The sequence below is a fragment of the Thermophilibacter sp. genome (genome assembly GCF_966187215.1).
The window spans coordinates 1-50251 of the sequence record NZ_CBIFYV010000075.1 but is presented as its reverse complement, the minus strand read 5'-3'; the positions used below and the strand labels follow the sequence as shown (position 1 = coordinate 50251).

The 50251-nt window shown below is 70.3% G+C and carries 41 protein-coding genes and 3 tRNA genes; 32 read left to right on the top strand and 12 right to left on the bottom strand.

Annotation, left to right across the window (positions count from 1 at the left end):
• Both ACWTSU_RS06470 and ACWTSU_RS06465 read left to right on the top strand, forming a co-directional pair.
• The coding region (locus ACWTSU_RS06470) for a sensor histidine kinase (protein ID WP_455139048.1) at positions 1-1241 on the top strand (1241 nt) is incomplete at its 5' end.
• A 579-nt stretch (positions 1242-1820) separates the two neighbouring features.
• On the top strand, positions 1821-2789 hold the full coding sequence (locus ACWTSU_RS06465) for a LuxR C-terminal-related transcriptional regulator (protein WP_455139047.1): 969 nt from the start codon (positions 1821-1823) through the stop codon (positions 2787-2789).
• 280 nt (positions 2790-3069) lie between these two features.
• Here ACWTSU_RS06465 and ACWTSU_RS06460 read toward each other — a convergent pair whose 3' ends face one another.
• Entirely contained in the window at positions 3070-4536 is a 1467-nt protein-coding gene (locus tag ACWTSU_RS06460) for an alpha/beta fold hydrolase (RefSeq protein ID WP_455139046.1), read from the bottom strand.
• Between the two features lie 317 nt (positions 4537-4853).
• On the opposite strand from ACWTSU_RS06460, the gene queA reads away from it, so the two are divergent.
• Positions 4854-6026, top strand: a complete 1173-nt coding sequence (gene queA / locus ACWTSU_RS06455; protein WP_455139045.1) for a tRNA preQ1(34) S-adenosylmethionine ribosyltransferase-isomerase QueA — start codon at positions 4854-4856, stop codon at positions 6024-6026.
• Positions 6027-6144: 118 nt separating this feature from the next.
• Here queA and ACWTSU_RS06450 read toward each other — a convergent pair whose 3' ends face one another.
• Positions 6145-7404 (bottom strand): hypothetical protein, encoded by a 1260-nt coding sequence (locus ACWTSU_RS06450; RefSeq protein WP_455139044.1) that lies wholly within the window; start codon positions 7402-7404, stop codon positions 6145-6147.
• A 209-nt stretch (positions 7405-7613) separates the two neighbouring features.
• On the opposite strand from ACWTSU_RS06450, the gene ACWTSU_RS06445 reads away from it, so the two are divergent.
• The 5 genes from ACWTSU_RS06445 to ACWTSU_RS06425 all read left to right on the top strand — a co-directional run bounded on the left by ACWTSU_RS06445 (position 7614) and on the right by ACWTSU_RS06425 (position 16406).
• The gene (locus ACWTSU_RS06445) at positions 7614-7886 is read left to right on the top strand and encodes an HPr family phosphocarrier protein (protein ID WP_193529471.1); all 273 of its coding nucleotides are present in this window, start codon (positions 7614-7616) and stop codon (positions 7884-7886) included.
• A 356-nt stretch (positions 7887-8242) separates the two neighbouring features.
• On the top strand, positions 8243-9382 hold the full coding sequence (gene tgt / locus ACWTSU_RS06440; protein ID WP_455139043.1) for a tRNA guanosine(34) transglycosylase Tgt: 1140 nt from the start codon (positions 8243-8245) through the stop codon (positions 9380-9382).
• A 663-nt stretch (positions 9383-10045) separates the two neighbouring features.
• A complete protein-coding gene (gene recJ / locus ACWTSU_RS06435; RefSeq protein WP_455139042.1) occupies positions 10046-13363 on the top strand; it encodes a single-stranded-DNA-specific exonuclease RecJ in 3318 nt (1105 codons plus the stop codon).
• Entirely contained in the window at positions 13360-15729 is a 2370-nt protein-coding gene (locus ACWTSU_RS06430) for a RelA/SpoT family protein (RefSeq protein ID WP_455139041.1), read from the top strand. Before recJ ends, ACWTSU_RS06430 begins: the two co-directional genes overlap by 4 nt.
• A 41-nt stretch (positions 15730-15770) precedes the next feature.
• The gene (locus tag ACWTSU_RS06425; RefSeq protein ID WP_455139040.1) at positions 15771-16406 is read left to right on the top strand and encodes an MBL fold metallo-hydrolase; all 636 of its coding nucleotides are present in this window, start codon (positions 15771-15773) and stop codon (positions 16404-16406) included.
• Positions 16407-16456: 50 nt separating this feature from the next.
• Here ACWTSU_RS06425 and ACWTSU_RS06420 read toward each other — a convergent pair.
• The 3 genes from ACWTSU_RS06420 to ACWTSU_RS06410 form a co-directional block, all read right to left on the bottom strand.
• Positions 16457-16541, bottom strand: a tRNA-Leu gene (locus tag ACWTSU_RS06420).
• A gap of 27 nt (positions 16542-16568) precedes the next feature.
• Entirely contained in the window at positions 16569-17093 is a 525-nt protein-coding gene (locus tag ACWTSU_RS06415; RefSeq protein WP_455139039.1) for a type II toxin-antitoxin system VapC family toxin, read from the bottom strand.
• Positions 17093-17539 (bottom strand): DUF1045 domain-containing protein, encoded by a 447-nt coding sequence (locus tag ACWTSU_RS06410; RefSeq protein ID WP_455139038.1) that lies wholly within the window; start codon positions 17537-17539, stop codon positions 17093-17095. The genes ACWTSU_RS06415 and ACWTSU_RS06410 overlap by 1 nt, the downstream gene beginning before the upstream one ends.
• 160 nt (positions 17540-17699) lie before the next feature.
• Here ACWTSU_RS06410 and ACWTSU_RS06405 point away from each other — a divergent pair, with 160 nt between their 5' ends.
• The 8 genes from ACWTSU_RS06405 (at position 17700) to ACWTSU_RS06370 (ending at position 24414) form a co-directional block, all read left to right on the top strand.
• A complete protein-coding gene (locus tag ACWTSU_RS06405; protein ID WP_455139037.1) occupies positions 17700-18218 on the top strand; it encodes a ferritin in 519 nt (172 codons plus the stop codon).
• A 308-nt stretch (positions 18219-18526) separates the two neighbouring features.
• Positions 18527-19099 carry a translation initiation factor IF-3 gene (infC, locus tag ACWTSU_RS06400; RefSeq protein WP_455137842.1) on the top strand — a complete coding sequence of 191 codons (573 nt, stop codon included), beginning with the start codon at positions 18527-18529 and terminating at the stop codon, positions 19097-19099.
• A gap of 1 nt (position 19100) precedes the next feature.
• Complete coding sequence (gene rpmI / locus ACWTSU_RS06395) at positions 19101-19298, top strand: 50S ribosomal protein L35 (RefSeq protein ID WP_075280385.1); 198 nt, start codon at positions 19101-19103, stop codon at positions 19296-19298.
• 44 nt (positions 19299-19342) lie between these two features.
• Entirely contained in the window at positions 19343-19708 is a 366-nt protein-coding gene (rplT, locus tag ACWTSU_RS06390; RefSeq protein WP_455139036.1) for a 50S ribosomal protein L20, read from the top strand.
• A gap of 617 nt (positions 19709-20325) precedes the next feature.
• Positions 20326-21330: an ABC transporter substrate binding protein gene (locus tag ACWTSU_RS06385; protein ID WP_455139035.1), complete on the top strand. Its 1005-nt coding sequence runs from the start codon at positions 20326-20328 to the stop codon at positions 21328-21330.
• Positions 21331-21470: 140 nt separating this feature from the next.
• Complete coding sequence (locus ACWTSU_RS06380) at positions 21471-22484, top strand: ABC transporter substrate-binding protein (protein WP_455139034.1); 1014 nt, start codon at positions 21471-21473, stop codon at positions 22482-22484.
• Between the two features lie 188 nt (positions 22485-22672).
• Positions 22673-23617 carry an ABC transporter permease gene (locus ACWTSU_RS06375; protein ID WP_455139033.1) on the top strand — a complete coding sequence of 315 codons (945 nt, stop codon included), beginning with the start codon at positions 22673-22675 and terminating at the stop codon, positions 23615-23617.
• A gap of 2 nt (positions 23618-23619) precedes the next feature.
• Positions 23620-24414, top strand: coding sequence for an ABC transporter ATP-binding protein (locus tag ACWTSU_RS06370; protein WP_455139032.1), 795 nt, complete (start codon positions 23620-23622; stop codon positions 24412-24414).
• Positions 24415-24633: 219 nt separating this feature from the next.
• On the opposite strand, the gene ilvC is transcribed toward ACWTSU_RS06370, so the two are convergent.
• The 4 genes from ilvC to ilvD form a co-directional block, all read right to left on the bottom strand.
• The gene (gene ilvC / locus ACWTSU_RS06365) at positions 24634-25638 is read right to left on the bottom strand and encodes a ketol-acid reductoisomerase (protein WP_455139031.1); all 1005 of its coding nucleotides are present in this window, start codon (positions 25636-25638) and stop codon (positions 24634-24636) included.
• 134 nt (positions 25639-25772) lie between these two features.
• Complete coding sequence (ilvN, locus tag ACWTSU_RS06360; protein ID WP_455139030.1) at positions 25773-26255, bottom strand: acetolactate synthase small subunit; 483 nt, start codon at positions 26253-26255, stop codon at positions 25773-25775.
• Positions 26255-28135, bottom strand: a complete 1881-nt coding sequence (ilvB, locus tag ACWTSU_RS06355) for a biosynthetic-type acetolactate synthase large subunit (protein WP_455139029.1) — start codon at positions 28133-28135, stop codon at positions 26255-26257. The genes ilvN and ilvB overlap by 1 nt, the downstream gene beginning before the upstream one ends.
• Complete coding sequence (gene ilvD, locus ACWTSU_RS06350; protein ID WP_455139028.1) at positions 28132-29796, bottom strand: dihydroxy-acid dehydratase; 1665 nt, start codon at positions 29794-29796, stop codon at positions 28132-28134. Before ilvD ends, ilvB begins: the two co-directional genes overlap by 4 nt.
• 397 nt (positions 29797-30193) lie before the next feature.
• Between ilvD and ACWTSU_RS06345 the strand changes: the two genes are divergently transcribed.
• Positions 30194-30979, top strand: a complete 786-nt coding sequence (locus tag ACWTSU_RS06345) for a transposase (protein WP_455139027.1) — start codon at positions 30194-30196, stop codon at positions 30977-30979.
• A 95-nt stretch (positions 30980-31074) separates the two neighbouring features.
• Here the strand turns inward: ACWTSU_RS06345 and ilvA are convergent, their stop codons facing one another.
• Positions 31075-32295, bottom strand: coding sequence for a threonine ammonia-lyase (ilvA, locus tag ACWTSU_RS06340; protein WP_455139026.1), 1221 nt, complete (start codon positions 32293-32295; stop codon positions 31075-31077).
• Between the two features lie 93 nt (positions 32296-32388).
• Here ilvA and ACWTSU_RS06335 point away from each other — a divergent pair, with 93 nt between their 5' ends.
• Positions 32389-33204, top strand: a complete 816-nt coding sequence (locus ACWTSU_RS06335; protein WP_455139025.1) for an ABC transporter ATP-binding protein — start codon at positions 32389-32391, stop codon at positions 33202-33204.
• 277 nt (positions 33205-33481) lie between these two features.
• On the opposite strand, the gene ACWTSU_RS06330 is transcribed toward ACWTSU_RS06335, so the two are convergent.
• Positions 33482-33557: transfer RNA gene (locus ACWTSU_RS06330), tRNA-Lys, on the bottom strand.
• Between the two features lie 2 nt (positions 33558-33559).
• Positions 33560-33635, bottom strand: a tRNA-Ala gene (locus ACWTSU_RS06325).
• Positions 33636-34077: 442 nt separating this feature from the next.
• Between ACWTSU_RS06325 and ACWTSU_RS06320 the strand changes: the two genes are divergently transcribed.
• The 14 genes from ACWTSU_RS06320 to ACWTSU_RS06255 all read left to right on the top strand — a co-directional run bounded on the left by ACWTSU_RS06320 (position 34078) and on the right by ACWTSU_RS06255 (position 50183).
• Entirely contained in the window at positions 34078-35283 is a 1206-nt protein-coding gene (locus tag ACWTSU_RS06320) for a glycosyltransferase family 4 protein (protein WP_455139024.1), read from the top strand.
• Positions 35280-36254 carry a radical SAM protein gene (locus ACWTSU_RS06315; protein ID WP_455139023.1) on the top strand — a complete coding sequence of 325 codons (975 nt, stop codon included), beginning with the start codon at positions 35280-35282 and terminating at the stop codon, positions 36252-36254. The genes ACWTSU_RS06320 and ACWTSU_RS06315 overlap by 4 nt, the downstream gene beginning before the upstream one ends.
• A 46-nt stretch (positions 36255-36300) precedes the next feature.
• On the top strand, positions 36301-36609 hold the full coding sequence (locus ACWTSU_RS06310; RefSeq protein ID WP_455139022.1) for a hypothetical protein: 309 nt from the start codon (positions 36301-36303) through the stop codon (positions 36607-36609).
• A 48-nt stretch (positions 36610-36657) separates the two neighbouring features.
• Positions 36658-38145, top strand: a complete 1488-nt coding sequence (locus ACWTSU_RS06305) for a nicotinate phosphoribosyltransferase (protein WP_455139021.1) — start codon at positions 36658-36660, stop codon at positions 38143-38145.
• An 81-nt stretch (positions 38146-38226) separates the two neighbouring features.
• Complete coding sequence (locus ACWTSU_RS06300) at positions 38227-40071, top strand: arginine--tRNA ligase (protein WP_455139020.1); 1845 nt, start codon at positions 38227-38229, stop codon at positions 40069-40071.
• Between the two features lie 159 nt (positions 40072-40230).
• Complete coding sequence (locus ACWTSU_RS06295) at positions 40231-40917, top strand: MarR family transcriptional regulator (RefSeq protein ID WP_455139019.1); 687 nt, start codon at positions 40231-40233, stop codon at positions 40915-40917.
• Positions 40918-41141: 224 nt separating this feature from the next.
• The gene (gene rho / locus ACWTSU_RS06290) at positions 41142-43031 is read left to right on the top strand and encodes a transcription termination factor Rho (RefSeq protein ID WP_455139018.1); all 1890 of its coding nucleotides are present in this window, start codon (positions 41142-41144) and stop codon (positions 43029-43031) included.
• 508 nt (positions 43032-43539) lie between these two features.
• Complete coding sequence (locus tag ACWTSU_RS06285) at positions 43540-44643, top strand: hypothetical protein (RefSeq protein ID WP_455139017.1); 1104 nt, start codon at positions 43540-43542, stop codon at positions 44641-44643.
• Positions 44640-45128, top strand: a complete 489-nt coding sequence (locus ACWTSU_RS06280) for a VanZ family protein (RefSeq protein WP_455139016.1) — start codon at positions 44640-44642, stop codon at positions 45126-45128. Before ACWTSU_RS06285 ends, ACWTSU_RS06280 begins: the two co-directional genes overlap by 4 nt.
• A 113-nt stretch (positions 45129-45241) precedes the next feature.
• Positions 45242-46453 carry an ABC transporter substrate-binding protein gene (locus ACWTSU_RS06275; protein WP_455139015.1) on the top strand — a complete coding sequence of 404 codons (1212 nt, stop codon included), beginning with the start codon at positions 45242-45244 and terminating at the stop codon, positions 46451-46453.
• Between the two features lie 125 nt (positions 46454-46578).
• A complete protein-coding gene (locus ACWTSU_RS06270; RefSeq protein ID WP_455139014.1) occupies positions 46579-47454 on the top strand; it encodes a branched-chain amino acid ABC transporter permease in 876 nt (291 codons plus the stop codon).
• 13 nt (positions 47455-47467) lie between these two features.
• Positions 47468-48634: a branched-chain amino acid ABC transporter permease gene (locus ACWTSU_RS06265; protein WP_455139013.1), complete on the top strand. Its 1167-nt coding sequence runs from the start codon at positions 47468-47470 to the stop codon at positions 48632-48634.
• Entirely contained in the window at positions 48621-49472 is an 852-nt protein-coding gene (locus tag ACWTSU_RS06260) for an ABC transporter ATP-binding protein (RefSeq protein WP_455139012.1), read from the top strand. Before ACWTSU_RS06265 ends, ACWTSU_RS06260 begins: the two co-directional genes overlap by 14 nt.
• Positions 49473-50183 (top strand): ABC transporter ATP-binding protein, encoded by a 711-nt coding sequence (locus ACWTSU_RS06255; protein WP_455139011.1) that lies wholly within the window; start codon positions 49473-49475, stop codon positions 50181-50183.
• Positions 50184-50251: the final 68 nt, after the last annotated feature.

The following is a 50251-nucleotide window of genomic DNA, read 5'->3' as shown; positions in this document are numbered from 1 at the left end:
GCGCCGTCGCGTCGCTGCTCGACGCCACCGACGACGACGTCGCGCTGCTCGAGGGGATGGATTTGGGGTCGTCGCGCGCCACGCTCGTGGCGCCGGACGGCACGGTGAGCTACGACAGCCGCGCGGACGCCGCGAGCCTGCCCAACCACGCCGACCGCCCCGAGGTGGCCGCCGCGCTGGCGTCGGGCGCGGGCTCGTCGGACCGCGCGAGCGAGACCGTGGGCTACACGAGCATCTACGAGGCCGTGCGGCTCGACTCCGGCGAGGTGCTGCGCCTGTCGGTGGACCGCGCCGGGGTGCTCGCGTTCCTCTCGCGCGACGTGATGGTGCTGGTGGCGCTGGTCGTGCTGGTGGTGGGCGTGAGCTGGGTGGTGAGCCACGTGCTGTCGCGCCGTTTCGTGCGCCCGATCCTCGAGATCGACCCGGCCTCCGGCGACTCCGTGGCGCCCTACGAGGAGCTCGACCCGCTCGTGCGGCGCCTCAACGAGCAGCACGAGGAGCTGCTGCACCGCATGAGCGCGATCCAGGACGCGGCCGACCTGCGCCGCGAGTTCACGGCCAACGTGACCCACGAGCTCAAGACGCCGATCGCCTCGATCCAGGGCGCGGCCGAGCTCATCCGCGACGGGATCGCCAAGAAGAAGGACGTGCCGGAGTTCGCGGGGCGCATCTACGACGACGCGCGGCGCCTCTCGAGCCTGGTGAGCGACATCCTGACGCTGTCGAAGCTCGACGAGGCCGAGCGCGCGGGCGGCGGCGACACGGGGCTGTTCGGCGCCGTGGAGCGCGTCGATCTGCTGAGCGTGGCGCGCGACGTCTGCGGCAGGCTCACGCCCAAGGCCGAGCGCGCGGGCGTGGAGCTGGCCGTGCGCGGGGTGTCGCTCGTGGTGAGCGGCAACACGCGGCTGCTCGACGAGCTGGTGAGCAACCTCGTGGACAATGCGATCCGCTACAACCGGCCGGGCGGCACGGTCTTCGTCTGGGTGCTGCCGCGCGCCGGCGCGCCGACGCTGCGGGTGAGCGACACCGGCATCGGCATCCCCGAGGAGGCGCAGGCCAAGGTCTTCGAGCGCTTCTACCGCGTGGACAAGGGCCGCAGCCGCGACATGGGCGGCACCGGGCTGGGCCTGGCCATCGTCAAGCACGCCGCCGCCTACCACAGCGCGCAGATCGCGCTCGAGAGCGAGGTCGGCAAGGGCACCACGATCACCGTGACCTTCCCGGCGTCCGCGGTGCGATAGCGCCCGCGCGCCGGCGGGCGGCGTGCGCCTCTCGCCCCCGGCCCCTCTCACCGCCCCCTCTCGCTCCCGCGCCCCTCTCGCTGCCCCGCGCCCTTCTCATTCCCAGCGTCCCTCTCACCTGTCTCGCGCCTCTCTCGTCTCCCCGTGCCAAAACCCTGCGCGATTGGGTGGCATCCTTGATATTCAAGCTCCCTCTGGCGAGAAGAACGCCTCCTCGCCAGCTCCCTCTATTACGTTTCCCCAGGTCAGCCTTGCGCGTAATATGGCCTCGACCCTCCATGGTCCGCATGCGCATCAAAGATGCCACCCAACGACCCATCGTTCTTGCCGAAAACGGCCTCTCCCGGAGCGCGTCAACCCCAAAACACCCAATCGCTGCGTTTTCTTGGCAGCCCGCGGGAGGAAGGGAGGGCGGCAGCACATGTGGGAAGGACGGGCAGGGGGGCGGCGGCTCGCGAGGGAGGGTGCCGCCTCGTGCGGCCAGGGGCGCGTGGCAAACGAGGTGCATACGCTCCTGACGGCGTGGCTTGCGACCGTGGGGGGTATAGTCACGGGAGAAGCCCGTGAAGGAGGTGCCCGATGAGCGCCGTCAACGTCTCCCTGACCCCTGCCGAGGCCGAGCGCGCCTTCGAGGAGGCCGGCCTCAGCGCGCGCGAGCGCGAGGCCGCACGCGACGTCCTCGCGGGTGCGACCGCGGAGGGGTCGGCGCAGCGCCTGGGCGTGAGCGCCTCGACCATCGCGAGCTACCGCCGACGCGCGTGCGAGAAGCTCGGCTGCGAAGGCGTGCGGGAGTTACGGAAGCGCTTCTCGCCTGGTGAGCCCGCCGCCTCGGTCGTCGAGCCAGACGCGCCGGACGTGCTCCGCGAGCTCGGCCTGGGCGAGACCGAGGCGCGCGTCCTCGCGCTCGTGGCCGCTGGGCGCTCCACCGCGCAGGTCGCCGAGGAGCTCTCCGTCGCGCCCGGCACGGTGAGCGCCGCCCGCGCGCACGGCTACCGCCTCTTGGGGGTCCACTCGCGCGAGGAGCTGGCGACGGCGCTCTCGCCGGAGGGCCTGGGGCGCCTGCGCGAGCGCGCCGAGGAGCTGCGCGCCGACGGCGAGGTGCCGGGAAGCCCCTGGCCGCGCCGCGTCTACGTGCTCGTGTGCGTGCTGCTGATCGCTGCGGGCCTCGCCTACGAGGTCGCCTTCCAGCTCGTGCTCGCCGCCCGCATCGGGCGGTACTTCGAGATGGTCTGGGCCTGGCTGCTGTGCGTGCTCGCCCGGCCGCTCGCGGCGCTGGGCGCCGCGCAGCTCGCGGGTCTCGCGATCGGGCGGCGCGTGCGCCGTCGCGCGTGGCCGTGGCGCCGGGTCACGGTCGCCTGCGGGGTCGTCACCGCGGCGTACGCTCTGCTCGTCACGTTCGTCGTCCACGTGCTGCCGTCCGCCGCGTATGCCGTGCTCGCGAGTGCCATCGCCTCGGGCGCGCCCGTGCTCCTCGCGCTGGCGGTGGGGCTCGCGCTCGGCGTCAGCGTCGCGGTCGCGCTGCGCCAGAGGGGCCGGCTGTGGGCATAGATTCGTTTTGTCTGTAGTTCAAACCGAAATCTGTAAGTACAGACAAAACGGCCACCATCTCTGACCTGCTGATTCTTTCCAACATATTTTGTCTGTAGTTGGGTTTTCCGATTTGAACTACAGACAAAATGAACCCGTCTCCGGAAGAGCCACATAACGGGGCGGCGAGGCGCCCGGCGAGGGCGCATGAGCATCCAGCTCGAGCACGCCAGACAGTTGAAGGAGGCGCTCGTCCAATCCCGCGCTCGGCCGGCCAATCGGGTCGCGTGACGGGATGTGCCTACAGCGCGGCCTCCCAGAGGTTGGTCCAGCCGGGCAGCGGCAGCCCCGGGTAGGGGAGCCACACGGGGGCGTGCCGCGTGAGGCCGCAGCGCGCGTAGAGGTCGTTGGCCTCCACGTTCATCGGCGAGGTGTTGAGCCGCGCCACGCGCGCGCCCAGCTCGCGGGAGGCGAGAAGCGCCGCGGCCACGAGGGCCGAGCCCACGCCGCGCCCGCGCGCCGCCGGGTCGGCCGCGAGCAGGTGCCAGCAGGCGGCCGCGCCCTCGCCCAGCGCCTCCCAGTCGGCGTCGCGGCCGCCGTCGCCGAAGTCGGCGTCGAGGTCCACGGCCACGGCGCCGAGCAGCTCCGCGTCGTCGTCGGGCCGACCGCCGCGCACCGCGCCCGCGTCGAAGACGCCCCAGTACGAGCCCGCCGCCAGCAGCTCGTCCGCCATCCCCGCGGGCGGCCACACGCCCTCGACCCATCCCGACGTCCCGGGCTCGGCGTCCACGCGCCGGTAGAGCTCGCGCAGCCGCTCGGCCCAGAGCCCCTCCACGGGTACGCGGCACGCGGCCAGGCCGGACGGAACGCACGCCGCGCGCGGCGTCACGCGCACATCGTTTCTCGCCACGCACGCCAGCAGCTCGCGCGCCACGGCGGCGGGCGCCATCTTGGGCAGGTTGTGGTCCGCGCCCGGCTCGGTGACGCGCCGCGCGCCGGGGATCGCCGCCACGATGCGGTCGGTCTCCTCGGGCAGGATCTCGTCGAACTCGCCGACCATCACGGTCACGGGGCAGCCGATCGAGCCCAGCAACGCCGCGTCGATGTGCGGCTGGTCCACCATGAGCTGCAGCAGCTCCGCGGTCAGCGCCGCCTGCGCGGGGGAGGGGACCGGCGTGCCGTCCTCAAGCGTCACGCCCTCCTCGCCCTCGGCGGCCCAGCGGCGGTTCTCGGCGGCGGCGTAGGCCATCCAGTCGGTGTCCTCACGCGGCAGCCCGGCCGGCGTCAGGTTGGCGCCGAGCACGGTGGCCGAGAGCACGTGCGCGCCCCAGTCGCGCGCGAGCAGCAGTCCCAGGATGCCGCCGTCCGAGAAGCCGAGCACGTGGACCTGCCCCACGCCGAGCCGCGCGCACACCTCGCGGGCGTCGTCGGCCATGAGCTCGTAGGTGAGCGGCGCCGTCCCGCGCGTGGAGGCGCCCTGCGCGCGCGAGTCCACCGCGATCACGGAGCGCCCGCTCGCGCACACCGCGTCGATGACGGGGCCAAAGATCCCGTGCTCCTCGCCGTTGCCGTGCAGCATGAGCACTGGCGGCACGGCGAGGTCGATGCCGTAGGGCGTGCCGGGCTCGTCGGTCACGCCCTTGGGCGCGTAGGTCCACGCCACGATCGTCGCGCCGTCCGCCGTGGGCACTTCCACGCGCGCCGCGAGCGCCGTCCTCGGCAGCGCGTACGGCCTCGGCACGTGCACGGGCGGGGGAGCGACGCTCATCGTGGGTCCTTTCGTTGACGTTGGTCCGGGCGCGGCGCGAAGGTCCGGGCGCGGCGCGGGGAGGCTCCGGCGCTCAAACAGCTTGCCGAGAAGGGCGCTCGGCAAGAACTCGCGGCGGGCCTCGCCCCGCCGTCCGTCGGCTGCGTTGTCCCCACGGCGTCAGGCGAAAAGGTCCGCCGCGAGTTCCGCAGCCGCGCGCCCTCTGCGCGGCGAGGACTGTCCGAGCGCCGGACCTTCTCGCCTGACGCGTCTGGCGCCCCGGCGGTCGGCGGCGGCCGCGTGCTATCGTAGGGCGCTGGAATCGCGAGGAGGAACCCATGCGCACCGACGACTTTGACTACCCGCTGCCCGACGAGCTGATCGCCCAGGCCCCGGCCGAGCCGCGCGACTCGTGCCGGCTGCTCGTGCTGCACCGCGCCGACGGCTCCGTTGAGCACCGCCGCTTCACCGACGTCCTCGACTACCTCGAGCCCGGCGACCTGCTCGTGGCCAACCGCACCCGCGTCATGCCGGCGCGCCTGGTGGGCCGCAAGCGCGGCACGGGCGGCGTGTGCGAGACGCTGCTGCTCAAGCGCCGCGAGGACGTCGACCCGCTCGGCGGCGTCTGGGAGTGCCTGGTCAACCCCGGCAAGCGCCTGCGCCAGCCGGGCATCGTCATCGAGTACCGCGCCGGCGGGGCCCACGCGCCCGAGTCGGCGCCGGTGGTGCTCACCGGCGAGATCCTCGACTTCGTGGAGGGCAGCAAGGGCGGACGGCTCGTGCGCTTCTCGCCCGCGGGCACGAACGCGGACGGCTCGCCGCGCACGCTCGACGAGGCCATCCACGCGGCGGGCCACGTGCCCCTGCCGCCCTACATCACCAGCTACGAGGGTGACCCCGAGAAGTACCAGACCGTCTACGCCATGCGCGAGGAGCACTCCGCGGCCGCGCCCACGGCCGGGCTGCACTTCACGCCCGAGCTCATCGAGCGGATCCGCGAGAAGGGCGTGGGCTGGGAGACCGTGGAGCTGGAGGTCGGCATCGACACGTTCCGCCTGGTCACCGAGGACGACCCCACCCAGCACGTCATGCACACCGAGCGTTACCACGTGAGCCAGCGGGTCGTGGACGTTGTGCACGCCACCAAGGCGGCCGGCCACCGCGTGATCGCGGTGGGAACCACGTCGGTGCGCTCGCTCGAGAGCGCGTGGGAGGCGGGCGCGACGCCGAGCGACCCGCCCGTCACGGCGCGCCGCTTCGAGGGCGCGCCGGGCGCCGGCGCGGGCGACGTCGTGGTCCGCGAGGACGCCACGACCAACCTCTACCTGATGCCGGGCTCCACGTTCCACGTGGTGGACGCGATGATCACCAACTTCCACGTGCCGCGCTCCACGCTCATGATGCTCGTCTCCGCGTTCGCCACGCGCGAGCAGATCATGGCCGCCTACCAGGCCGCCATCGACGAGCGGTACCGCTTCCTCAGCTTCGGCGACGCGATGCTCATCGAGTAGGGGCGTCGTCCCGCCGGAAGGGGGGGCGATGCCCGGCGCTCAGACAGCTTGCCAAGAAGGGCGCTCGGCAAGAACTCGCGCCGGGCGTCGCCCCGCCTTCCGGCGGTCGGGAGCGCGGCTACCGCGCGGTGACGATCAGCACCACCACGAACGCGATGACGACCACCACCGCGGCGGCCGCGGCCAGAAGCGCCAGCCGAGCCCCGCGCGTGGACGAGCGCAGACCCTTCTCGCTCTCCGCCAGCTCGTCGACCACGGCCTGCTGCGCGGCCACCTCGGCGCGCTGCTCGGCGATGCTCGCGCGCAGCCGCGCGGTCTCCTCGGGGGTCGCGTGCACGTCCTCCGCCTCGTCGACCAGCGCCTGCGCCTCGTCGTGGCGCTCGGCCGCCCGGTCGTGGGCCGCCTTGGCCTCGTCGATGGCGTCGCGCTTCTCGGCGATGCCGTCCTCGAGCTCCTTCTCGGCGGCGTTGGCCTTGGCGAGAAGCTCGTCGTACTCGCCCTTGCGCGCCTCGTACTCCTGCTTGGCGGCGTCGGCCTCGCGCTGCGCCTCCTCGAGCGACTTGTTCTGCGTCCAGAGGTGGGTCTGCGCGGCGTCGACCGACGCCTGCGCGCTCGCGGTGACCGAGCTCACCTCGGCGCGGGCCGACTCGACGTGCGCGAGCTCGGTGGTCACCTCGTCCTGCAGCTGGCGCACGGCCTTGGCGTCGCGCGACCCCTCGCGCGCCCGCTTGAGCTCGTCCTGCACCTTGCGCAGCCGCGCCTGCGAGGCGTCCACGGCGCGGTTGGCCGAGGATATCGACTGTTCGCGAGCCTCGCTGGCCTCCTTGACCTGGCCCTCGGCCGTGCGCACGGCCCGCTTTGCCTCGGCGACGCCGCGGCTGGCCTCCTCCGAGCGCCCGCGCGCGGTCTCGGCGATGCGCTTGTAGGGCCGCAGCTCCTGCTCGTGGTCGGCGCGCATCTGGGCGAGAAGCCCCTCCACCCGCGCGACCTCGGCCTCGAGGCGCTCGACGCTGGCCTGGTGGGCCTCGATCTCGGAGGCCGCCTCCCGCGCGACGCGGCCCTGCTCGGCGACGATCCGCTCGTAGCCGGCCTCGACCTCCTCGCGCCGCGCGATCGTGGCCTCGTCGGCCTCGAGCGCGTCGCGCAGGGCGCGCAGCCTCCCGCGCGCGGTGGCGTGGCGGCGCGCCGCGGCGTGGACGTCGCGCACGGCCGCGAGGCCGCTCTTGAGCGTGCCGGCCGCCCCGCGCGCCAGCTCGCCGGCCCGCTCCGCGGCGGCCGTCGCGGAGGGCGTCTCCTCCGCGCGCTCGTCGCCCCCCAGATCGACGGGCTCCTCGACCTTCTCGGGGGCCTCCGCCCGGTCCTCTCGCTCGTCCGCCATCTCTGCTCCCATCCGTCGGCGCACACACCACCCATTGTGGGCCATGGCCCGCCGCGTGGCCGCGTCAATTCCGCTCATCCCCCGAGATTGCATCCTCGGCAGGAACGCGCGTGCCAATTCGTCCCGTGTTTGCTAGGATATGCCTTGGTTTCGGGGAACTCAGATATTCCCCGGCTTTGACAGGGAAATCTGGAAAGGGAGTCTACGACATGGTTTCTAAGCAGACGAGCATCATCAACGCCACCGGCCTTCACGCGCGCCCCGCGTCCGTCTTCGTGACCGAGGCCAAGAAGTACCAGTGCAACGTCACCATCAAGAACGTTGACAAGGACTCCGCTCCCGTCAACGCCAAGTCCATCATGATGATCCTGGCCGCCGGCCTCGGCACCGGCACCAAGGTCGAGATCGCGTGCGACGGCGAGGACGAGCAGGCCGCCCTCGACGCCCTCGTCGCCCTCATCGACAGCGGCTTCGGCGAGTAGGCTCAGCCCACCGAGCAACCTGGGGCCCGACCCTCACGGGGGTCGGGCCCTTTTCGTTGGCGCGGGGGCATGATGGTGGGGCCGGCGCGGACCGTCGATTCAGAGACCTTGAGTGTGTCGAAAATCGCCAAACGGTGCCTTCGACGCGGTCGTTTTGTCGATTTGCGACACACTCGGCGCTGAGAAGCCCGCGGGCGCGCTTCGTGTACGATGGGGTACCGCAGTCAGCCAAGAGCGCGAGAGTCTGCCGAGAAGGCCCGCCGCGAGTTCCGCAGCCGCGCCCTTTGCGGCGAGGACCGTCCGAGCGCCGGGTCCTTCTCGCCAGCCTCCGCACGTTTTTGTAACCGAGGAGAGCCGTGGATACCAGCCTGTTCACCTACGACATCGTCGCCGAGGACCCCAAGACGCACGCGCGCGCGGGCGTCCTGCACACCCCGCACGGCGACGTCCCCACGCCGATTTTCATGCCGGTGGGCACCAAGGCCACGGTCAAGGGCCTCACCCCGGCGCAGGTGGCGTCCGCGGGCACCAAGATCCTGCTCGCCAACACCTACCACCTGGCCATGCGTCCCGGTGCCGAGCTCGTGGCCGAGATGGGCGGGCTGCACGACTTCATGGGCTGGCACGGCCCCATCCTCACCGACTCGGGCGGCTTCCAGGTCTTCAGCCACGAGGAGTTCTGCAGGCTCTCGCGCGACGGCGTGCGCTTCCGCGCCGTTGACTACGACGGCCGCTGGTTCATGTGGACGCCCGAGGAGAACATGCGCATCGCGCAGCTGCTGGGCGCCGACATCGTGATGCAGCTCGACCAGTGCGTGGGCTATCCCGCGCCGCGCTCCAAGGTCGAGCGCTCCGTCGAGCTGTCGAGCATGTGGGCCGAGCGCTGCTACAGGGCGCACACCCGTCCCGACCAGGCGCTCTTTGGCATCGTGCAGGGCGGCATGCACCTCGATCTGCGCCTGCGCTCGCTGCGCCACCTCGAGGAGTGCGGCGACTTCCCGGGCTACGGCATCGGCGGCTACTCGGTGGGCGAGGACCACGAGACCATGTTCGAGACCCTCGCGCCGCTGGTCAGCGAGCACATGCCGTGCTCCAAGCCGCGCTACCTCATGGGCGTCGGCAACCCCACCACGCTCGTGCGCGGGGTGGCCTGCGGCATCGACATGTTCGACTGCGTGCTGCCCACGCGCACGGCGCGCACCGGCTCGGCCTTCTCCAGCGAGGGGCGCCTCAACTTCCGCCACGCCCGCTTCGCGCGTGACGCCGGCCCGCTCGACCCGGCGTGCGACTGCCCCACCTGCACCGGGGGCTTCTCGCGGGCGTACCTGCACCACCTGGTGCGCCAGAAGGAGATGCTGGGCTCGGTCCTCATCTCGCTGCACAACATTCACTACCTGATCGACCTCATGCGCCGCGCGCGCGAGGCCATCGTCGCGGGGACCTACGCGAGCTTCGTCGACGACTGGATGGCGTCGCCCGCCGCGAGCGACTGGTAGGCGAGAGGGGCCTGGGGCCGCGGGGGAGGGGTCTCCCGCCCGCGCCGTCCGCCCCTGTCCGCGTTCCTTCTCGCCCCGCCCCCTGCACATGCGTCAGCTCGACGCATGTGCACGGACGAGAGGGGCCTTCGCTCGGAGACGCCCCCTCACATGCGTCAACTTGGTGCATGTGCATCCTCTCGAGACCGGGAGGGCGCGTGGGGAGACGTTGGGTGAAGTGCACATGCGTCAAACTGCTGCATGTGAGTGGGTTTGGAGCCACATCGTCACCGTAGGTCGTACACATGCGTTGGCTTGCCGCAAGTGCATGGGCGAAGGGGTCTTTTCCCTGGAGATATCCCCATGCACATGCGTCAGCTTGACGCACGTGCACATCTGGTCCCGTTCGACTCGGGACCGGTGATACGCACATGCAGCAAGTTGACGCATGTGCATTCCGGCGAGAAGCGCGCGGCGGCGAGAAGGGCCGCAGGCCGCCGCCCGCGCGGGCGCCGTCGCCGTGTCCGGGGCCTCTGCTACAATCGTCCGCGATAGACAGAGTCGGGCGCGGAGCGCCCCGCCACGCGAAGAGACGATCATGACAACCTGCCAGCTCAGCGCCGTTCCGGCACCTGCCGGACGGTCGGTCGCACGCACACATCAAGACACGGGGGGCGGTCGCTGATGGCCGGCCTCGACCAGAGCCGCCGCTGGCAGGTCCTGCCGGCCGACCCGGCCCGCGAGCGCGCGCTCGCCGACGCCCTCGGCGTGCCCCCGCTCGTGGCGCGCGTGCTCGTGTCGCGCGGCCACACCGACCCGTCCGAGGCGCGCGCCTTCCTCACCCCCTCGCTCGAGCGCGACTGGGCCGACCCGCTCGTCATCCCCGGCATGCGCGAGGTCGCCGACCGCGTGGAGCGCGCCGTGCGCGAGGGCGAGACTATCGCCGTCTTCGGCGACTTCGACGTCGACGGCATGACGTCCACCTGCCTGCTCACGCTCGCGCTGCGCCGCCTGGGCGCCACGGTCCACCCGTTCATCCCGCACCGCTTCGGCGAGGGCTACGGCCTCAGCCGCGAGGCGCTCGCGCGCGTGCTCGACGCCTGCGACCCGCGCCTCGTGGTCACCGTGGACAACGGCATCGCCGCCGCCCGCGAGGTCGCCTGGCTCACCGAGCGCGGCATCGACGTCGTGGTGACCGATCACCACGAGCCCGCCGAGGACGTCCCGCGGGACGTCCCGGTCACCGACCCCAAGCTCGCCGCGTCCGGCCCCTCCCACGAGCTCGCCGGCGTGGGCGTGGCGCTCAAGCTCGTCTGCGAGCTCGGCCGCCGTCTCGGCCAGGCTGACCTCTGGCGCCACTACACCGACGTCGCCGCGCTCGGTACGCTCTCGGACATGATGCTGCTCACGCCCGAGAACCGCGCGATCGTGGCCGAGGGCATGGGTCGCCTGCACACCGCCACGCGCCCCGGGCTCGTGGCGCTCGCCGCCGCGTCGGGCCGCGACCTCGCGACCATGCGCCCCGACGACCTGCCCTTCTCGCTCATCCCGCGCCTCAACGCGGCCGGGCGGATGGGCACCACCGACGCCGCCCTCGAGCTGCTGCTCACCGACGACCCTGCCGAGGCCGCCGCGCTCGCCGGCCAGCTCGAGGCCACCAACACCGAGCGCCGCGAGGTCGAGGCCGCGCTGGCCGAGGCCGCGACCGCCGAGGCCGAGCGCACCTACGACGGCGGCCGCGTCGTGGTGGTGGGCGGCGAGGGCTGGCACGAGGGCGTCAAGGGCATCGCCGCGTCGCGCCTGGTCAACCGCTACCACGTCCCCGCCGTGGTCTTCTCGATCTCCGACGGCATCGCGCGTGGCTCCGGCCGCTCGGTGGGCTCGGTCGACCTCTTCCGCGCCGTCGAGCGGTGCTCGGACATGCTCGTGCGCTTCGGCGGGCACGCCGGTGCGGTGGGCGTGACCTGCGAGGCGTCGCGCCTGGACGAGTTCCGCGCTCGCCTCTCGGCCGTGCTCGCCGAGCTGCCCGCCGAGCAGTTCGAAGACACCGACGAGGTCAGCGCCGTGGTCGGGCTCGACGAGCTCACCGTGGGGTCCATCGACGCCCTCGAGCGCCTCCAGCCCTTCGGCCAGGGCAACAAGCGGCCGCTTCTGGCCGTGCGCGGCGTGATGGCGCGCAACCGGGCTCGCGTGGGGGCCGACGGCGCCCACCTGCGCTTCGTTGCCACCGACGGCGCGAGCTCGGTGGCCGCGATCTTCTTTCGCGCGCCCGACCCCGAGCGGGCGCTCGCCTGGGACGGTGTGGTCGACGTGGTCTTCGAGGCCGCCAACGAGACCTGGCAGGGCCGCACCAAGCCCAAGCTCATGGTCCGCGACCTGCTGCTGCGCGACGAGCCCCCCGCGGGCGAGAAGGACGCGCCCGCCGAGAAGGACGCGCCCGCCGAGCGGCCCCCCGCGCCACGGGACGCCCCCGACCCCGCCGCCGCCCGCGCCGCGCTCGCGCGCCTCCCCTACGACGAGCTCACCGACGAGCTCCGCCGCCGCATGATCGGCGACCGCGCGCTGCTGCCCGCCCAGCGCCTTGCCCTCGAGCGCCTGGCAGCCGGCCACTCGTGCCTCACCGTCATGGCCACGGGCCGCGGCAAGTCGCTCGTCTTCCACGTCCACGCCGCGCGCGAGGCCATCGCCCGCGGCCGCGCGAGCGTCCTCGTCTACCCGCTGCGCGCGCTCGTGGCCGACCAGGCCCTCCACCTGCGCGAGGCCCTCGGTGAGCTCGGCGTGGGCGTGGCGGTCCTCACCGGCGAGACCGATCTCGCCGCGCGCGGGCGCACCTACGCCGAGCTCGCCTCCGGCGCGGTCGACGTGGTCCTCACCACGCCCGAGTACCTGGCCCTCCACCGCGCCGACCTCGCCGCGTCGGGTCGCGTGGGCTTCGTCGTGGTCGACGAGGCGCACCACGCGGGCCTGGCCGCGCCCGGGTCGCGCGAGGCCTACCTCGAGCTGCCCGCGGTCCTCGCCGACCTGGGCCGCCCGACGGTGCTCGCGGCCACGGCCACCGCCTCCACCGAGGTCGCCCGCCGCGTCTGCGAGCTCTGCGGCATCGCGGAGGAGGACGTGATCTGCGACCCCGCCACCAGGGACAACCTGCGCGTGGACGACGGCCGCGCCCTGCGCGACCGCGAGGCCGCCATGGTCTCGGTGGTGGCGCGCGGCGAGAAGACCGTGGTCTACGTGCCCTCGCGCGACCAGGCCCAGGCGCTCGTGCGCACGCTGCGCCACTGCGTCCCCGAGCTCGCGCCGCGCGTGGCCTTCTACCACGCCGGGCTCTCGCGCGCCACGCGCGGCCGCGTGGAGCGGGCCTTCCGCGCGGACGAGCTCACCTGCATCGTCTCCACGAGCGCCTTCGGCGAGGGCGTCAACCTCCCCGGCATCCGCCACGTGGTGCTCTACGGCCTTCCGCTCGGCCAGGTGGAGTTCAACCAGATGAGCGGGCGGGCTGGCCGTGACGGCGCGCCCGCCACGATCCACCTGCTCTTCGGCGCGCGCGACGTGCGCGCCGGCGAGCGCATCCTGGCCGGCTCCGCGCCCGCGCGCGACGACCTCGTGAGCCTCTACCGCGCCCTCGTCGGCGCCCAGCGCGCATCGGGCGCCGCCGTGACCCTCGACGACGAGGCGATCGCGGAGGCCGCCTCGGCCGCGCGCCCGGCCGCGCCCGTGAGCCCGCGCGAGGTGGGCCCGGCGCTCTCGATCTTCTCGGAGCTCGGGTTCTGCTCGGTTAGCGGCTTCGGCGAGTCTCGCCGGGTGGCGATGGTCGCCTCGCCCGCGCACATGGACCTCACCGAGTCGGCCTGCTACCTGGAGGGCCTGCGCGCCCGTTCGGTCTTCGAGCGGTTCTGCTCGTGGGCGCTCGACGCGAGCGCCGAGGAGCTTCTCGAGCGTCTCGACCGTCCCATCGCGCCGGACTTCGGTATCATCGTCGGGAGGGAGGGGATGGCCAGATGAGCGTCAACGACACAGACACCGCGCGCCCCGCCGCCGAGGCCGCGCGCCCCGCGCGCAAGCAGGTCCCCGATGCGGCCAACTTCCGGCTGCTCCAGGACGCCTGCCGCGCCTACCTGGACGACGAGGGGTGCGAGAAGGTCGACCGGGCGTACCGCTTCGCCGCCGACTACCACCGCGACCAGCGCCGCCGCTCGGGAGAGCCCTACATCAACCACCCCGTGGAGGTGGCCCTGATTCTGGCGCACGACCTGCGCATGGACGAGGACACCATCTGCGCGGCGCTGCTTCACGACACCGTGGAGGACACGCCCGCCACCAAGGACCAGATCGCCGAGCTCTTCGGCCAGACGGTGGCCGACCTCGTGGACGGCGTGACCAAGCTCACCTCCATCCAGGTGAGCTCGATGGACGCCAAGCAGGCGTGGAACCTGCGCAAGATGTTTTTGGCCATGAGCCGTGACATCCGCGTGGTCATCATCAAGCTCGCCGACCGCCTGCACAACATGCGCACCCTTGCGGCGCTGCCGCCCGACCGGCGCCTGTTCAAGGCGCGCGAGACCATGGACGTCTACGCGCCGCTCGCCGACCGCCTGGGTATCTCGTCGGTCAAGTGGGAGCTCGAGGACCTGGCCTTCTTCTGGCTCGAGCCCGAGGAGTACCAGCGCGTGGCCCGCATGGTCCAGGACAGCCGCGCCCAGCGCGAGGAGGACACCGAGGCCGCCATCAAGACGCTCGACGACGAGCTCAAGGCCGCGGGCCTCACCGACTACCAGATCACCGGTCGCCCCAAGCACCTCTGGAGCATCTACCAGAAGATGACGCGCAAGGGCCGGGAGTTCTCCGACATCTACGACCTCATCGCGCTGCGCGTGATCACCCAGACGGTGGGGGACTGCTACTCGGCGCTCGGCGCGGTGCACTCGCTGTGGAACCCGATCCCGGGCCGCTTCAAGGACTACATCGCCACGCCCAAGGCCAACCTCTACCAGAGCCTGCACACCACCGTGGTGGGGCCCGACGGCAAGCCCATCGAGATCCAGATCCGCACCGTGGAGATGCACGAGGCGTCCGAGTACGGTATCGCCGCGCACTGGCTCTACAAGAAGGAGGGCAACTCGCGCGGCCGCATGAGCGCCGAGGACCGCGCCATCGACTCCACGATCAACTGGATCCGCAAGAGTCTCGACTGGGCCGCCGAGGACGACATCGACGACCCGCACGAGTTCCTCGACAACCTGCGCGTGGACCTCTTCGAGCACGAGATCTTCGTCTTCACGCCCAAGGGCGAGGTCATGAGCCTGCGCCGCGACGCCACGCCGCTCGACTTTGCCTACGCCGTCCACACCGAGGTGGGCAACCACTGCGTGGGCGCCAAGGTCAACGGCGCGGTGGTGCCGCTGTCCTACAAGCTGCAGATGGGCGACCGCGTCGAGATCCTCACCAACAAGAACGCCAAGCCGAGCCGCGACTGGATGAACCTCGTGGTCATGCCGTCGAGCCGCGCCAAGATCCGCAAGTACTTCTCCACGCAGACCAAGAACGACGACGCCGAGCAGGGCCGCACCGAGCTCGCCCACGAGCTGCGCAAGCGCGGCTACGGCATCTCCACGCGCCGCACCACCAAGGCCATCGAGCGCGTCTGCGAGGGCTTCGAGCTGCGCGGCGCCGAGGACCTCTTCGCGAGCGTCCACACCGGCAAGATCTCGGTCAAGCAGGCCGCCAACCGCATCGAGGAGATCCTGGAGGAGGGCTCGCCCGAGCAGCTGGCCGCCGCGGCCGCCGAGGCCGAGAAGCAGGCCGCGCGCGACCGCGCGATGGCCACCGACGCCCCGGTCATGAAGTCCTACGCGCTCACGCAGGCCGCCAAGGGCAAGCGGCGCCGGGGCAACTGCGGCGTGGTGGTCAAGGGCGACCCGGACCTCCTCGTCCACCTGGCGCACTGCTGCAACCCCGTCGCCGGCGACGAGATCGTGGGCTTCGTCACGCGCGGGCGCGGGGTCTCGGTGCACCGCGCCAACTGCCCCAACGTGGCCGACCTCAAGAAGAACCCCGACCGCATGATCGAGGTCGCGTGGGACACCTCGGGCGCCACGGAGTTCCGCGTGGAGATCGTCGTGGAGGCCACCGACCGCATGGGGCTGCTCAAGGACGTCACGGTGGCCATCGGCGACGCCGGGGCCAACATCCTGTCCGCGGCCACGCAGACCAGCTCGCAGGGCGTGGCGCGCCTGCGCTTCTTGGTGGCGATCTCGGACGCGAGCCTGCTCGACACGCTGCTCGCCGCCGTGAGCCGTGTGCCGAGCGTCTTTGACGCGCGCCGCATCATGCCGGGCGAGGGCGCCAACCAGATGAAGCGCCGCGTCTAGTGGAAAAGGGACAGTCCCTTTTCCACATCGAAGGGAGCGAGATGGCCGAGAAGACCGACGAGCTGCGCTGCTTTCAGGTGACGCCGCTCGCCACCAACTGCTACGCCTACGTGAGCGCGGGGGAGTGCCTGGTGGTGGACCCCGGCGGCTCCGGCGCCGAGGTCGCCGCGCGCCTGGGTGACGCGCGCGTCACGCTCGTCGCGGCCACGCACGGCCACGGCGACCACGTGGGCGGGGTGGCCGCGCTCGTCAGGGCCACGGGCGCCCCGTTCGCGATCCATGCCGCAGACGCCGCGCTCGCCGCGCGCGCCGGGCAGATGAGCGAGGTCGGCCGCGCCTACGACGAGGACGCCCCGGCGCCCGACCGCACGCTCGCCGAGGGCGACGTGCTCCGCGTGGGCACGGCCACGTTCACCGTGATGGAGACGCCGGGCCACACGCCGGGCGGCGTGGTGTTGGTGGGCGGCGGCACGGCGGAGGGCGTGGCCTTCGTGGGCGACACGCTCTTCCCGGGCAGCCACGGGCGCACCGACCTGGCCGGTGGCGACGAGACGGCCATCATGCGCTCGCTCGCCCGCATGGCCGCCGAGATCGCGCCGGACACCACGCTTCTGTGCGGCCACGGGCCCGCCACCACGATGGCGCGCGAGCTCGCCTCGAACCCGTTCCTGCGATAGGGGGCGCGGACCCGCGTCCCTCTCGTCCTGCGCATGAGATTGCTGTGAGATGGTGCCCGAGGCGGGGTTCGAACCCGCACGAGTTTCCTCAACGGTTTTTGAGACCGTCGCGTCTGCCAATTCCGCCACTCGGGCCGACGACGAAGCGCCAAGCGAGAAGAACTATACCAGACCCGTGCCCGGCCCCGTCGTTGCGTCGAGGGTCTGGAGGTACGCGAGGGCGTCGGGCACGCTGAGCGCGGCCACCGGCGCATGGCGTCGCAGCTGCTCGTCTGAGGTGACGAGCAGGTCCGCGCCCGCGCGCTGAGCGGCCGCGAGCACGAGGTCGTCCTCGAAGTCGGCGTGCAGCCGCCGCGTCTTGCGCGCGAGCCACACGTCCGACTGGTCGCACCCCACCGCGCAGGCGATCTCGGCCATGTTGTCCAGGCAGCCCCAGGCCGTCGCCGTCGCCGCGGCCGCCTGCGCCTCCGTGAGGGTGCCGGTGCGCTTCCTCGTCCAGCTCTTGTAGTCGGAGGCAACCAGGTAGAACACATCTTTCATGCTCTGGATGGCGTAGAGCAGCTGCGCTCCCGCGCACTCGACGCCGTCCATGAGCGAACGTGCCGCGTCGTGACCCTCTCGCGGGCTCGAGTAGTAGTCGACCCAGACGTTGGTGTCCAGAAGGACCAGCGGCCGCCTCTCGTCCATCATGCCTCCGGGGTCTCGAAGTACTCGGGGAACTGCTCGCGATAGGCGAGCTCCTTGAGCTCCTCGTAGGAGAGCTCGGAGTGCTCGCCGGGGCGCGGCGGGTCGATTCCGAGGGCGATAAGAGCGTTTTTCACGATGTCGGCCCCCTCCCGGGCGAGCCTGATCTTGCGCTGCCGCTCGGCCTCGCGCTCCTGCCGCTCCCGCTCGACCTCCTCGGGGAGGAGCGCCGCGCGCAGCCGCTCAGGGTCGTCGGCGCAGCTCGCCGCCAGGCTCCAGAGCGCGCGCACCGCCTGCGTGGGGGTGAGCCCCGCCGCCGCGAGGCCCTCGTCGCCCCGCCGCTTGAGCTCGGGGTCAATCCGCGCGTTCACCTGGGCCGAGGCGCCCGCGCGCGCCTTCGGCCTCGTGGTCGGTGCCTCAGGCACCGTGACCGCCGCCTCCGCTGCCATGGCGACCCTCCGTCCCTCTCGGCGATACCGATGTAAAGCGTGTAAAGCATCTAAACCATACCACAGCGCGTCGCCGTCCGTTCGGGACGCGCGGGTTTCGTGTCCGGGCGGCGGGGTAGAATCCAACACGACGGAACAACCCCATGAGAAGGGAAGCGCCATGGCACTCACCGAGCAGGTCACCTCGGTCCTGAACGAGCAGATCAACAAGGAGCTCTACTCCGCCTACCTCTACTACACCTTCGCCGACTACTACGACGACCGCGGCCTCAAGGGCTTCGCCAACTGGTACGAGATCCAGGCCAAGGAGGAGCTGGACCACGCGCTCGCCATCCGCCGCTACCTGCTCGACAACGACTTCAAGCCCACGATGGAGGCCATCGCCAAGCCGGACAAGACCTTCGCCAGCGACCTCGAGCCCCTGGAGGCGGGCCTCGAGCACGAGGAGTACGTCACGAGCCTCATCCACCACTGCTACGAGGTGGCCCACGGCGTGCATGACGTGCGCACCATGAAGTTCCTCGACTGGTTCGTGTCCGAGCAGGGCGAGGAGGAGACCAACGCCCGTGACATGATCACCAACATGAAGCTCTTCGGCTCCGACCCCAAGGGCCTCTACGACCTCGACCGCGAGTACCAGGCCCGCACCTACGTCCAGCAGACCGCCCTGCCGATGTAGCGTCCGCACCGGCCGGGTGTCCCGCGCCCGGCCGAGCCGTGGAGAAATTCTGGAGCGCGCGCGTCGCGTGGGGCGGCGAGAAAAACCCGTTGCCGCCGCGCGACGCGCGTGCTATTCTCACCAAGTGTGCTTTTTGCGAAGCGGGACCGAACGCGGGTCCCCACCTGAACGGCGCCCTGGGGCTGCTGTCTGGTCAGACAACGAACGTGCTTCTCGCCCGCTGGGCGAGCGATGTCTCCCGGATGCAGACTCTGTCGCCGGGAGCATTTTTTGTGCGGCATCGCCGCGACGAGAGGAAGGTGTAGACGATAGCCAGGAAAGACGGTCCTCGCATCAACGAGGAGATCACTTCACGCACGTGTCGCCTGATCGGCGTCGACGGCTCCCAGATGGGGCTCTTTGGCGTCCGTGACGCCCTGCGCATCGCAGGCGACCAGGGTCTCGACCTCGTGGAGATCGCGCCCAACGCCGATCCCCCGGTGTGCAAGATGCTCGACTACAAGAAGTACAAGTACGAGCAGGACCGCAAGGCCAAGGCCGCGCGCAAGAACCAGTCTCGCGTCGAGATCAAGGAGATGAAGTTCCGCCCCAAGATCGACGTGGGTGACTACGAGACCAAGAAGGGCCACGTCATCCGCTTCCTCAAGAAGGGCGCGCGCGTCAAGATCACGATCATGTTCCGCGGTCGTGAGATGGCCCACCCGGAGCAGGGCCGGCTCGTCCTGGACCGTCTTGCCGAGGACCTCAAGGACGTCGCGACGGTCGAGCAGAAGCCGCTCATGGAAGGCCGCAACATGCACATGACCATCGTCCCCATCAAGGGCGCCTTCGAGAAGAAGGACGAAGAGGACGAGAACGGCACCGCGAAGAAGGAGAACTAGCATGCCCAAGATGAAGACCCACAAGGGTACGGCCAAGCGCTTCCGCCGCACCGGCTCTGGCAAGATCATGCGCGCCAAGGCGTTCAAGAGCCACATCCTCACGAAGAAGTCCCCCAAGCGCATCCGCGGCTTCCGTCAGGAGACGGTCATCTCTCCCGCTGACGTCAAGACCGTCTCCCAGCGCATGGGTTCCAACTAGGCGCGCGAGCGTCCTCAAGCATCTCACCAAGGAGTTGATCAGACATGGCACGAGTCAAGCGCGCCGTCGCCGGCCGTAAGAAGCGCAACGCCCTCGCCAAGAGCACCAAGGGCTACTACGGCGTCCGTTCCCGCACCTTCCGCGGCATGAAGGAGCAGGCCCAGCACTCCGGGCAGTACGCCTACCGCGATCGCCGCGCCAAGAAGCGCGAGTTCCGCGCCCTGTGGATCCAGCGCATCAACGCCGCCGCCCGCATCAACGGCCTGTCCTACAGCAAGCTGATGCACGGCCTCAAGCTCGCCGGCGTCGAGCTCGACCGCAAGGTCCTCGCCGAGATCGCCTACAGCGACGAGCAGACCTTCGCCGAGGTCGCCGAGGTCGCCAAGAAGGCCCTCGCCGACGCCGAGTAGCAGCGTCCCACACGCAGCATCGCCAGCGTCCCGAGCCACCCGGCCCGGGGCGCTCTTTTGTGCCGCCCGCCGGTAGAAACCGACCGTTTGCCGCAGACGGGCGGACGTCGGAATAGGGGCGAGCGCACGGGGAACAAACGGAGTAAGCAACCACCGTCGCTACCATCGAAGCGACCGACGAGGGAGGCGAGTCCAGTGAACACAGAAGAGATAGCAGGGTCTGGACCCGTCGTCCGCGCGACCGAGACCCTATAACATCTGGGGCGAGCGCACTCGCCAACGTTCTCCGATATGAGCATCGGAACGGGTCGTGGAAGGGAACGCCAGATACGGGTCCAGACATTCAATCGTCCAGGCAGACTTCGATTTCTGACACGGGTGATTCCAAAGTACAAAGAGGCGGGGCGGCGCAATGGGGCGCCGCCCCTTTTTCGTGCGATCGCGACCCCGGGCGGGACGATTCCCCCGAGCGGCGGCGCGCGACCGGCGAGCGGCTGCCTCCCTGCCCGCGGAGCGCTACTATGAGAGGGCCTGAGTCCGCAGCGAGATGCCCGCGTCCGCGCGGTGCGGGCAGGCGGATGTCGGTCGCATCTCATCGTCAGCTTTCGGGAGAACACATGGCCTCACCTCTTCTTGACCGCAAGGCATTCCTCACGGGCGTCGCCGGGCTGGGCGTCGCGGCGCTCGGGCTTTCCGGCTGCGACTCCGATGACGGGGGCGCCGGCGACGGCGGCTCGGGCTCGGACTACAAGATCGGCGTGCTGCAGCTCACCGAGCACGGCGCGCTCGACCAGTCCAACCAGGGCTTCGTCGACGTCCTCACGGGCGCGGGTGTCTCCGAGGACAGCATCGACCAGCAGAACGCGCAGAACGACCAGAGCGCGTGCCAGACCATCGCCCAGACGCTCGTGAACGACGGCTGCGACCTCATCTACGCCATCGGGACGCCCGCGGCCCAGGCCGTCGCCGGGGCGACCGCGGACATCCCCATCGTGGGCTGCGCGATCACCGACTACGCCGCGAGCGGCCTGGTGGAATCCAACGACGAGCCCGGCGGCAACCTGACCGGCGCCTCCGACATGACGCCCGTCGCCGACCAGATCGACCTCCTCCAGCAGCTCCTCCCCGACGCGAAGTCGGTCGGCCTGCTCTACTGCTCGGCGGAGGCCAACTCCGAGATCCAGATCCAGATGGCCGAGGAGGCGCTCGACGGGGCGGGCATCGCGCACGACCGCTACACCGTCTCGAGCTCCAACGAGATCCAGCAGGTCGTGGAGTCGATGGTCGGCAAGTGCGACGCCATCTACGCGCCGACGGACAACACCATCGCCGCCGGCATGTCCACCGTCGCCATGGTCGCCAACGAGAACGGCCTGCCCACCATCGTGGGCTGCGACACCATGGTGGAGGACGGCGGCCTGGCGTCCTACTCGATCAACTACTATGACCTGGGCCAGAAGGCCGGCGAGATGGCGCTCAAGATCCTGCGGGACGGCGCCGACCCCGCGACCATGCCCATCGAGTACCTGTCGAGCGAGGAGTGCACGCTCATCGTGAACCAGGAGACCGCCGACGCCCTGGGCGTGGACGTCTCCGGGCTCGACGATCCCAAGATCGTCTGACAAAGAACATTCGTTTAACAGCCGCGTGCGCCTTCCGGAGCGGGCCGGGCCGGGCGGTACCATGACGGCAGGAGAAGGGTCGGGCTGCCCGATGGCCACGGTGCCCGGCCCTTTGCGCATCCGATCGATAGGGGGCTGTGATGAAGCGCATGGACATGACGCGCAGGACGTTCGCCAAGGGGTTCGCCGGCGCCGCGGCTGCCGCGCTCGGCGGGCTGACGCTCGCGGGCTGCGACAACGGTAACGGCGACGCCTCGGGCGAGAAGACCTACAAGATCGGCGTGCTGCAGCTCACCGAGCACAACGCGCTCGACGCCGCCAACAAGGGCTTCGTGGAGGCGCTCGACGACTCGGGCATCAGCTACGACATCGACCAGCAGAACGCCCAGAACGACCAGAGCGCGTGCCAGACCATCGCCCAGACGCTCGTGAACGAGGGCTGCGACCTGATCCTCGCCATCGCCACCCCGGCCGCCCAGGCCGTGGCGGGCGCGACGAGCGACATCCCCATCGTGGGCACCGCCATCACCGACTTCGCGGCCTCGGGCCTGGTGGACTCCAACGACGCGCCCGGCGGCAACCTGACCGGCTCGTCCGACATGAACCCCGTGGCCGACCAGATCGACCTGCTGCAGCAGCTCGCGCCCGACGCCAAGACGGTGGGCCTTCTGTACTGCACCGCCGAGAGCAACTCCGACGTCCAGATCCAGATGGCCAAGGAGGAGCTGGACAAGGTGGGCCTTGCCTACCAGGAGTTCACGGTCTCCAGCTCCAACGAGATCCAGTCGGTCTGCGAGTCGATGGTCGGCAAGGTGGACGCCGTCTACGCCCCCACCGACAACACCATCGCTGCGGGCATGACCACCGTCTCCATGGTGACCAACGCCAACGGGCTGCCCGTCATCTGCGGCGAGGCGGGCCAGGTCGAGAGCGGCGGCCTGGCCTCGCTCTCGATCAACTACGAGGAGCTCGGCCGCCGCGCGGGCGAGATGGCCGTGAAGATCCTGACCGAGGGCGCGGACCCGGCCGCGATGCCGATCGAGACCATGGGCGCCGACGAGTGCGACCTCGTGTACAACCAGCAGACCGCCGACGAGGTGGGCGTGGACGTGTCCGCGCTCGCCGACGAGGGTGGCACGGACGTCTCGGCGTAGGGGCCCGGGGCCCGCGCGCGGTCCCGCGCACCCGTCGCGTTTCAATCTCGTTACAGGCTGAGGAGGGCGCTTCCCGGCTGTATAGCGTGATTGTGCCGGCGATGCGCTTGGCGCATCGCGCGCAAGCCCGCCCACGTCGGCCCCGGCGACCCGCTCGCCGGCGCGCGCTCTATGAAAGAGAGGTTCTCATGGGCCTTGCCCTGCTCGGCGCCGTCTCCCAAGGCATCCTCTGGGGTGTCATGGTCCTGGGCGTCTTCATCACCTACAAGCTGCTCGACATCGCCGACCTGACGGTTGACGGCAGCTTCGCGCTCGGCGGCAGCGTCTGCGCGGTCCTCGTGGTGGGCGGCGTGAACCCCGCGCTCGCCATCATCCTGGCCATGGTCGCCGGCATGGTCGCCGGCGCGGTGACGGGGTTCCTCCACACGGTCTTCGAGATCCCGGCCATTCTCGCCGGCATCCTGACGCAGATCGCGCTCTGGTCCATCAACCTGCGCATCATGGGCAAGTCCAACACGCCGCTTCTGCGCGTTGACACGCTGTTCTCCCAGGTGACCGACGCCACCGGCCTGCCGCAGAACGTCGCCTCCATCATCGTGGGGCTCGTCTTCGCGGTGCTGATCATCGTCGCGCTGTACTGGTTCTTCGGGACCGAGATCGGCTCGGCCTGCCGCGCCACCGGTAACAACGAGCGCATGGTGCGCGCGCTCGGCGTGAACACCAAGGTCACCAAGATGATCGCGCTCACGCTCTCCAACGGCCTGGTGGGCCTCTCCGGCGGCCTGGTGTGCGAGAGCCAGAGCTACGCCGACATCGGCATGGGCACGGGCGCCATCGTGATCGGCCTCGCCGCCATCGTGATCGGCGAGGTGCTCGGCCGGCTGACGCCCGGCAAGCTGCGCTCGTTCGGATCGAAGCTCGTGGCCGCCGTGGTGGGCTCGGTGGTCTACTTCCTCATCCGTGCCATCGTGCTCCAGCTGGGCATGGATGCCAACGACATGAAGCTCATCTCCGCCGTCATCGTGGCTCTCGCGCTGTGCGTGCCGGTGGTGTGGGAGAAGTACCAGCTCCGTCGCGCGTACGCGCGCTCCCTGAGGGCCGCGGGCGCCCCCGACCCCGAAGGGGGGCGGTAGGCATGCTGACGCTCAGCGGTGTGAGCAAGACCTTCAACGCCGGGACCATCAACGAGAAGCGCGCGCTGGTCGACCTCAACCTGCACCTCGCTCCCGGCGACTTCGTCACCGTCATCGGCGGCAACGGCGCCGGCAAGTCCACGCTCATGAACATGATCGCCGGCGTGTACCCCATCAGCTCGGGCACCATCACGCTCGACGGCAGGAACATCTCGCGCCTGTCCGAGCCCGCCCGCGCCAAGTACCTGGGCCGCGTGTTCCAGGACCCCATGATGGGCACGGCCGCCGACATGCAGATCGTCGAGAACCTCGCCATGGCCAAGCGTCGCGGCAAGACGCGGACGCTGCGCTGGGGCGTGACGCGTGCCGAGAAGGACGAGTACGCCGAGCGCCTGAGGGAGCTGGGCCTGGGCCTCGAGAAGCGCCTGACCACCAAGGTCGGTCTGCTCTCGGGCGGCCAGCGCCAGGCGCTGACCCTGCTCATGGCCACGCTCACCGAGCCCAAGCTGCTGCTGCTCGACGAGCACACGGCGGCGCTCGACCCCAAGACGGCCGCGAAGGTGCTCGGGCTCACCGAGAAGATTGTCGACGAGCACCACCTCACCACGCTCATGGTCACGCACAACATGAACGACGCCATCCGCCTGGGCAACCGCCTCATCATGATGAACGAGGGACGCATCATCTACGACGTCTCGGGCGCCGAGAAGGCCTCGCTCACGGTGGCCGACCTGCTCCAGAAGTTCGAGGAGGTCTCGGGCGGCGCATTCGCGAACGACCGGATGCTGCTGAGCTAGTCTGGACAGGGGCGTGACAAAGGGGACGGAGGTTACTGTCACACCATCCTACTTGCAAGGTTTGATGGTGTGACAACAACCTCCGTCCCCTTTGTCACCCTTTGTCACGCCTGGGGAGGGCCACCAGAGGCTCGCCACCAAAGGGCCCCGGACGGCTGCACTGCCGTCCGGGGCCCCTGCGAGAGAGGTGCTGCGTTGCTGGCGCGTCGGCGTCGGCGACTAGTCGTCGCTCTTCTTGATCCAGGAGAACATCGAGCGGATCTTCTCGCCGGTCTTCTCGATCGGGTGGCTGTTGATCTCCTCGCGCTTCTCGAGCAGCCACTTGTGGCCGTTGTTGCAGTCGTCAACGAACTCCTGCGCGAAGGAGCCGTCCTGGATGCGGGCCAGGATCTGCTTCATGGCCTCGCGGCTCTGCTCGTTGATGACCTTGGGGCCGGCGTAGTACTCGCCGTACTCGGCCGTGTTGGAGATCGAGTAGTTCATGAAGTGGATGCCGCTCTCGTACATGAGGTCGACGATCATCTTCATCTCGTGGTAGACCTCGAAGTAGGCCAGCTCCTCGGGGTAGCCCGCCTCGGTCAGGGTCTCGAAGCCGGCCTTGACCAGCTCGACGAGGCCGCCGCAGAGCACCGCCTGCTCGCCGAAGAGGTCCTCCTCGGTCTCCTCCTTGAAGGTGGCCTTGATGATGCCGGAGCGGGCGCCGCCGACGCCCCAGCAGTAGCTGAGCACGATGTCCCAGGCGTCGCCGGTGGCGTCCTGGTAGACGCAGGCGAGGTCGGGCACGCCGGAACCCTCGGTGTACTGGCGGCGCACGATGTGGCCCGGGCCCTTGGGCGCGCACATGATGACGTTGACGTCCTCGGGGGCCTTGATGTAGCCGTAGTGGATGTTGAAGCCGTGCGCGAAGGCCAGGGTGTCGCCGGGCTTGAGGTGGGCCTTGACGTGCTCCTCGTAGACCTTGGGCTGGGTCTCGTCGGGCGTGAGGATCATGATGACGTCGGCCTCCTCGGCGGCGTCGTCCATGCTCATGACCTTGAGGCCGGCCTCGCGGGCCTTCTCGGCGGACGCGCTGCCCTCGCGCAGGCCCACGCGGACGTCCACGCCGGAGTCCATGAGGTTGAGCGCGTGGGCGTGGCCCTGGCTGCCGTAGCCGATGATGGCGACCTTCTTGCCCTGGATGACGCTCGGGTCCACGTCGCTCTCGTAGTAGATGGTGACGGCCATTGTCTTCTCCTTACTCCCGCGGTGAGACAATGGGGACAGGTTCATTTGTCTCATCGCGCACGAACGCGTTGGTACTTGCACTAACTATGTGATGAGACAAATGAACCTGTCCCCATTGTCTCATGTCACCTGGGTTACTGGGAGGAGCCGCGGGACATGGCGATCTTGCCGGTCCGCGTGAGCTGCTTGATGCCGTAGGCGCGCAGCAGGTCCTCCATCGCGTCGAGCTTGCTCACCGCGCCGGTGGCCTCGATCGTGAGCGTGTTCTTGCCCACGTCCACGACCTTGGCGCGGAACACGTTGGCGATCTCGATGATCTCGTGCCGTCGCTCGGGCGCGGACTGGACCTTGAAGAGCACCAGCTCGCGCTCGACGGCGTCGGAGTAGGTGAGGTCGGAGATCTTGTAGACCGAGACGAGCTTGTGCAGCTGCTTGGTGATCTGCTCGAAGCCGATCTCGTCGGCCTCCACGATGATCGTCATGCGCGAGAGGGTCTCGTCCTCGGTGGGGGCCACCGTGAGCGAGGCGATGTTGAAGCCGCGGCGGCTGATGAGGCCCGTCACGCGGCTGAGCACGCCGGGCTTGTTCTCTACGAGCACGGAGAGCAGGTAGTTCATCACTCATCAACTCCTTCGTGCGACGGGGCGACGCGCGGCCGGCCGCCCTCGCCGAAGCCCCGCTCGGTGACGCGCACGCCGCCGAGGGTCACGTCGAGGGCGCCGATGATGTCGTCGATCGCGGCGCCGGGGGCGACCATCGGGTAGACGGTCTGCTCGGCCGGGATCATCACGTCGAGCAGGTAGGGACCGTCAGCGGCGAGCATCGCGTCGAGCGCGTCGTCGACCTCCTCCGGCCTGGTGATGCGCGCGGCCTGCCAGCCGTAGGCGTCGGCCAGCTTGACGAAGTCGGGGTTGTCGGCCAGCTCGGTGAACGAGTAGCGGTCGTGGTAGAAGAGGTGCTGCCACTGGTGGACCATGCCGAGCGCGCGGTTGTCGATGACGAGCACCTTGACCGGCACGTCGTTGATCTTGGCGGTGGCCATCTCCTGGCTGTTCATCTGGAACGAGCCGTCGCCGGCCACGCAGACCACCTGGTCCTCCGGGCAGCCGATCTTGGCGCCGATGGCCGCCGGGAAGCCGAAGCCCATCGTGCCGAGGCCACCGGAGCTGATGAAGGTGCGCGCGTGCTCGCGGTGGATGTTCTGGTGCGCCCACATCTGGTGCTGGCCCACCTCGGTGGTGACGATGGAGGCCTCGGGGTCGAGCTTGTCGGAGAGGTGCTTGAGCACGACCTCCGGGGCGATCTTGCCCTCGAAGTCGTCGAAGTCGGGGGTGTAGAAGGGCCAGCGGTCGCGCCACGAGAAGACCTCGGCGGTCCACTCGTCGCACACGGGCGCGGCGCCCATCTTCTCGAGGCGCTCGTTGAGCGAGGCGAGGACCCCCTTGGCGTCGCCGACGATCGGCACGTCGGGCTGGACGATCTTGCCGATCTCGGCCGGGTCGATGTCGATGTGGACGATCTTGGCGTGCGGGGCGAACTCGTCGACCTTGCCGGTCACGCGGTCCGAGAAGCGCGCGCCCACGGCCACGAGCAGGTCGCACTCCGTGACGGCCATGTTGGCGTACTTGGAGCCGTGCATGCCCACGGGGCCGAGGTTGAGCGGGTTGGAGCAGCGCATGGCCCCCTTGCCCATGAGCGTCGTGACCACGGGGATGTTCATGCGCTCGGCGAGCTCGGTGAGCTCGGGGCAGGCGTGGCTGCTCACGATGCCGCCGCCGGCCATGATGAGCGGCCGTTTGGCCTCCGCGATGAGCCGCGCGGCCTCCTTGACCTGCTTGGCGTTGCCCTTGTAGGTGGGGCGGTAGCTCGCGATGCTCACGGTGTCGGGGTAGTGGAAGACCATCTCGGCGCCCGAGAGGTCGGAGGGCACGTCAATGAGCACCGGGCCGGGGCGCCCGGTTGAGGCGATGTAGAACGCCTCGCGGAACGTCCGCGTGAGGTCGTCGGTGGACTGCAGCAGGAAGCTGTGCTTGACGATGGGCATCGTGATGCCCACGATGTCGGACTCCTGGAACGCGTCGGTGCCGATGACGCCGCGCGTGACCTGGCCGGTGATGACCACGAGCGGGACCGAGTCCATGTAGGCCGTGGCGATGCCGGTCACGGTGTTGGTGGCGCCGGGGCCGGAGGTGACGAGCACCACGCCCACCTTGCCCGTGGCGCGCGCGTAGCCGTCGGCCATGTGCGTGGCGCCCTGCTCGTGGCGGGCCAGGATGTGCCGGATCTTCTTGGAGTCGTAGAGCGCGTCGTAGATCTTGATGGCCTGGCCGCCGGGGTAGCCGAAGATCGTGTCCACGCCCTCGGCCTCGAGGCTGGCGATGATGGCCTGCGCCCCGGTCATGGTCTTGCCCTCGTGCTCGGTGTGGCTGCCGGGACCGAGCGGGTGTCCCTCGATGGCGCGCCTGCGCCGCTCGACCTTCTCCTCGGTGCTCATCATGACAGGTACGCCCCCTTGTCGGCGCTCGTGACGAGCCTCGCGTAGCGCGAGAGCACGCCGGTCGTGTACTTGGGTGCCGGCGGCTGCCAGGTGGCGCGCCGCTCGGCCAGCTCGGCGTCGTCCACCTCAAGGGTGAGCGTGCCGGCCTGGATGTCGATGGAGATCGTGTCCCCCTCGCGCACGAGCGCGATGGGGCCGCCCGCCGCGGCCTCGGGCGAGACGTGCCCGATGCACGGGCCCTTGGAGGCGCCGGAGAAGCGCCCGTCGGTGATCAGCGCCACCGAGCTGGCGAGGCCCATGCCGCAGATCGCGCTCGTGGGTGTGAGCATCTCGCGCATGCCGGGGCCGCCGGCCGGGCCCTCGTAGCGGATGACCACCACGTCGCCCGGGCAGATCCTGCCGCCGAAGATGGCCGCGCAGGCCTCCTCCTCGGAGTCGAAGACGCGCGCCGGGCCGGAGTGCTGCCACATCTCGGGCGCGACGGCGCTCTTCTTGACCACGCCGCAGTCGGGCGCGAGGTTGCCGCGGACGACCTTGAGGCCGCCGTCGGGGGAGTAGGCGTCGCGCACGCGCCGCACGACCTCGCCGTCGGGCTCGGGGCAGGCGGCCACCCACTCGGCCATCGTGCCGTGGCAGGTGAGGGCGTCCGTCTCGAGGTGCCCGGTGCGCCCGAGCTCGCCGATGATGGCGGAGACGCCGCCCACGTCGTTGAGGTCCTGGATGTGGAGGGGCCCCGCCGGGGCGATGCGCACGATGTTGGGCGTGGTCGCGGAGGCGCGGTCCCAGTCGTCCATCGTGACGGGGCAGCCGGCCGCCTGCGCGATGGCCGTGAGGTGCAGCATCGTGTTGGTGGAGCCGCCGAAGGCCATGTCGAGCACCATGCCGTTGTGGATGGAGCGCTCGTTGATGATCTGGCGGGCCGTGACGCCCCTCTCGACGAGCTCCATGATCTTCATGCCCGTCTTCTTGGCCAGACGGATGCGCTCGGCGTAGACGGCCGGCACGGTCCCGTTGCCGGGAAGGGCGATGCCCAGCGCCTCGGCGAGGCAGCAGATGGAGTTGGCGGTGAACATGCCCGAGCAGCTGCCGCAGGTGGGGCAGGCCGTCTTCTCGAGCCAGGAGCACTCCTCCTCGGTCATGGTGCCGGCGGTGACCTGGCCCACGGCGTCGAAGAGGGAGTTGAGGTCGGTCTGCTCGCCGTGGCGCCCGCGGCCGGCGAGCATGGGGCCGCCGGAGACGAGCATCGTGGGGATGTCGAGGCGGGCGGCGGCGATGAGCATGCCGGGCACGATCTTGTCGCAGGAGGGGATCAGCACCATCGCGTCGAACTGGTGGCCCTGGACGGCGCACTCCACGCTGTCGGCGATGACCTCGCGGCTGACCAGGCTGTAGTGCATGCCCTCGTGGTTCATCGCGATGCCGTCGCACACGCCGATGGTGTTGACCTGCAGCGGCGTGCCGCCGGCCATGCGGACGCCGGCCTTCACGGCGTCGGCGATCTGCTGGAGGTGGAGGTGCCCCGGGATGACCTCGTTCTGGGCGGAGACCACGGCCACGAGCGGGCGGTCGAGCTCCTCGTCGGTGAGGCCGTCGGCCGCGAGCAGGCTGCGGTGGGGTGCGCGGGCCAGGCCCCGCTTGATGGCGTCGCTTCTCAGCTGCACGTTCTCCTCGCTTTCCCTCGAAGGTACGCAGGTGCGAGAAACGCGGCGTGGGCGATGCCCTTGACGGCGGGGTGCCGGCGCGCGGTACTGCTCGGCGCGCCGAAGGGGGTGGCCCGTGGGCGCGGGAGGTTCACGCGAGCTGCTCGAGGGAGTGTTCGGGGCCGTCCGCCGCGGGTTCTCACGCCGCCCGCTCGCTGTGGGACGAATGCGGCCCGTACTTGCCCTGTCGTCGCATTTGCTCAGTGGGTCGTACTCTACGCGCGGCTGTGTTTCCGCCGGATGACCGCCCGCGAACGGTCGTGTTTCCCCCGCGAGCGGTGAGACATTGGGGACAGGTTCATTTGTCTCATCGCCGTTCGCGGTCGGGCGAATGGAGGATCGGCGTTTGGGTAGGAGAGTGGCTACCCAGAGGGTCCTTCGCGAGGAGGGGGCGGCGATGGTTCGCGTGGCTCGACAGGTGTCCGATTCCGGCTACTACCACGTCGTTCTGCGGGGTAGCGGCCGTCAGGTCATCTTTGAGGACGACGCCGACCGCCGCGCCTTCCTTCTCGCCGCGCAGCGCTGCCTCGTCGGGTCGGGCGTCGCGGTGATCGCGTGGTGCCTCATGGACAACCACGCCCATCTCGTCGTCCGCGACGACACCGGGCGCCTGAGCGGGGCGCTCCATCGGCTCACGACGAGCTACGCGCGCCGCTACAACACCAGGACCGGTCACGTGGGGCACGTGTTCCAGGAGCGGTTTCGTAGCATGCCGATCGAGGATGACGCCTATCTGCTCGAGGCGGTGCGCTACGTGCTCAACAACCCCGAGAAGGCTGGCGTCTGCCGCGCGGAGGAGTACCCGTGGAGCAGCTATGCCGACTACCTCGGGCGCCCGCACGAGGAGCTCGAGGTGGAGCGGGGCGTTGTGCTTGGGCTTCTCGGTGGCGAGGAGGGGTTCTCCGAGTTCTGTCGCACGGGCGCCGGGCTTTCGTACCGTCCGCCGTCGGGCGCGCGGTTGGACGAGAGCGAGGCGCTCGAGGCGGCCCGTCGCGCGCTGGGGGACGTGCCCCTCGCCGCCGTGCGGACGCTGCCGCCGGCCCGGCGCAACGCGCTGCTGCGGGCCCTGAGGGATGAGGGCCTCTCGATCAGACAGGTGGAGCGCCTGACGGGCGTGGGGAGGAACATCGTCGCCCGTGCGTGAGCGGGCGAAGGCGCGCAGCGGGCGGGCGACGACGCACCCGTCCGCTGCGCGTGCATCAGAGTCTCAATGAGACAAAAGAACCTGCCCCCGTTGTCTCACAGCGAGGTCTGGACCAGGGTGGGCGAGAAGCCCGCGGCCTCGAGGGCGCCCACGATCTCGCGCTTGTGGTCGGTCCCGAAGGCCTCGATCGTGAGGCGCAGCTCCACGGCGGCGTTGCGGTTGGTGCTCACGAACTGGTTGTGCTCGAGCTTGATCACGTTGCCGTTGCGCTCGGCCACGACCTGCGCCACGCGCACGAGCATGCCGGGCCGGTCGGGCAGCAGCACGCTCACCGTGAAGATGCGGTCGCGGGCGATCAGCCCGTGGCTCACCACCGAGCTCATCGTGATGACGTCCATGTTGCCGCCCGAGAGGATCGCGACCACGCGCTTGTTCTCGGCGGGCAGGTGCTTGAGGGCGGCCACGGTGAGCAGGCCGGAGTTCTCGACGACCATCTTGTGGTTCTCGACCATGTCGAGGAAGGCCACCACGAGCTCCTCGTCGGGGACGCAGATGACGTCGTCGAGGTTCTGCTGCAGATAGGGGAAGACGTTGTCGCCCACCTCGAGCACCGCGGTGCCGTCGGCGATGGTGTTGGCGCTCGGCAGCTTGACGGGGCGCCCCGCCTCGAGCGCCGCCGTGAGCGAGGCCGCCCCGGAGGGCTCCACGCCGATCACGCGGATCTTGGGGTTGTAGAGCTTGGCGAAGGTGGCCACGCCGCACGCCAGCCCGCCGCCGCCCACGGGCACCAGGATCGTGTCCACGAGCGGCAGCTCCTGCACGACCTCCATCGCGATCGTGCCCTGGCCGGTGGCCACGACCGGATCGTTGAACGGGTGGATGAAGGTGAGGCCCTCCTCGGCCGCGAGCTCGAGGGCGTGGTCGCAGGCCTCGTCGTAGACGTCGCCGTGCAGCACCACCTCGGCGCCGTAGCCCTTGGTGCGCTCGACCTTGATGAGCGGCGTGGTGGTGGGCATCACGACCACCGAGCGGGCCCCGGCGCGCGTGGCGGCGAAGGCGACGCCCTGGGCGTGGTTGCCGGCGCTCGCGGTGATGATGCCGCGGCCGAGCTCCTCGGGGGAGAGGGTCGAGATCTTGTAGTAGGCCCCGCGCACCTTGTAGGCGCCGGTGCGCTGCATGTTCTCCGGCTTGAGCCACACGCGGTTGCCCGTGGCCGCCGAGAAGTGCGGGCTCTCGACGAGCTTCGTCTCGAGCGTGACCTCGCGGACCTTCTCGGAGGCCTCCTCGAACGCCTCCAGCGTGAGCATCTCTGCCATCTTGTCCCCTCCCGTGTGCGCCCGCGCGGCCGCGCGGTTTGCCTATAGTAATCCTCACGGCGCGTCCGCGCCGAGAGGGGGAAGGGGAGCGGCATGGCCCAGACGGACGCCGCGGGACGCGAGGTCCCGCTGTTCCGCATCCGCGACGCCAGCGTGGTGCGCGGCGGCAAGACGATCCTGCACGTGGGGGACTTCTCGCTGGCGGAGGGCGAGCACGTGGCGCTGCTCGGCCCCAACGGGGCGGGCAAGTCGACGTTCATCCAGCTGCTCACGCGCGAGGTCGCGCCGCTGTGGCGCGAGGAGCCCCCGGTGCTGTTCCGCGGCCAGGCGCGCCCGCGCCTCGACGAGGTGCGGCGGACCCTCGGCATCGTGAGCTCCACGATGCACGACCAGGTGCGCGTCCACCTGCCGGTCATCGACATCGTCACCGGCGGGCTCTTCGGCACGCTGGGGCTGCCGCTGCGCCGCGAGGTGGGCGAGACCGACCGCGCGCTCGCGGCCGACGCCCTTGAGCGGCTGGGCATCGCCGGGCTCGCCGACCGCGACGTGATGACGCTCTCCACCGGCCAGGTGCGCCGCGTGCTCGTGGCGCGCGAGCTGGTGCGCGACCCGCAGGTGCTCATCTTCGACGAGCCCTGCACGGGCCTCGACCCCGAGGGGATGTACCACGTGCGCAAGACCATGTCCACGCTCGCCGCCGAGGGCCGCTCGGTGGTGCTCGTGACGCACTACCCCGAGGACATCGTGCCGGCGATCGGGCGCGTGCTGCTCATCAAGGACGCCGAGGTCTTCGCCGACGGCCCCAAGGCCGAGCTCCTCACGAGCGACGTGATGAGCGCGCTCTTCGACGTGCCGCTCGTGGCGAGCGAGGCGGACGGCTGGTACGCCCTGCGCGGCGCGTACGCGTGACGCCGCGTCACGACCGCCGTCCTCGCCGCGCGCCGTGCCGCCCGATCGGCCCGCTCTTCTCGCCGTCTCTCTCAATTAACCCGCAAAAAATGATTTCACATTCATATAATCGCAGGATTAAGGTTTGTGAATGTCAGATTTTGCGGGTTAATTAAGGCAAGCCAGCGGCAGGACGGCGAGAGGCGCGCGGCGGGCGCGGGCCGGCAAGAGGGACGCGACGTCCCGGCACGCGCACGCAAAAGGGCCCCGACGCCAAGCGCCGGGGCCCGTCATGTCGTGGTGGATCGTCAGGGGTTCGAACCCTGGACCTTGGGATTAAGAGTCCCCTGCTCTACCAGCTGAGCTAACGATCCGATGGTGGAGATGAAGGGATTCGAACCCTCGGCCTCTGCCTTGCGAAGGCAGCGCTCTCCCAGCTGAGCTACATCCCCGTCCGGTTAGTGCGCAAGCTATTGTGGCCGTTTGGCCGGTCCGTGTCAACCGATTGTTCCGAAATCAACAAGAGGCCAGCTCGCGACGCCCACCGGAGCGCCCGGCCCGGGCATCCGCACAGAAAAAGTCGCCCCCTGCGGTGCGTCAATGAACCCACCTCTCAGAAGGTGGGTGTCCCCATCGCGCGTTCCGGCTTCCCCAGCAACGGGGGATCCCCGTACTGAACACGAGATATCGGACTCCCAAGTAACGCTTGTCGGTTCACCCAGTTAGCCCGCAGGGGAGCGACATCTCAACTATAGGTGAGCCGCGCGGAGAAACCAGTCTTGACTTGCCCGGGCTTCTCCGTGAAAGTTGGTGTGAGCGTGCGCACCGAGGCGCCGCCAGCGGCTATCATGGACGCGGGGCCCGTGGGCCGAGCCGAGCGTGGAGGGGAGCAAGGTGGTTCCTGACTGGATACCCTACCTGTGTCTCTTTCTGGCCGCCCTGATCGTGACCCTGATCGCCACGCCGCTCGCGCGCCGCATCGCCGTCGCCGTGGGCGCCGTGGACGAGCCAAACCCCCGTCGCATCAACAAGGTGCCCGTCCCGCGGATGGGCGGCATCGCCATCTTCTGCGGCATCGTAGCCGCCTTCGTGACCCAGTACGTGGGAACCACCTTCTTCGGCTGGCCCATGGTGCTGGTGCCCTCGCCCAAGCTCGAGATCGACTACTGGCTGCTGGTGATCGCGTTCCTCGTGATCTTCCTCACCGGCCTCGCCGACGACGTCCTCTCGCTGACGCCGCCGCAGAAGCTCGCCGGGCAGGTCGTGGCCGCCGTCGTCGCCGTGGCCGGCGGCCTTGTGATCGGCGACATCGCCAACCCGCTCGGCGGCGAGGTGAGCCTGGGCTGGCTCGCGGGGCCCGTCACGGTGGTCTACCTCGTCTCCTACACCAACATCATCAACCTGATCGACGGCCTCGATGGGCTGGCGGCCGGCATATCGGGGCTCGTGAGCGTCACGATGTTCGCGCTCTCGGTGCTCGCCGGGCGGCCCGACGCGGCGGCGCTCGCCATCGCCGTGGCCGGCTCGTCTATCGGCTTCCTGCGCTACAACTTCCATCCCGCCTCGATCTTCATGGGCGACTCCGGCTCCCTCACGCTGGGGTTCGCGCTCGGCGCGGTCTCGCTGCTGTCGGTGACGCGCGTGGCGGGCCTCACCACGATCATCGTGCCGCTCGTCATCGCCACCGTGCCGATCATCGACACCTTCTCGGCCATCGTGCGCCGCCTGCGCGGGCACGTGAGCATCGGCCACGCCGACCGCGGCCACATCCACCACCGCCTCATGGCCGAGGGCTTCGACCAGCGCCAGGCGGTGCTCGTCATGTACGCCTGGACCGCGCTTTTGTGCGCCGGCTCGTTCGTCATGACGCAGGTGAGCACCATCCCGCGCGTGGTCATCTTCTGCGCGCTGCTGGGCGTGTCGTTCGCCTTCGCCTACCACCTGCGCCTCTTCGAGCCCGTGCTGCTGCACCACTACGACCCGCGCACCGGCGCCGACGAGCTCGTGACGCCCGCCGACGACGCCTTCGAGGAGGAGGTCGAGAAGCTCCACGAGCACGAGCGCTCCCACCTCCCGCACGGCGGGCGGCGCGGCGAGTGAGCGCCGGGTCCCGCATCCTCTCTCGCGCCGCCTACGACGCCTGCGAGCTCTGCCCGCGCCGCTGCCGCGCGCGACGCTCCGAGGGCCGTCCCGGTCGCTGCGGCATGACCTCCGAGCTGCGCGTGGCGAGAAGCGCCCTGCACTTCTGGGAGGAGCCGCCGATCTCCGGCGAGGCGGGCTCGGGCGCCGTGTTCTTCTCGGGCTGCCCGCTCGGCTGCGTCTTCTGCCAGAACCACGAGATCTCCGGCGGCGGCTTCGGCCTGCCGGTCACCACGGCGCGCCTCGCCGAGATGATGCTCGAGCTCCAGGCCGCCGGCGCGCTCAACGTCAACCTTGTGACCCCGCTGCACTACGCGCCCGACGTGCGCGACGCGGTGCTTCTCGCCCGCGACGCGGGGCTCGCCCTCCCGATCGTCTGCAACACCTCGGGCTACGAGCTGCCCGAGGTGGTGCGCGCGCTGGCCGGCGTGGTGGACGTGTGGCTCACGGACTTCAAGTACGCCGACCCCGCGCTCGCCGGCGCGCTCTCGGGCGCGCCCGACTACCCCGACGTCGCCGCGCGCGCCCTCGAGGCCATGTGCGCGCTCGTGGCGGACGCCGGCGCCCGCGCGCTCGGACCGGACGGCTCGATGCGGCGCGGGGTCATCGTGCGCCACCTGGTGCTGCCCGGCCACGCCGACGACTCGTGCGCGGCGCTCGACCGCGTCTGGGAGATCTGCGGCAACGATGCGGACCTCTCGGTCATGAACCAGTACACCCCAAACGAGCGCGTGCGCCGCGCGGGCGGCGAGCTCGCGCGCGCCGTGAGCGAGGAGGAGTACGAGCTCGTGCTCTGCCACGCGGACGACCTGGGCTTCGAGCGGATCTGGTGGCAGGAGGGCGGCACGGTCTCCGAGAGCTTCGTGCCCGCCTTCGACGCGACGGGCGTGGCCGGGCCCGAGCTGGGCGCGCCCGGCGCGCAAGGGGTATAAACAAGAGGTGCCGGCGGCGGGCCGGCGCCGCGACGATGGGGGACGCATGGCTGACACGGGCCTGAGTGACGAGGAGCGCGCGGAGCTGGAGCGCCTGCGCGCCGAGAAGGCCGAGCGCGAGCGCGCCGAGCGGGACGCCGCGGAGCGCGCGGAGCTGGAGCGGCTGCGCCGGCAGAGCGCCGAGGACGAGCGCGAGCGCGCGCAGCGGCAGCGCGACGAGCAGACCCGCGAGCGCGGCCGCAGGCTCATGGAGCCCGACGAGGACGACCTCAGGATGCCGCTCGGGCAGAAGGTCGTCATTCTCGCCGTGGTCGTCCTCGCCGCGGTCTGGCTGCTCGCCACGGTGCTGGGGTAGCTTCTAACACGGGCCTCGGGGGAGGCCGTCGGACAGGGGAGGGGAGCCATGTCTCTCACCGATCGCACCAAGCCAACGGACGTCTCGCTCAACACCGACCTCTACGAGCTCACCATGGCCCAGGGGTTCTGGGAGGCGGGGCTGTCGGGGGCGCAGGCGTGCTTCAACGCGTTCTTCCGCGACAACCCGTTCGGCGGCGGCTACGCCGTGTGCTGCGGCACCGGCCAGATCGCCGAGCTCGTGGAGAACTTCGTCTTCGAGGACGATGACATCGAGTACCTGCGCGGCCTCGAGGCCCCGGGCGGCGGCCCGATGTTCAAGCCGGCGTTCCTCGACTACCTGCGCGACCACCGGCTCGACCTCACGATCCACGCAGTCCCCGAGGGCGAGGTGGTCTTCGGCCGCGAGCCCATGGTGCGCGTGGAGGGACCGGTCGTCGACTGCCAGCTCGTCGAGACGGCCCTGCTCAACCTCGTGAACTTCCAGACGCTCGTGGCCACCAAGACCGCGCGCGTGGTGCGCGCCGCGGAGGGGCGGCCGGTCTCGGACTTCGGCCTGAGGCGCGCCCAGGGCCCCGACGGCGGCCTGGCGGTGGCCCGCGCCTCCTACATCGCCGGCGCCTCCTCGACCTCCAACGTGCTCGCGGGCAAGATCTACGGCATCCCGGTCTTCGGCACGCACGCCCACTCCTGGGTCATGGCGTTCCCGAGCGAGCTCGAGGCGTTCCGCGCCTTCGCCAAGTCGAGCCCCAAGAACTGCGTGCTGCTGCTCGACACCTATGACGTGACCCAGGGCATCGAGCACGCCATCACGGTCGCCAAGGAGATGGAGACGGCCGGCGAGCGCCTGAGCGCCGTGCGCCTGGACTCCGGCGACCTCGCGCGCCTCTCCAAGGAGGCCCGCGCTGCCTTCGACGAGGCGGGCCTGCCCTACGTCAAGATCTCGGTCTCCAACGACCTCGACGAGTACACGATCCAGTCCCTGCTCGCCCAGGGCGCGCCGATCGACTCCTTCGGCGTGGGCACCAAGCTCGCCACCTGCGACCCGCAGCCGTCGCTCGGCGGCGTCTACAAGCTGTCGGCCATCCGCGCGGGCGAGGGCGAGCCCTGGACGCCGGTCATCAAGCTGTCCGAGCAGTCCTACAAGCGCACGGTCCCCGGCGTGCAGCACGTGCTGCGCCACTACGACCAGGCGGGCCGCCCCGTGGGCGACATGATCGTGGTCGACGAGGTCGCCGAGAGGGGCCCGGCGCGCGAGATGGTGGACATCCTCGACCCCTACGTCACGCACCGGCTCTCCGGCGAGCCGCGCGAGCTGCTCGTGCGCATGGTGGAGCACGGCCGGCGCGCCGGCGCGCCCGAGGGCATCGAGGACGCCCGCGAGCGCTGCCGCGAGGCCCTCATGCGGCTCGACCCGGCCGTCGCGCGCTTCCTCAACCCGCAGACCTACCCGGTGGGCCTCGAGACCGGCCTGGCGCGCCTGCGCAGCCAGCTGGCCCGCGAGGAGCGCGCCGAGTCTGGGCGCCGCACGGCCTAGCGCGCCGCGGCGCCGGTGACGGCGGGCGGCCCCATCAGGTACAATCTCCCAGTTACGCGCAAGCCAGACAGGGGAGAAGAGATGCCCGAGAAGCTCGAGGAGATCGTCCGCGCCGCCATCGCCGCCGCCCAGGAGGCCGGCGACCTGCCCCCCTTCGAGGTGGGCGACCTCGGCCTCGAGCGACCGGCCGACCCCGCCAACGGGGACTGGAGCTCCACGGTGGCCCTGCGCTCGGCCAAGCTCGCGCGCCGCGCACCGCGCCAGATCGCGGGGGCCATCGTGGCGCACCTGCCCGCCGACCCCGCGCTCGAGCGCGTCGAGGTGGCCGGCCCCGGCTTCGTGAACTTCTATCTGGCCGCCGCCTCGGCCAACGAGGTCTTCCGCACGGTCCGCGAGCAGGGCGCCGACTACGCGCGCTCCGCCATGGGCGCCGGCACGCGCCTCCAGGTCGAGTTCGTCTCGGCCAACCCCGTGGGCCCGCTGCACATCGGCCACGGCCGCTGGGCGGCCCTCGGCGACTCGCTCTGCCGCGTGATGGAGCACGCCGGCTACGAGGTCGAGCGCGAGTACTACATCAACGACCACGGCTCGCAGATGGACGTCTTCGGGCACTCGGTCTCCATGCGCTATCGGCAGCTGCTCGACGTGCAGGCCGAGCGCGGCTGCGACGTCGAGGCCGCGCGCGAGGTCCTTCTCGCCGACCGCGCCGCCTTCGTCGCCGACGAGGACGACCTGCGGCCCGAGACCCACCCGCTCACCGACGCCTTCAACGAGGCCCTGGGCGGCAACGCCTACGGCGGCGACTACATCGTGGACATCGCCGCTCGCTTCGTGCGCGAGGACGGCGCGCGCTGGGCGGACGCCCCCGAGGACGAGCGCATGGTCGAGTTCCGCGAGCGCGGCTACCGCTGGATGCTCGACTCCATCCGCGAGACCTGCCACGCCGCGCGCTGCGACTTCGACGTGTGGTTCTCCGAGCGCAGCCTCTACGAGAAGGGCCCGGACGGCACCTCGGCGGTGGACCGGGCGCTCGCCAAGCTGGACGAGCTCGGCCACCTCTACCGCGACGAGGCCGGCGCGCTGTGGTTCCGCTCCACGACCTTCGGCGACGACAAGGACCGCGTGCTCATCAAGACCAACGGCGAGTACACCTACTTCGCCTCCGACGTGGCCTACCACTACAACAAGTTCCAGCGCGTGGACCACGTGATCGACATCTGGGGCGCCGACCACCATGGCTACATCAAGCGCGTGGCGTCGGTGTGCGAGGCGCTCGGCTACCCCACGCAGTTCGAGGTCCTTCTCGGCCAGCTCGTGAACCTCCTGCGCGACGGAGCGCCGGTGCGCATGTCCAAGCGCAAGGGCACGATGGTCACCTTCGACGAGCTGCTCGAGGAGGTGGGCGCCGACGCCACGCGCTACACGCTGATCTCCAAGAGCTCCAACCAGATGATTGACTTCGACATCGAGCAGGCCAAGCGCCAGGACAACACCAACCCGGTCTACTACGTGCAGTACGCGCACGCGCGCATCTGCTCGATCCTGCGCCGCGGCGCGGGCGTGGCGCTCGAGGAGGCCGAGGCGCTCGGCATGGACGAGGTGGCCGAGCGGGCGGTGGGCGAGACCTACGACCTGGGGCTGCTCACCGACCCGGCCGAGGCCGCGCTCGCCCGCAAGCTCTCGGAGCTGCCCGGCCTGGTGGAGGGCTGCGCGCGCGACCGGGCGCCGTTCCGCCTCACGCACTACGCCGAGGAGCTCGCCGCGGAGTTCCACTCGTTCTACGCCGCCTGCCAGGTCCTGCCCGGCGCGGGGCGCCCCCTCGACGAGGGCTTGAGCCGCGCGCGCCTGGCCGCCTGCGACGCGTGCCGCCGCGTGCTCGCGCTCACCCTCGGCCTCGTGGGGGTGTCGGCGCCGCAGAGCATGTAGCCCCAAGGGCGGTTTGTGTGCGTCATTTATGAATCGCGCCCAACGGGCCGGGGGCTGGCGTAACTTCGCTATACTGCGCCTGTAATTAAGGATTTTGCCCCGCGTCCGAGACGGGGGCGCCAGCCCGGGACGGGCCGAGAAGAACAGGGTGGGTTTTCAGTGGACCTCAAGGAGTACATGTCCGTCAGGAGGGCGTACAACATCGTGCGCCAGCAGGTCGCGGCCAAGGAGCGGCTGACGTTCGAGGAGCTCGCCATCATCTGCCACCTCTGCGAGGCGGACGAGCCGGTCAAGACCTCGACCATCGCCGAGTACCAGGGCGCGCTCAGGCCCACCATGACGCACCGCACCAACCACCTCGAGACGCTCGGCCTCATCGAGCGCGCCGAGGGCACGCGCGACCGCCGCAACGTGGTCTGCTCGGTCTCCGACGCCGGCCGCGAGCGCGTGGCCGAGCTCGCCGAGCTCACCTGCGAGCAGATCCCCACCGGCCGCGCGCTCTCGCGCACGGCCCCCGAGCGCATCCTCAAGTACGTGGACGCCATGGGCGCGTTCTTCTGCAAGGCGGGCGACCTCGTGCTGCTGGGGCTTCTCGCCGCCGACGACGAGGCGCTCACGATCATGCAGCTCGTGGACGCGCTCGGCCTTCTGCAGCCCACGGTCTCGATGTCGGTCTCCACGCTCGCGGAGCGCGGCCTCGTGGGGCGCGGGCACGGCTCGGGCTCGTCGCACACCACCAGCGTGAGCCTCACCGACGAGGGCCGCGGCGTCGCCGAGTCCCTGGCCGAGAGCATCGCGCAGATCGTGGTGCGCCGCCGCCCGCGCACCGGCTCCAAGGAGCAGTAGCCGCGCCGGCGCCCCGCGCCGCGCGTGACCTGACCTGCGCCGTCCCTTCTCGCCCGCCCGTCGGGCGTGCTATACTCTTCGGAGCGACCGGGGTCGTGTCCCGGCGCCAATCCGTTCATGAAGCGAGCGCATCGCTCGATATGCCCGCACCGCCTGACCGCGCAGCGCGCCGTCACGTGCGTGGGTCGCGGGTACCGAAGCCACCGAGAGAGGCAGAACAGCGCATGGCCGACGACCAGACCACCGTTTCACCCGAGAAGACCGAGGCGGCCGCGCCCGCTGCGCAGGGCGAGGGGGCTCCCGCCAAGCCGCGCCGCAAGCGCCGCACGAAGGCCGAGATGGAGGCCGCCCGCGCCGCCGAGGCCGCTGCCCGCGCCGCTGCCGAGGCGGCCGGCGAGCCGTGGCCGCCCAAGCGCCGCCGCGGCCGCCCGCGCAAGTCCGAGCAGGCCGCCGCCGAGGCCGTCGCCCCCGCCGCCGCGAGCGACGCCGCGCCCGCCGAGCCCGCGCCGTCGGCCGACGCCGCCGCTCCCGCCCCCGCCGAGGCCCCCGCGCCCAAGCGCCGTCGCGGCCGCCCGCGCAAGTCCGAGCAGGCGGTCGAGGCCGCCGCGCGCCCGGCTGACGCCGTCGAGCCCGCGCCCGAGGCGCCCGCGCGCACGATCGCCGAGGCCGACGCCCAGCAGCAGCCGCACCCCGGGCAGGGCCAGAGCCAGGGCCAGGGCCAGGGTCGCAAGCGCCACCACGGCAACGGCAACGGTAACGGCGGCAACGGCAACCAGGGCCGCCGCCAGAGCAACCAGGGCCGCCGGCGCAACCGCCGCCAGCAGGATATCGTGGCCGAGCCGTCGCTCACGCGCGAGGAGCTCCAGGCCATGAAGGTCGCCGAGCTGCGCGCCAAGGCGGCCGAGCTCGACGTCGAGTACGTCGGCGTGCGCAAGGGCGACCTCGTCGAGGCCATCTACGAGGCCGCCGCGCGCGCCGAGGGCTTCCGCGCCGTCGAGGGCATCCTCGAGGTCGGCAACGAGGGCTACGGCTGGGTCCGCACCGGCAACTACATGGAGGGCGACGACGACGCCTTCGTCCACCAGCAGCTCATCCGCTCGCTGGGCCTCCGTCCGGGCGACCGCGTGGCCGGGACCGTGGGCCCGGGCCGCGCCGGCAGCAAGTACCCGCCGCTGCAGAGCGTCCTGACCGTGAACGGCCGTCCCCCCGAGGACCTCAAGAGTCGCCCGCGCTTCCGCGACCTCACGCCGATCTTCCCGAACGAGCGCCTGGTCATGGAGAACGGCAAGGACTCGATCACCGGTCGCGCCATCGACCTGGTGAGCCCCATCGGCAAGGGTCAGCGCGGCCTTATCGTGAGCCCGCCCAAGGCCGGCAAGACCACGGTCCTCAAGAACATCTGCCGCTCCATCGCTGCCAACAACCCTGAGGTGCACCTCTTCTGCCTGCTCGTGGACGAGCGCCCCGAGGAGGTCACCGACATGGAGCGCTCCATCCGCGGCGAGGTGGTGGCCTCGACCTTCGACATGCCGGCCGACAACCACACCCACGTCTCCGAGCTCGTGATCGAGCACGCCAAGCGCCTCGTGGAGCTGGGGGAGGACGTCGTGGTGGTCCTCGACTCCATCACGCGCCTGGCCCGCGCCTACAACCTCGCGCAGCCGGCGAGCGGCCGCATCCTGTCCGGCGGCGTGGACTCCGCGGCGCTCTACCCGCCCAAGAAGTTCCTCGGAGCGGCGCGCAACATCGAGAACGGCGGATCGCTCACGATCATCGCCTCCGCGCTCGTCGACACCGGCTCCAAGATGGACGAGGTCATCTTCGAGGAGTTCAAGGGCACCGGCAACATGGAGCTCAAGCTCGACCGCGACCTCGCCGACCGTCGCATCTTCCCGGCCATCGACCCGGTGGCCTCCGGCACGCGCAACGAGGAGCTTCTCATCCCTGGCGACTACCAGCCGCTGGTCTGGGGCATCCGCCGCGTGCTTGCCAACATGAACAACGTCGAGCGCGCCGCCAACATGCTCGTCAAGGGGCTGCGCCAGACCGACTCCAACCGCGAGTTCCTCATCAAGAGCGCCAAGAAGGCCGCGCAGAGCGACTACATCGCCTAGCTGCGGCCCCGCCCGTCCCGACGCCCGTTCCCGCGCGATTCTCGCCGTCGCGGGAACGGGCGTCTTTTGTGTGTCGGCTTGCCCTGATAACCCGCAAAATCTGACATTCACAAACCTTAATCCTGCAATTATATGAATATGAAATCATTTTTTGCGGGTTATTTGTAAGCATCGGCGCACAAATACACAAATTGTGTGCCAGCGAGAGGGGCGTCCGCGTGGCGAGGTGGGCCAGGCGAGAGGGGCGCCCGCGCGGAGAGAGGCGTCGCGCGGCGGGCAATCCGATCGCGCGCCGGCCGCGGCGGGCGCCGCACCTTTGGGATGAGCCCCTTGCGCGGAGGGGGGACAAATGGTTATATTCGGTATCGTCCGAGCAGTCGGACGCATGTCACGGTACACGAAGATGAAACGCAGCCCACGCCGTTGACACCTCGCCCCCTTGGGGGCGCGTCATGAGTCACAACGCAGGCGCTCGTCTCGTCTTCCGTCCCCGGAGGGAGCGGAAGCCATGGGTCGGCAGAGTCGCAACCCCATCGTCATCGCGGGCCTCGCCGGCGCGCTGACGCTCGCCGCGCCGCGCGCCGCCGGCGCGCTCGCGCTGACCGACGCCATCGACGACGCGCTCGTCTCGCCCTCGATCGGGCTGGTCGCGGGCCTCGCGGCCGGCGCGGCGCTCACGGGCGCCGGCGTCGCCATCGCCTCGCGCGCCCGCTCCCGCGCGCGCGACGAGCTGCCGACGCTCGAGCACGCCCCGCGCCACCTGCGCGTCCCCGAGGCCGAGCGTCCCTCGGGCGAGGCCGCCCCGAGGCACCGCGCCCCCACGCACGCCGCGACCGACTACGAGGACATCGCCGAGAACTACGCCCGCCGCCTGAGCTTCAGCCAGCGCATGGCCCGCCGCGCCGAGGGCGTGGCCGCCACGCTGCGCGAGCGCATGGGAGCGGGCATGATGGACGGCCTGCCCGTCATCGAGCGCGCCGACGGCTCCGTCGGCGACGTGGGCACGTCCTGGTGGACCAACGCCGTGGGCGCCGACACGATCATCCGCGACTCCGGCTTCGCCGCCGAGGGCGCGGCCATCCCGTCGGACTTCTCGGCCACGGACCGCGACCGCCTGAGCGCCGCCGCGCGCGCCGCGGCCCGCCGCTCGAGCATCGCCGAGCGCGTCGCCTACGTGGACGAGGGGGCCTATCCCGAGCACCGTAGCGTCGAGGACCTCGACGTCGCCGACGACTGGGAGGCGGCGCTGCGCTCGATGGACGAGAAGATCGCGGCGGTCGCCCCGCAGCAGGACCCCATCGGCTTCGTGGACGCCGTGGGCGGGGAGGACTCGCTCGACGAGCCCGACAACCTCGAGCCCCAGACGGCGTTCATCCCGTTCAAGGCCCCTGGCGGCCACCCCGAGGTCGTGGACACCGACTCCTATGTGGACTACCTGATCGAGGACGAGTTCTCCAAGAACTCCTCCACGGCCGCGCGCCGCTCCTCCCGCCGCTTCCTGCGCATGCTCGAGGGCGGCACCCAGCCCACCTCATCGCGGCACCTCGCCGGCGCGGGCGCCGCGCGTCCCGTGGGCAAGCACTTCGCGCGCCCGGTGGCGGCCGAGGCATGACGTCCGGTCCCGCACGTCCCGACGACTCGGCGCGACGGCCCACGTGGAGGCGGTGGGCCGTCGCGTGCGCCTGCTGGGTCGCGTTCGTCTGGGGCCACTCGCTCATACAGGGCCCTGAGTCGTCGCTCGAGAGCGGCATGGTGGTCGCTTTGCTGCGCCCGGCCTTCGAGGCGCTCGGCATCCTCGACGCCGACCTCATGTCGCTCATCGTGCGCAAGTGCGCGCACTTCTCGGAGTACGCGGTGCTCGGCGTCCTGACCTGCTGCTGCGCGCGCGCCCGCTGGCGCGACACGGGCAGGCCGCCGCTGCCGGCGGGCCTTCTGGCGGCGCTCGTCCCGGTCGCGGACGAGACCATCCAGCTCGGCGTGCCCGGGCGCACCGGCCAGCCCACCGACGTGCTCATCGACCTGGCGGGCCTCGCCACGGGCGCCCTTCTCGCCCTGTTCGTCGCATGCCTGCGCGGTCGCGCGCCCCGCACCGGTTAACTCCACGTTACAGCTCACTTAACACTTTATCCACATCTTGGCGCGGTCCCTGAAAAGGGGCTAGGGTACTCCCAAGCTCCCCGGATTTGGGGGGATGACGGGAGGAGAACAACATGAGCAAGAACGTTTCCAGGCGTCAGTTCGTCGCGGGCGCGGGCGTCGCGGCCCTCGGCCTCGGCCTCGTGGGCTGCAACGGCGGCTCCGACGGCGGCAGCTCCGAGGGCGGCAGCTCCGACGCCGCCATCAAGGTCGGCATCCTCGGCCCGCTGTCCGGCTCCGTCTCCAACTACGGCATCGCCTGCTCCAACGGCGCCAAGCTCTACTTTGACCAGCTCAACGCAAACGGAGGCATCAACGGCAAGCAGGTTGAGTACAACGAGCAGGACGAGAAGGGCGACGCCACCGAGGCCGTCAACGCCTACAACATGCTCGTCGAGGATGGCGTGACCGGCATCGTGGGCGACGTCACCACCGGCCCGACCGTGGCCGTGGCCCAGGCCTCCGTGGCCGACAACATGCCCTGCGTGACCCCGTCCGCCACCGCGGCTGACGTCGTTACCTACGGCACCAACTACTTCCGTGCCTGCGTCACCGACCCCGAGCAGGGTCGCATCATGGCCGCCTTCGCCGAGGAGCAGGGCTACAAGACCGTGGGCACCATCTACCTCTCGGGCGACGACTACTCCCAGGGCGTCAACGACGCCTTCGTCGAGGCCGCCGAGGCCGCGGGCATCACCGTGGCGACCCAGGAGGCCTACGCCGACGGCGACGTGTCCTTCTCCGGCCAGATCACCAACCTCATGGCCGCTGACGTCGAGGCCATCCTGTGCCCCAACTACTACGAGGACGACGGCATGATCGTCACCCAGGCGCGCGCCGCCGGCTATGACGGCGTGTTCCTCGGCGTCGACGGCTGGTCGGGCATCGTGGGCGGTGACTCCGACTACGCCTCCGCGGCCGACCTGCACGACTGCTACTACTGCTGCGCCTTCACCTCTTCCAACACCGACGAGGCCGTCCAGCAGTTCATCTCCGACTACACCGACGCCTACGGCGAGGCGCCCACCAACTTCTGCGCGCTCGGCTACGACGCGGCCATGGTGCTCGCCAACGGCATCAAGTCCGCCGAGGACGCGGGCCTCGAGGCCGGCTCGGACGACTACAAGCAGGCGGTCATCGACGGCATCGCCGACGGCTCCGTCGAGGGCATCACCGGCACCATCTCCTACGACGGCACCGGCGACCCGGTCAAGTCCTCGCTGATCCTGACCTTCGACGCCGACGGCAAGGAGGTCATCCAGGAGACCCTGGACGCCGCGGAGTAACGCGCCCTCGTCTCGGGCCAGACCTGAGCGGCTCCGTCGGGGGCATCGGGCCTCGCGCGCCCGGTGCCCCCGACGTCTTGCACGCGGGCGCAGCGCCCGCCGATCCAGAAGGGAAGTGACGTGACGTGCAAGTTCTGATGCAGGTGCTCAACGGCCTGCAGCTCGGCAGCATCTACGCGCTCGTCGCGCTGGGCTACACGATGGTGTACGGCATCATCCTGCTGCTCAACTTCGCGCACGGCGACATCATCATGGTGGGCGCGTACATCTCGTGGCTCGTCATGGCCCAGCTCGGCATGCCACCGGTGGTCGCCATGATCCTGTCCGTGCTCGGCTGCACGCTGCTCGGCGTCGTCATCGACAAGGTCGCGTACGCGCCGCTGCGCAACGCCCCGCGCCTCTCCATCCTCATCACGGCCATCGGCGTCTCGTACTTCCTCGAGAACGGCGCGCAGCTGGTCTTCGGCGCCGACGCCAAGGTGGTCCCGGCCTTCACCGACGTGACCACCATCCAGGTGGGCGGGGTGTCGCTGTCGTTCGCCGCGGTCGCGACCGTGGCGGTCACGGCGATCGCGACGGTGGTGCTCACGCTGCTCGTGCAGAAGACCAAGCTCGGCAAGGCCATGCGCGCCGTGTCCGAGGATATGGGCGCCGCGCGCCTCATGGGCATCAACGTCAACAACACCATCTCGTTCACCTTCGCGGTGGGCTCCGCGCTCGCCGGCATCGGAGCCGTGCTCTACGCCATGGCCTACACCCAGGCCACGCCCACGATGGGCATGATGCTCGGCACCAAGGCGTTCGTCGCCGCGGTCCTCGGCGGCATCGGGTCGATCCCGGGTGCCGTGGTGGGCGGTCTGCTCGTGGGCTTCGCCGAGGTCATCGTCACCGCGCTCGGCCTCTCCGTCTGGAAGGACGCCGTGGTGTTCCTGCTGCTCATCATCGTGCTCATCGTGCGGCCCACCGGCATCTTCGGCCGCACCATGAGCGAGAAGGTCTAGGGGGGTGCGACGCATGGAACAGCGAAACGCTGAGGGCGAGAGGAAGCCCGTCATCACGGCGACCGCGTCCAAGGGGCGCACCGGCGTCTACCGCCGCCTGCCGATGCCCGCGCGCTACGCGATCAACGCGGTGCTCGTGCTCGTGTTTCTCGTGGTGGGCGAGCTCATGATCGACGGCGGGGCCATCACCCGCTACCAGTCCACGGTGCTCGAGCAGGTGGGCATCTACATCATCCTGGCCGTCTCGCTCAACATCGCCACGGGCTACCTGGGCCAGCTGCCGCTCGGCCACGCCGGCTTCATGTCGGTGGGCGGCTACGGCTGCGCGATCTTCATCACGCACATGATGGCCACGCTCGGCGTCACCGCGCGCGATTTCGTGACGGGCTCGCCGGTCTGCGGGCTGCTCTTCGTGGGCGGCCTTCTGGTGGGCGGGCTCTGCGCAGCGCTCTGCGGGCTCATCATCGGCATCCCGGCGCTGCGCCTCAAGGGCGACTACCTGGCCATCATCACGCTGGCCTTCTCGGAGATCATCCGCGTGGTCATGCTCAACATCGACTCCGTGCTGGGCTTCAAGCTCACGGGCGGGGCGGCCGGCCTCACCGGCATCCCGGGCTACACCAGCTTCCTCAACGTGTTCGTCGTGGTGGCCATTGTGTGCTTCCTCATCCACACGATGATGAAGTCGCGCCACGGCCGCGCCATCCTCGCCATCCGCGACAACGAGATCGCGGCCGAGGCCACCGGCGTCAACACCACCTACTACAAGACGCTCGCCTTCGTGGTCTCCGCCTTCTTCGCGGGCGTGGCGGGCGGCCTGTACGCGGGGTGCATCGGCGTGCTGCAGCCGGCCGTCTTCGGCTTCATGAAGTCCATCGAGATCCTCGTCATGGTGGTCCTCGGCGGCATGGGCTCGATGCTCGGCTCGGTGCTCTCCGCCACGTTCCTCACGATCCTGCCCGAGGCGCTGCGCGCCTTCTCCGAGTACCGCATGATCGTCTACGCCGTCGTGCTCATCCTCGTCATGATCTTCCGCCCGCAGGGCCTTCTCGGCTCCTACGACTTCTCGCTGTCGCGCGTGATCGAGCGCGTGATGAACCGGGACTTCCCGTGGGGCAGGAAGGACGCCGACGAGGACGCCGCCGACGCGGAGGAGGTGAGCGCCGATGTGCGCCGATAAGAAGCGCCGCAGCGTGCTCGTGCAGGTGGAGACCCCCAACCTCATCCCCGAGCGCGACCTCGGCCAGATCCCGGTTCTGCAGGCCGAGCACCTGGGCATCGACTTCGGCGGCCTGACCGCCGTCGACGACTTCAACATCGCGATGGGCCCCACTGAGATCTCCGGCCTGATCGGCCCCAACGGCGCCGGCAAGACCACGATCTTCAACCTGCTCACCAACGTCTACAAGCCCACGCGCGGCACGATCCTGCTGAACGGCTACGACACGGCCGGCAAGTCCGTGGCCGAGGTCAACCGCATGGGCATCGCGCGCACGTTCCAGAACATCCGCCTGTTCAGCCAGATGACGGTCGAGCAGAACGTGCTCGTGGGCTTTGGCAACCAGATGAGGTCGCACCTGCTGACCGACATGCTGCGCCTGCCCGGCCACTGGCGCCAGGAGGCCGAGTTCCATGACAAGGCGCTCGAGCTTCTCGACATCTTTGACATGCGGCGCTACGCCGACACGATGGCGGGCAACCTCCCGTACGGCGCCCAGCGCCGCCTGGAGATCCTGCGCGCGCTGGCGACGCACCCCAAGGTGCTGCTGCTCGACGAGCCGGCGGCCGGCATGAACCCGGCCGAGACCGAGGAGCTGATGGAGAACATCCAGAAGATTCGCGACGAGTTCCAGATCGCGATCCTACTCATCGAGCACGACATGTCGCTCGTCATGGGCGTGTGCGAGGTGGTGGGCGTGCTCGACTACGGGCGCATCATCGCCAAGGGGACGCCCGAGCAGATCCAGAACGACCCGAAGGTCATCGAGGCCTATCTGGGCAAGCAGGGGGTGAAGTAGATGGCGTCGCTGCTTAGCGTGCGCGACCTGCACGTCTCCTATGGGGCCATCAAGGCGGTCCGCGGCATCTCGTTCGACATCAACGAGGGCGAGATCGTGACGCTGATCGGCGCCAACGGCGCGGGCAAGTCCACGACGCTCAACACCATCGCCGGGCTCATCAAGCCGGTGTCGGGCGAGATCGAGTTCGACGGGCAGTCGCTCGTGGGGCTCAAGGCGCACAAGGTTGTCGAGCGCGGGCTGGCGCTCTGCCCCGAGGGACGGCGCGTGTTCACGCAGATGACCGTGGCCGAGAACCTCGAGATGGGCGGCTACACCCGCTCCGACGCCGAGAACCGCGAGAGCCTCGAGCACGTCTACGCGCACTTCCCGCGCCTGAAGGAGCGCCGCGGCCAGGTGGCCGGCACGCTCTCCGGCGGCGAGCAGCAGATGCTGGCCATGGGGCGCGCCCTCATGAGCAAGCCGCGCCTGCTCATGCTCGACGAGCCGTCGATGGGCCTGGCGCCGATCCTGGTCGAGGAGATCTTCACGATTATCAAGCAGCTCAACGAGGCGGGCACCACGGTGCTGCTGGTCGAGCAGAACGCCAACATGGCGCTCTCGATCGCCGACCGCGCCTACGTGCTCGAGATCGGCACGATCAAGAAGACCGGCACGGGCGCCGAGCTGCTCGTCGACGACGACGTGCGCAAGGCGTACCTCGGCGGGTAACGTACTCGACGTAGGGTGTCACGAGGAGGGGGGGACCTCCCCCATACCAACCCCACCCCTTTTTTTTC

Coding starts and splice junctions, on each gene's coding strand:
- ACWTSU_RS06465 (WP_455139047.1), top strand. CDS start 1,821: ATGAGCGCCGTCAACGTCTCCCTGACCCCTGCCGAGGCCGAGCGCGCC.
- ACWTSU_RS06460 (WP_455139046.1), bottom strand. CDS start 4,536: ATGAGCGTCGCTCCCCCGCCCGTGCACGTGCCGAGGCCGTACGCGCTG.
- queA (WP_455139045.1), top strand. CDS start 4,854: ATGCGCACCGACGACTTTGACTACCCGCTGCCCGACGAGCTGATCGCC.
- ACWTSU_RS06450 (WP_455139044.1), bottom strand. CDS start 7,404: ATGGCGGACGAGCGAGAGGACCGGGCGGAGGCCCCCGAGAAGGTCGAG.
- ACWTSU_RS06445 (WP_193529471.1), top strand. CDS start 7,614: ATGGTTTCTAAGCAGACGAGCATCATCAACGCCACCGGCCTTCACGCG.
- recJ (WP_455139042.1), top strand. CDS start 10,046: ATGGCCGGCCTCGACCAGAGCCGCCGCTGGCAGGTCCTGCCGGCCGAC.
- ACWTSU_RS06430 (WP_455139041.1), top strand. CDS start 13,360: ATGAGCGTCAACGACACAGACACCGCGCGCCCCGCCGCCGAGGCCGCG.
- ACWTSU_RS06425 (WP_455139040.1), top strand. CDS start 15,771: ATGGCCGAGAAGACCGACGAGCTGCGCTGCTTTCAGGTGACGCCGCTC.
- ACWTSU_RS06415 (WP_455139039.1), bottom strand. CDS start 17,093: ATGGACGAGAGGCGGCCGCTGGTCCTTCTGGACACCAACGTCTGGGTC.
- ACWTSU_RS06410 (WP_455139038.1), bottom strand. CDS start 17,539: ATGGCAGCGGAGGCGGCGGTCACGGTGCCTGAGGCACCGACCACGAGG.
- ACWTSU_RS06405 (WP_455139037.1), top strand. CDS start 17,700: ATGGCACTCACCGAGCAGGTCACCTCGGTCCTGAACGAGCAGATCAAC.
- rpmI (WP_075280385.1), top strand. CDS start 19,101: ATGCCCAAGATGAAGACCCACAAGGGTACGGCCAAGCGCTTCCGCCGC.
- rplT (WP_455139036.1), top strand. CDS start 19,343: ATGGCACGAGTCAAGCGCGCCGTCGCCGGCCGTAAGAAGCGCAACGCC.
- ACWTSU_RS06385 (WP_455139035.1), top strand. CDS start 20,326: ATGGCCTCACCTCTTCTTGACCGCAAGGCATTCCTCACGGGCGTCGCC.
- ACWTSU_RS06380 (WP_455139034.1), top strand. CDS start 21,471: ATGAAGCGCATGGACATGACGCGCAGGACGTTCGCCAAGGGGTTCGCC.
- ACWTSU_RS06375 (WP_455139033.1), top strand. CDS start 22,673: ATGGGCCTTGCCCTGCTCGGCGCCGTCTCCCAAGGCATCCTCTGGGGT.
- ACWTSU_RS06370 (WP_455139032.1), top strand. CDS start 23,620: ATGCTGACGCTCAGCGGTGTGAGCAAGACCTTCAACGCCGGGACCATC.
- ilvC (WP_455139031.1), bottom strand. CDS start 25,638: ATGGCCGTCACCATCTACTACGAGAGCGACGTGGACCCGAGCGTCATC.
- ilvN (WP_455139030.1), bottom strand. CDS start 26,255: ATGAACTACCTGCTCTCCGTGCTCGTAGAGAACAAGCCCGGCGTGCTC.
- ilvB (WP_455139029.1), bottom strand. CDS start 28,135: ATGATGAGCACCGAGGAGAAGGTCGAGCGGCGCAGGCGCGCCATCGAG.
- ilvA (WP_455139026.1), bottom strand. CDS start 32,295: ATGGCAGAGATGCTCACGCTGGAGGCGTTCGAGGAGGCCTCCGAGAAG.
- ACWTSU_RS06335 (WP_455139025.1), top strand. CDS start 32,389: ATGGCCCAGACGGACGCCGCGGGACGCGAGGTCCCGCTGTTCCGCATC.
- ACWTSU_RS06310 (WP_455139022.1), top strand. CDS start 36,301: ATGGCTGACACGGGCCTGAGTGACGAGGAGCGCGCGGAGCTGGAGCGC.
- ACWTSU_RS06305 (WP_455139021.1), top strand. CDS start 36,658: ATGTCTCTCACCGATCGCACCAAGCCAACGGACGTCTCGCTCAACACC.
- ACWTSU_RS06300 (WP_455139020.1), top strand. CDS start 38,227: ATGCCCGAGAAGCTCGAGGAGATCGTCCGCGCCGCCATCGCCGCCGCC.
- rho (WP_455139018.1), top strand. CDS start 41,142: ATGGCCGACGACCAGACCACCGTTTCACCCGAGAAGACCGAGGCGGCC.
- ACWTSU_RS06285 (WP_455139017.1), top strand. CDS start 43,540: ATGGGTCGGCAGAGTCGCAACCCCATCGTCATCGCGGGCCTCGCCGGC.
- ACWTSU_RS06280 (WP_455139016.1), top strand. CDS start 44,640: ATGACGTCCGGTCCCGCACGTCCCGACGACTCGGCGCGACGGCCCACG.
- ACWTSU_RS06275 (WP_455139015.1), top strand. CDS start 45,242: ATGAGCAAGAACGTTTCCAGGCGTCAGTTCGTCGCGGGCGCGGGCGTC.
- ACWTSU_RS06265 (WP_455139013.1), top strand. CDS start 47,468: ATGGAACAGCGAAACGCTGAGGGCGAGAGGAAGCCCGTCATCACGGCG.
- ACWTSU_RS06260 (WP_455139012.1), top strand. CDS start 48,621: ATGTGCGCCGATAAGAAGCGCCGCAGCGTGCTCGTGCAGGTGGAGACC.
- ACWTSU_RS06255 (WP_455139011.1), top strand. CDS start 49,473: ATGGCGTCGCTGCTTAGCGTGCGCGACCTGCACGTCTCCTATGGGGCC.